The 56,336-nt window shown below is 60.0% G+C and carries 54 protein-coding genes, 2 tRNA genes and 1 riboswitch (2 of these 57 cut by a window edge); of the genes, 34 read left to right on the top strand and 22 right to left on the bottom strand.

Features of this window, described 5'->3' with window-relative positions:
• From pstC to phoB, 5 genes are all read left to right on the top strand, one after another.
• Nucleotides 1-1,399, top strand: partial view of a phosphate ABC transporter permease subunit PstC gene (gene pstC, locus O8B93_RS01645; RefSeq protein WP_269708081.1) — the 3' portion only. The gene continues 86 nt to the left of window position 1, outside the view; 1,399 of the gene's 1,485 nt are visible here — the last part of the coding sequence; its start codon lies off the left edge, out of view; the stop codon is at nt 1,397-1,399.
• Nucleotides 1,396-2,718, top strand: a complete 1,323-nt coding sequence (gene pstA / locus O8B93_RS01640) for a phosphate ABC transporter permease PstA (RefSeq protein WP_269708080.1) — start codon at nt 1,396-1,398, stop codon at nt 2,716-2,718. Before pstC ends, pstA begins: the two co-directional genes overlap by 4 nt.
• A gap of 14 nt (nt 2,719-2,732) precedes the next feature.
• Entirely contained in the window at nt 2,733-3,548 is an 816-nt protein-coding gene (gene pstB / locus O8B93_RS01635) for a phosphate ABC transporter ATP-binding protein PstB (protein WP_006310676.1), read from the top strand.
• Between the two features lie 96 nt (nt 3,549-3,644).
• Nucleotides 3,645-4,370: a phosphate signaling complex protein PhoU gene (gene phoU, locus O8B93_RS01630; protein ID WP_035219095.1), complete on the top strand. Its 726-nt coding sequence runs from the start codon at nt 3,645-3,647 to the stop codon at nt 4,368-4,370.
• Nucleotides 4,371-4,400: 30 nt separating this feature from the next.
• Nucleotides 4,401-5,084 carry a phosphate regulon transcriptional regulator PhoB gene (gene phoB / locus O8B93_RS01625; protein WP_003493692.1) on the top strand — a complete coding sequence of 228 codons (684 nt, stop codon included), beginning with the start codon at nt 4,401-4,403 and terminating at the stop codon, nt 5,082-5,084.
• 293 nt (nt 5,085-5,377) lie between these two features.
• On the opposite strand, the gene O8B93_RS01620 is transcribed toward phoB, so the two are convergent.
• Complete coding sequence (locus tag O8B93_RS01620; protein ID WP_269708079.1) at nt 5,378-5,911, bottom strand: GcrA family cell cycle regulator; 534 nt, start codon at nt 5,909-5,911, stop codon at nt 5,378-5,380.
• Between the two features lie 431 nt (nt 5,912-6,342).
• Here O8B93_RS01620 and O8B93_RS01615 point away from each other — a divergent pair, with 431 nt between their 5' ends.
• The 3 genes from O8B93_RS01615 to O8B93_RS01605 all read left to right on the top strand — a co-directional run bounded on the left by O8B93_RS01615 (nt 6,343) and on the right by O8B93_RS01605 (nt 9,743).
• Nucleotides 6,343-7,542 carry an aspartate aminotransferase family protein gene (locus O8B93_RS01615; RefSeq protein WP_269708078.1) on the top strand — a complete coding sequence of 400 codons (1,200 nt, stop codon included), beginning with the start codon at nt 6,343-6,345 and terminating at the stop codon, nt 7,540-7,542.
• Between the two features lie 56 nt (nt 7,543-7,598).
• On the top strand, nt 7,599-8,516 hold the full coding sequence (gene argF / locus O8B93_RS01610) for an ornithine carbamoyltransferase (RefSeq protein WP_269708077.1): 918 nt from the start codon (nt 7,599-7,601) through the stop codon (nt 8,514-8,516).
• Nucleotides 8,517-8,753: 237 nt separating this feature from the next.
• Nucleotides 8,754-9,743, top strand: a complete 990-nt coding sequence (locus O8B93_RS01605; protein ID WP_269708076.1) for an Hsp33 family molecular chaperone — start codon at nt 8,754-8,756, stop codon at nt 9,741-9,743.
• Nucleotides 9,744-9,815: 72 nt separating this feature from the next.
• Here O8B93_RS01605 and apaG read toward each other — a convergent pair whose 3' ends face one another.
• Together apaG and O8B93_RS01595 are read right to left on the bottom strand one after the other, a co-directional pair.
• The gene (apaG, locus tag O8B93_RS01600; protein ID WP_010970890.1) at nt 9,816-10,208 is read right to left on the bottom strand and encodes a Co2+/Mg2+ efflux protein ApaG; all 393 of its coding nucleotides are present in this window, start codon (nt 10,206-10,208) and stop codon (nt 9,816-9,818) included.
• A 232-nt stretch (nt 10,209-10,440) separates the two neighbouring features.
• Nucleotides 10,441-11,625 carry an O-succinylhomoserine sulfhydrylase gene (locus O8B93_RS01595; protein ID WP_269708075.1) on the bottom strand — a complete coding sequence of 395 codons (1,185 nt, stop codon included), beginning with the start codon at nt 11,623-11,625 and terminating at the stop codon, nt 10,441-10,443.
• A gap of 43 nt (nt 11,626-11,668) precedes the next feature.
• Nucleotides 11,669-11,747: riboswitch (SAM riboswitch) on the bottom strand.
• Nucleotides 11,748-11,820: 73 nt separating this feature from the next.
• Here O8B93_RS01595 and O8B93_RS01590 point away from each other — a divergent pair.
• The 5 genes from O8B93_RS01590 to O8B93_RS01570 all read left to right on the top strand — a co-directional run bounded on the left by O8B93_RS01590 (nt 11,821) and on the right by O8B93_RS01570 (nt 14,913).
• Nucleotides 11,821-12,933 carry a 2'-deoxycytidine 5'-triphosphate deaminase gene (locus O8B93_RS01590; protein WP_405048996.1) on the top strand — a complete coding sequence of 371 codons (1,113 nt, stop codon included), beginning with the start codon at nt 11,821-11,823 and terminating at the stop codon, nt 12,931-12,933.
• A 56-nt stretch (nt 12,934-12,989) separates the two neighbouring features.
• Nucleotides 12,990-13,063, top strand: a tRNA-Gly gene (locus O8B93_RS01585).
• 59 nt (nt 13,064-13,122) lie between these two features.
• Nucleotides 13,123-13,677 (top strand): RNA 2'-phosphotransferase, encoded by a 555-nt coding sequence (locus tag O8B93_RS01580; protein ID WP_269708073.1) that lies wholly within the window; start codon nt 13,123-13,125, stop codon nt 13,675-13,677.
• A gap of 164 nt (nt 13,678-13,841) precedes the next feature.
• The gene (gene aqpZ, locus O8B93_RS01575; protein ID WP_269708072.1) at nt 13,842-14,567 is read left to right on the top strand and encodes an aquaporin Z; all 726 of its coding nucleotides are present in this window, start codon (nt 13,842-13,844) and stop codon (nt 14,565-14,567) included.
• 52 nt (nt 14,568-14,619) lie between these two features.
• On the top strand, nt 14,620-14,913 hold the full coding sequence (locus O8B93_RS01570) for a hypothetical protein (protein ID WP_035215513.1): 294 nt from the start codon (nt 14,620-14,622) through the stop codon (nt 14,911-14,913).
• Between the two features lie 202 nt (nt 14,914-15,115).
• Here O8B93_RS01570 and O8B93_RS01565 read toward each other — a convergent pair whose 3' ends face one another.
• Complete coding sequence (locus tag O8B93_RS01565; RefSeq protein ID WP_269708071.1) at nt 15,116-17,053, bottom strand: glycosyltransferase family 2 protein; 1,938 nt, start codon at nt 17,051-17,053, stop codon at nt 15,116-15,118.
• A 169-nt stretch (nt 17,054-17,222) separates the two neighbouring features.
• Here O8B93_RS01565 and O8B93_RS01560 point away from each other — a divergent pair, with 169 nt between their 5' ends.
• Entirely contained in the window at nt 17,223-17,984 is a 762-nt protein-coding gene (locus O8B93_RS01560; protein WP_269708070.1) for a transporter substrate-binding domain-containing protein, read from the top strand.
• 28 nt (nt 17,985-18,012) lie between these two features.
• Here the strand turns inward: O8B93_RS01560 and uppX are convergent, their stop codons facing one another.
• Nucleotides 18,013-19,305 carry a Wzx-type polysaccharide biosynthesis protein UppX gene (gene uppX, locus O8B93_RS01555; protein WP_269708625.1) on the bottom strand — a complete coding sequence of 431 codons (1,293 nt, stop codon included), beginning with the start codon at nt 19,303-19,305 and terminating at the stop codon, nt 18,013-18,015.
• Nucleotides 19,306-19,584: 279 nt separating this feature from the next.
• On the opposite strand from uppX, the gene uppY reads away from it, so the two are divergent.
• On the top strand, nt 19,585-20,880 hold the full coding sequence (gene uppY, locus O8B93_RS01550; protein WP_269708069.1) for a Wzy-type polysaccharide biosynthesis protein UppY: 1,296 nt from the start codon (nt 19,585-19,587) through the stop codon (nt 20,878-20,880).
• A 26-nt stretch (nt 20,881-20,906) separates the two neighbouring features.
• Nucleotides 20,907-21,659 carry a polysaccharide deacetylase family protein gene (locus O8B93_RS01545; RefSeq protein WP_269708068.1) on the top strand — a complete coding sequence of 251 codons (753 nt, stop codon included), beginning with the start codon at nt 20,907-20,909 and terminating at the stop codon, nt 21,657-21,659.
• 41 nt (nt 21,660-21,700) lie between these two features.
• Here O8B93_RS01545 and O8B93_RS01540 read toward each other — a convergent pair whose 3' ends face one another.
• Nucleotides 21,701-22,351 carry a S24 family peptidase gene (locus O8B93_RS01540; RefSeq protein WP_269708067.1) on the bottom strand — a complete coding sequence of 217 codons (651 nt, stop codon included), beginning with the start codon at nt 22,349-22,351 and terminating at the stop codon, nt 21,701-21,703.
• Between the two features lie 112 nt (nt 22,352-22,463).
• Nucleotides 22,464-23,114, bottom strand: a complete 651-nt coding sequence (locus O8B93_RS01535) for a response regulator (RefSeq protein WP_173986230.1) — start codon at nt 23,112-23,114, stop codon at nt 22,464-22,466.
• 252 nt (nt 23,115-23,366) lie between these two features.
• Between O8B93_RS01535 and O8B93_RS01530 the strand changes: the two genes are divergently transcribed.
• Nucleotides 23,367-23,720, top strand: a complete 354-nt coding sequence (locus tag O8B93_RS01530; RefSeq protein ID WP_269708066.1) for a DUF952 domain-containing protein — start codon at nt 23,367-23,369, stop codon at nt 23,718-23,720.
• On the top strand, nt 23,720-24,811 hold the full coding sequence (locus O8B93_RS01525; RefSeq protein WP_269708065.1) for a quinone-dependent dihydroorotate dehydrogenase: 1,092 nt from the start codon (nt 23,720-23,722) through the stop codon (nt 24,809-24,811). Before O8B93_RS01530 ends, O8B93_RS01525 begins: the two co-directional genes overlap by 1 nt.
• A 36-nt stretch (nt 24,812-24,847) precedes the next feature.
• Here O8B93_RS01525 and O8B93_RS01520 read toward each other — a convergent pair whose 3' ends face one another.
• A complete protein-coding gene (locus O8B93_RS01520) occupies nt 24,848-25,345 on the bottom strand; it encodes a CAP domain-containing protein (RefSeq protein ID WP_174007101.1) in 498 nt (165 codons plus the stop codon).
• 1 nt (nt 25,346) lies between these two features.
• The gene (locus tag O8B93_RS01515) at nt 25,347-25,613 is read right to left on the bottom strand and encodes a DUF6460 domain-containing protein (protein ID WP_046800527.1); all 267 of its coding nucleotides are present in this window, start codon (nt 25,611-25,613) and stop codon (nt 25,347-25,349) included.
• 169 nt (nt 25,614-25,782) lie between these two features.
• On the opposite strand from O8B93_RS01515, the gene O8B93_RS01510 reads away from it, so the two are divergent.
• From O8B93_RS01510 to O8B93_RS01500, 3 genes are all read left to right on the top strand, one after another.
• Entirely contained in the window at nt 25,783-26,724 is a 942-nt protein-coding gene (locus tag O8B93_RS01510) for a class I SAM-dependent methyltransferase (protein WP_269708063.1), read from the top strand.
• A gap of 108 nt (nt 26,725-26,832) precedes the next feature.
• Nucleotides 26,833-27,471 (top strand): YitT family protein, encoded by a 639-nt coding sequence (locus tag O8B93_RS01505; protein ID WP_405048994.1) that lies wholly within the window; start codon nt 26,833-26,835, stop codon nt 27,469-27,471.
• A gap of 86 nt (nt 27,472-27,557) precedes the next feature.
• Nucleotides 27,558-28,199: a YitT family protein gene (locus O8B93_RS01500; protein WP_269708062.1), complete on the top strand. Its 642-nt coding sequence runs from the start codon at nt 27,558-27,560 to the stop codon at nt 28,197-28,199.
• Between the two features lie 26 nt (nt 28,200-28,225).
• Here O8B93_RS01500 and O8B93_RS01495 read toward each other — a convergent pair whose 3' ends face one another.
• Both O8B93_RS01495 and O8B93_RS01490 read right to left on the bottom strand, forming a co-directional pair.
• The gene (locus O8B93_RS01495; protein WP_269708061.1) at nt 28,226-28,687 is read right to left on the bottom strand and encodes a carboxymuconolactone decarboxylase family protein; all 462 of its coding nucleotides are present in this window, start codon (nt 28,685-28,687) and stop codon (nt 28,226-28,228) included.
• 108 nt (nt 28,688-28,795) lie between these two features.
• A complete protein-coding gene (locus O8B93_RS01490; protein WP_269708060.1) occupies nt 28,796-29,299 on the bottom strand; it encodes an RrF2 family transcriptional regulator in 504 nt (167 codons plus the stop codon).
• A gap of 121 nt (nt 29,300-29,420) precedes the next feature.
• Between O8B93_RS01490 and O8B93_RS01485 the strand changes: the two genes are divergently transcribed.
• On the top strand, nt 29,421-31,940 hold the full coding sequence (locus O8B93_RS01485) for a ligase-associated DNA damage response DEXH box helicase (protein WP_269708623.1): 2,520 nt from the start codon (nt 29,421-29,423) through the stop codon (nt 31,938-31,940).
• Between the two features lie 34 nt (nt 31,941-31,974).
• Entirely contained in the window at nt 31,975-32,703 is a 729-nt protein-coding gene (gene pdeM, locus O8B93_RS01480) for a ligase-associated DNA damage response endonuclease PdeM (protein ID WP_269708059.1), read from the top strand.
• Between the two features lie 21 nt (nt 32,704-32,724).
• Here pdeM and O8B93_RS01475 read toward each other — a convergent pair whose 3' ends face one another.
• The 4 genes from O8B93_RS01475 to podJ form a co-directional block, all read right to left on the bottom strand.
• Nucleotides 32,725-33,162 carry a universal stress protein gene (locus O8B93_RS01475; RefSeq protein ID WP_269708058.1) on the bottom strand — a complete coding sequence of 146 codons (438 nt, stop codon included), beginning with the start codon at nt 33,160-33,162 and terminating at the stop codon, nt 32,725-32,727.
• Nucleotides 33,163-33,320: 158 nt separating this feature from the next.
• Entirely contained in the window at nt 33,321-34,148 is an 828-nt protein-coding gene (locus O8B93_RS01470) for a TIGR02186 family protein (protein ID WP_269708057.1), read from the bottom strand.
• Nucleotides 34,145-35,071, bottom strand: coding sequence for a sulfite exporter TauE/SafE family protein (locus O8B93_RS01465; RefSeq protein ID WP_269708056.1), 927 nt, complete (start codon nt 35,069-35,071; stop codon nt 34,145-34,147). The genes O8B93_RS01470 and O8B93_RS01465 overlap by 4 nt, the downstream gene beginning before the upstream one ends.
• Before the next feature lie 262 nt (nt 35,072-35,333).
• Nucleotides 35,334-39,080: a cell division protein PodJ gene (gene podJ / locus O8B93_RS01460; protein WP_269708055.1), complete on the bottom strand. Its 3,747-nt coding sequence runs from the start codon at nt 39,078-39,080 to the stop codon at nt 35,334-35,336.
• 377 nt (nt 39,081-39,457) lie between these two features.
• Between podJ and O8B93_RS01455 the strand changes: the two genes are divergently transcribed.
• The 7 genes from O8B93_RS01455 to O8B93_RS01425 all read left to right on the top strand — a co-directional run bounded on the left by O8B93_RS01455 (nt 39,458) and on the right by O8B93_RS01425 (nt 46,635).
• Nucleotides 39,458-41,254, top strand: coding sequence for an acyl-CoA dehydrogenase C-terminal domain-containing protein (locus tag O8B93_RS01455; protein ID WP_269708054.1), 1,797 nt, complete (start codon nt 39,458-39,460; stop codon nt 41,252-41,254).
• A gap of 37 nt (nt 41,255-41,291) precedes the next feature.
• Entirely contained in the window at nt 41,292-42,500 is a 1,209-nt protein-coding gene (locus tag O8B93_RS01450) for an acetyl-CoA C-acetyltransferase (RefSeq protein ID WP_269708053.1), read from the top strand.
• A gap of 8 nt (nt 42,501-42,508) precedes the next feature.
• Nucleotides 42,509-42,721: a hypothetical protein gene (locus tag O8B93_RS01445; protein WP_269708052.1), complete on the top strand. Its 213-nt coding sequence runs from the start codon at nt 42,509-42,511 to the stop codon at nt 42,719-42,721.
• A 33-nt stretch (nt 42,722-42,754) separates the two neighbouring features.
• On the top strand, nt 42,755-44,971 hold the full coding sequence (locus tag O8B93_RS01440; RefSeq protein WP_269708050.1) for a 3-hydroxyacyl-CoA dehydrogenase NAD-binding domain-containing protein: 2,217 nt from the start codon (nt 42,755-42,757) through the stop codon (nt 44,969-44,971).
• A 156-nt stretch (nt 44,972-45,127) separates the two neighbouring features.
• A complete protein-coding gene (locus O8B93_RS01435; RefSeq protein WP_269708049.1) occupies nt 45,128-45,559 on the top strand; it encodes a hypothetical protein in 432 nt (143 codons plus the stop codon).
• Between the two features lie 282 nt (nt 45,560-45,841).
• Nucleotides 45,842-45,917, top strand: a tRNA-Phe gene (locus O8B93_RS01430).
• A 109-nt stretch (nt 45,918-46,026) separates the two neighbouring features.
• Nucleotides 46,027-46,635, top strand: coding sequence for an alpha-ketoglutarate-dependent dioxygenase AlkB (locus O8B93_RS01425; RefSeq protein WP_269708048.1), 609 nt, complete (start codon nt 46,027-46,029; stop codon nt 46,633-46,635).
• A 9-nt stretch (nt 46,636-46,644) separates the two neighbouring features.
• Here the strand turns inward: O8B93_RS01425 and mnhG are convergent, their stop codons facing one another.
• The 7 genes from mnhG to O8B93_RS01390 form a co-directional block, all read right to left on the bottom strand.
• Nucleotides 46,645-46,989, bottom strand: a complete 345-nt coding sequence (mnhG, locus tag O8B93_RS01420; protein WP_111784629.1) for a monovalent cation/H(+) antiporter subunit G — start codon at nt 46,987-46,989, stop codon at nt 46,645-46,647.
• A complete protein-coding gene (locus O8B93_RS01415) occupies nt 46,986-47,267 on the bottom strand; it encodes a K+/H+ antiporter subunit F (RefSeq protein WP_006313274.1) in 282 nt (93 codons plus the stop codon). The genes mnhG and O8B93_RS01415 overlap by 4 nt, the downstream gene beginning before the upstream one ends.
• Nucleotides 47,264-47,752, bottom strand: coding sequence for a Na+/H+ antiporter subunit E (locus O8B93_RS01410; protein WP_269708047.1), 489 nt, complete (start codon nt 47,750-47,752; stop codon nt 47,264-47,266). Before O8B93_RS01410 ends, O8B93_RS01415 begins: the two co-directional genes overlap by 4 nt.
• Nucleotides 47,749-49,395, bottom strand: a complete 1,647-nt coding sequence (locus O8B93_RS01405; protein WP_269708046.1) for a monovalent cation/H+ antiporter subunit D — start codon at nt 49,393-49,395, stop codon at nt 47,749-47,751. Before O8B93_RS01405 ends, O8B93_RS01410 begins: the two co-directional genes overlap by 4 nt.
• Nucleotides 49,392-49,727 carry a Na+/H+ antiporter subunit C gene (locus O8B93_RS01400; protein WP_003503487.1) on the bottom strand — a complete coding sequence of 112 codons (336 nt, stop codon included), beginning with the start codon at nt 49,725-49,727 and terminating at the stop codon, nt 49,392-49,394. The genes O8B93_RS01405 and O8B93_RS01400 overlap by 4 nt, the downstream gene beginning before the upstream one ends.
• Entirely contained in the window at nt 49,727-52,645 is a 2,919-nt protein-coding gene (locus tag O8B93_RS01395; RefSeq protein ID WP_269708045.1) for a monovalent cation/H+ antiporter subunit A, read from the bottom strand. Before O8B93_RS01395 ends, O8B93_RS01400 begins: the two co-directional genes overlap by 1 nt.
• Nucleotides 52,646-52,750: 105 nt before the next feature.
• The gene (locus O8B93_RS01390) at nt 52,751-53,128 is read right to left on the bottom strand and encodes a hypothetical protein (RefSeq protein WP_269708622.1); all 378 of its coding nucleotides are present in this window, start codon (nt 53,126-53,128) and stop codon (nt 52,751-52,753) included.
• A gap of 516 nt (nt 53,129-53,644) precedes the next feature.
• Between O8B93_RS01390 and O8B93_RS01385 the strand changes: the two genes are divergently transcribed.
• The 4 genes in view from O8B93_RS01385 to O8B93_RS01370 are tightly spaced (at most 16 nt apart) and all read left to right on the top strand, a layout consistent with a single transcriptional unit that may run on beyond the window.
• On the top strand, nt 53,645-55,240 hold the full coding sequence (locus O8B93_RS01385) for a globin-coupled sensor protein (RefSeq protein WP_269708044.1): 1,596 nt from the start codon (nt 53,645-53,647) through the stop codon (nt 55,238-55,240).
• Nucleotides 55,240-55,539 (top strand): STAS domain-containing protein, encoded by a 300-nt coding sequence (locus O8B93_RS01380; RefSeq protein WP_003503483.1) that lies wholly within the window; start codon nt 55,240-55,242, stop codon nt 55,537-55,539. The genes O8B93_RS01385 and O8B93_RS01380 overlap by 1 nt, the downstream gene beginning before the upstream one ends.
• The gene (cheY1, locus tag O8B93_RS01375; RefSeq protein WP_003493773.1) at nt 55,536-55,901 is read left to right on the top strand and encodes a chemotaxis response regulator CheY1; all 366 of its coding nucleotides are present in this window, start codon (nt 55,536-55,538) and stop codon (nt 55,899-55,901) included. Before O8B93_RS01380 ends, cheY1 begins: the two co-directional genes overlap by 4 nt.
• Before the next feature lie 16 nt (nt 55,902-55,917).
• Nucleotides 55,918-56,336: the 5' end (the start) of a chemotaxis protein CheA gene (locus tag O8B93_RS01370; protein ID WP_269708043.1), read on the top strand. It continues 1,855 nt past the right edge of the window; 419 of the gene's 2,274 nt are visible here — the first part of the coding sequence; it begins with the start codon at nt 55,918-55,920; the stop codon falls past the right edge of the window.

Below are 56,336 nucleotides of genomic sequence, written 5' to 3'. Positions count from 1 at the left end.
TGGTGGTCGCCCCTCCAGCATGCATTCCCGTGCCGGCTATCACGGCTCTTACGCGGTCGTCTGGGCGGTTTTGCCCGCGGCCTTCATTCTTTGTGCCTGGCTGGTGATAAGCCCGTTGCTCGTCACCTCGGCGGTGCGCGGCGATTTCCCGGAGAATGTCCGTGCGCAATCCGAGGCACAGCAGAGCCTTACCTATGGCATGGTGACCTCTATCGCCCGTGGCCTTCAGCGGCTGACGGCGGAGGAAACCGCGCAGGTTCAGGCGGACACGGCTTCGGTCCGGCCGCTGCTGGCATCGAAGGGTGTCGCGATCGCCGGTGATCCCGAGCGTTTCATGGTCGATGCCGCCCAGACGCTGAACGCCATGACCTCCACCAGCCGTATCGCGATGATCGCGACGGTGCTGCTGGTCGCGCTCGGCGGTGCCGCTTATGCGCTGCGGGCGATCGCCCCGCGTTTCCGGGCGCGCAACCAGGTCGAAAAGGTCATTCTCGCGGCGCTGCTCATCGCCTCGTCCATCGCCATCCTCACGACCATCGGCATCGTCCTGTCGATGCTGACAGAGGCGATCCAGTTCTTCACCATGGTGCCGGCGCACCAGTTCTTCTTCGGAACCGTGTGGGATCCGCGTTTTGCCGCAGCCGGTGCGACGGACTCCTCCGGCCAGTTCGGCCTGATCCCGCTGCTCGCCGGCACGCTCTATATCGGCTTCGTTGCGATGCTGGTTGCGGTTCCCGTGGGTCTGTTTTCGGCGATCTACATGTCGGAATATGCAACGCCGCGCCTTCGCTCCGTGGTAAAGCCGCTGCTCGAGGTGCTCGCGGGCATCCCCACCATCGTCTACGGCTTCTTCGCGCTGACGACGGTCGGTCCTTTCCTCAGAGACATTTCCACGCAGATCAACGGTCTGGCGACGGGCAATTACGCCAATTTCATCCAGGCACAGAGCGTCATCACCGCCGGCTTCGTCATGGGCATCATGCTGATCCCCTATGTCTCGTCGCTGTCGGATGACATCATCACTGCCGTTCCGCGTTCGCTGCGTGACGGTTCGCTCGGTCTCGGCGCCACACGGTCCGAAACCATCAAGAAAGTCATCGTTCCCGCCGCTCTTCCCGGCATCGTCGGTGCCGTGCTGATGACGGCCTCGCGCGCCATCGGCGAAACCATGATCGTGGTTCTGGCGGCCGGCGTTGCCGCCCGCCTGCAGCTCAATCCTTTCGAGCCCATGACCACGGTGACGGTGAAGATCGTCAGCCAGCTGACCGGTGACCTTGAATTCACCTCGCCGCAGACGCTGGTCGCCTTCGCGCTCGGCATCACGCTTTTCGCCATCACGCTTTGCCTGAATATCTACGCGCTATACATTGTGCGCAAATACCGGGAGCAATATGAATGACCGACATCGTCTCTCCCGCAGCCGGCGGTAGCGCCGTAAACAAGGCCACGCGCCGTGATATCGGCATCAAGCGCCGCTATGCCGCTGAGCGTCGCTTCCGTGCCTACGGAATGGCAGCGATTTCCTTCGGCCTCCTCTTCCTCTTCCTGCTGCTTTTTTCGGTTGTTTCCAAGGGTTACACCGCTTTTCAGCAGACGATGATCACGGTTCCGGTCGAGTTTTCCGAGCAGATCATCGATCCGAAGAATGAGCGCGCCACGAACCCGGCGAAGCTGATGACGGCCAATTATCCCGTCGTTGCCCGCGATGCGGTCGCCAAGGTTCTCGGCATTGCGCCGACGGACCGTGCCGGCCTTCGTGCCGTCAACCTGCTGATCTCCGACAGCGTGCGCACGCAGCTTCGCGATATCGTGGTCGCCGATCCTGCCGTCATCGGTTCCACGCGCACCGTCACGCTTCTGGCATCGGGTGATGTCGACAGTGCCTTCAAGGGTCAGGTCGATCTGACGGCTGATGAAGCCAATCGCCGTATCTCGAACCAGCAGCTCGACTGGATGAACCAGCTCGCCGAAAGCGGGCAGCTCGGCAAACATTTCAACACCGGCATCTTCATCAACGGCGCTTCAAGCCGTCCGGAAGCGGCGGGTGTCGGCGTGGCGCTGATCGGCTCCTTCTACATGATGTTGATCGTGTTGGTGCTGTCTTTGCCGATCGGGGTCGCGGCCTCGATCTATCTTGAGGAATTCGCCCCGAAGAACCGCCTGACGGATCTCATCGAGGTGAACATCAACAATCTCGCGGCCGTTCCCTCGATTGTTTATGGTCTGCTCGGCCTTTCGGTCTTCATCAACTTCATGGGCTTTCCGCGCTCGGCCTCGCTGGTCGGCGGTCTCGTCCTGACGTTGATGACCCTGCCGACGATCATCATCGCGACGCGTGCTGCCCTGAAAGCCGTGCCTCCGTCGATCCGCGCCGCAGCCCTTGGGCTCGGGGCTTCCAAGATGCAGACGATCTTCCACCACGTGCTGCCGCTCGCCATGCCCGGCATCCTGACGGGTACCATCATCGGTCTCGCCCACGCGCTGGGTGAAACGGCGCCGCTGCTCCTGATCGGCATGGTGGCATTCGTTGCGAATTACCCGACAACGCCGATGGATCCGTCCACGGCCCTGCCGGTGCAGATTTACATGTGGGCGAACGAAGCCGAGCGCGCCTTTGTCGAAAGGACATCTGGCGCTATCATCATCCTGCTTCTGTTCCTCATCGTCATGAATGTTGGCGCAATCCTGTTGCGTCGCCGCTTCGAACGGCGCTGGTAGAGGGAGATTGAGCAATGAACATGTTGTCGGAAGCAGCAGTTGAAAAGGCGCTGGACAAGAAAATGAATGAAGTCTCATACAAGATGATCGGCAAGGACGTTTCGGTTTTTTACGGCGAAAAGCGTGCGCTTTACGACGTGAACCTCAACGTTCGGGAAAATACGGTGACCGCGCTGATCGGCCCTTCGGGCTGCGGCAAGTCCACATTCCTGCGTACCCTGAACCGTATGAACGACACGATCGACGGCTGCCGGGTCACCGGCAAGATCACGCTCGACACCGACGATATCTACGATCAGCAGATTGACGTTGTGGAGCTGCGCGCCCGCGTCGGCATGGTGTTCCAGAAGCCCAATCCTTTCCCGAAGACGATTTACGAAAACATCGCCTACGGCCCTCGTATCCACGGTCTCGCCCGCAACAAGGCGGACATGGACCAGATCGTCGAACATAGCCTGCAGAAGGCTGGTCTGTGGAACGAGGTGAAGGATCGTCTGCTGGAATCCGGCACCGGCCTCTCCGGCGGTCAGCAGCAGCGTCTGTGCATCGCCCGCGCAGTTGCCGTCAGCCCGGAAGTGATCCTGATGGACGAGCCGTGCTCGGCCCTGGACCCGATCGCAACCGCAAAGGTCGAGGAACTGATCCACGAGCTGCGCACCAATTACACGATCGTCATCGTCACGCACTCCATGCAGCAGGCGGCGCGTGTTTCCCAGCGCACGGCCATGTTCCACCTTGGTCATCTCGTCGAAGAAAACGAAACCGACAAGATGTTCACCAATCCGGACGACCAGCGCACGCAGGACTACATCATGGGCCGCTTCGGCTGATCCTGGCCGGCGCTTTCTCGAAACCGAACAAGACTGGTGCCTCTGCCGTGCCCGCTTCCGGGCACGCGCATGCGGGCCAAGCCGGAGGACTAGACCATGACACAGACAACGACCCATTCGCATATTCTTTCCGCCTATGATGATGAACTCAAGTTTCTGACGCGCCGCATCGCCGAAATGGGCGGTCTTGCCGAGCAGATGTGTGGCGACGCCGTGCGTGCGCTCGTGAATTCCGATGCTGCGCTCGCGCAGAAAGTCATTTCGGACGATACCATTCTTGACCACGCTGAACGCGAAATCGGCGACAAGGCCATCGTCACTATCGCCAGACGCCAGCCGATGGCTGCTGACCTTCGCGAGATCATCGGCACGCTGCGCATTGCCGCCGACCTCGAGCGCGTCGGCGATCTCGGCAAGAACACCGCCAAGCGCGTCATCGCGGTTGCCGGAACCGGCGTGCCGCGCAAGCTCGCCCGTGGCATCGAGCACCTGTCGGAACTGGCGCTGGTGCAGCTCAAGGAAGTGCTTGACGTCTATTCCACCCGTTCCGCCGAGAAGGCCAATGCCATCCGCGAGCGCGACGAGGAAATCGACGCCATGTATACGTCGCTCTTCCGTGAGCTTCTGACCTACATGATGGAAGATCCGCGCAATATCACCACCTGCACGCATCTTCTGTTCTGCGCCAAGAACATCGAGCGTATCGGCGACCACGCCACCAATATCGCCGAGACGATCTACTACATGACCACCGGCAGCCAGCCGGAGGGCGAGCGTCCGAAGGACGACAGTTCCAACACGCTCGGTTCGGTGACCGAGTAACAGACAAGCAGAGGCTTGCGGAGTTAGCATATGGTGCCCAAGATTGCAGTTGTGGAAGATGAGGAAGCTCTAAGCGTCCTGCTTCGTTACAATCTCGAGGCTGAGGGATACGACGTCGACACGATCCCTCGTGGCGACGAGGCGGAAATCAGGCTGCAGGAGCGTATTCCGGATCTTCTCATCCTGGACTGGATGCTGCCTGGCGTTTCCGGCATCGAACTGTGCCGGAGGCTCAGAATGCGGCCGGAAACCGAACGCCTGCCCATCATCATGCTGACGGCGCGTGGCGAAGAGAGCGAGCGCGTTCGTGGCCTGGCCACCGGCGCCGACGATTATGTCGTCAAGCCGTTCTCGACACCGGAACTCATGGCCCGCGTCAAGGCCATGCTGCGCCGGGCCCGTCCCGAGGTTCTGTCTTCGGTGCTGAAATGCGGTGATATCGAACTGGATCGCGAGACCCATCGCGTTCACCGCAAAAGCCGCGAAGTGCGCCTCGGGCCAACGGAATTCCGCCTGCTGGAGTTCCTGATGACCTCTCCGGGCCGGGTGTTCTCCCGTTCGCAATTGCTGGATGGTGTCTGGGGCCATGATATCTATGTCGACGAGCGCACTGTCGACGTGCATGTCGGACGCCTGCGCAAGGCGCTGAATTTCTCCCATATGCAGGATGTCATCCGCACCGTACGTGGTGCCGGATATTCGATGGAAGCCTGAGCGGAACCGAACTGACAGTTCCCCTCAGCGCGATATTCTCCAAAATCGAAAGGCCCGAAACCGGAATGGTGTCGGGCCTTTTCATTTTGAATCTTCCGCAAAGACGACAGCGTCGTCACTTTGCCAAGGTGCCGATGGCTCGCAGAAATCCGGATTGCCGGGTGAAACCCGACGGCGATGAGGAAAGCCTTGACGCTCTGCTGTCGCTGACCGGGAAGCGCGCTACGTTTTGTCACAAAAAAAACGGGCCCGAAGGCCCGTAGTTTTTGAGTGTCAAATGCGTGCCGCAACACTCAAGCCTTACGGCGCTCGCTGACCGGCTGGTAGGCGAGCTTCGCATGGAACTTGCAATAGGGCGAAGATTCCAGCGCTTCACAACCGCAGAAATGGAAATCGTCTTTCAGGGGATCGCCGACCGGCCACTTGCAGGTGCGCTCCGTCAGTTCCGTCAGCGTCAGGCGACGGGAAATCGGGGTGACGACGTTTCTAGAAGGAACGTAATCGAGAACTTCGGCAGTCTCGATACCGATCTCTTCCTGAAGAGCCGTTGCCGCGTTGGAACGCGTCAGGACCCGGGCTGGTGCCGTGCCGACACGGCCTGCGAAATTCGCCGCGCGTGGGGCAGGGGCGGCAGCGCGCTTGGGCGCGGAACGCGCCGAAGTGACCGGACCGCCAGCCTTGACTCGTCCCGGCAGATTGAGACGGTGGACCTTGCCGATGACGGCATTGCGGCTGACACCGCCAAGTTGCGCTGCTATCTGGCTGGCGCTAAGTCCCTCGGCCCACAATTTCTTGAGTTTCTCGACTCGCTCGTCTGTCCAGTTCATGCCGCTTCTCCGCTTTTCGCGTGTATTTTCGGCAGAATCCCTCTCCGCCCCGCGGGCGTGCCGCAAGCGTGGTTTCCGCCAGATTTTCGGTGACTAGTTCCGCCGCAATGCAGTCTAGTAATTAGCGATTAACCTAGTGCCAGCCTGACTCCGTGGCAAGAGTCGGGGGAATCATCTGGAATCGATTTTCCGGTTTTCCCCAACTTGCTGGCGAGTTGAGTCTGAAAGGCAACACCTTGGGCCTCGCCCGCTTCCATCTACTAATGCTTGAGACGCCCGGTAAACGCGGACTTTTGTTGACATCGGCAGGCGAACTGACAATAGTGCCGGTGCCGCCGCAAGGCGGCATTTTTGATTTTCAGGCGAGGGATAACCCTCAGAGCCTATTGACAACTGTCTGACAGCGCATCCGCGCAAGGAGTGATACAGCCATGGCCGAAGCCGCCGCGCCATTGTTCGATACGTTTGCAAGAGCCCCCCTGCGCTTTGAGCGAGGCGAGGGCGTCTGGCTGTTCACGGAAAGCGGCGAGCGATATCTGGATTTTGCGGCCGGCGTTGCCGTCAACTCGCTCGGCCATGCCCACCCGCATCTCGTGGAGGCGATCAAGACTCAGGCCGAGAAGGTCTGGCACGTCTCCAACCTCTATGAAGTGCCCGGACAGGAAAAACTCGCAAAGCGACTGACGGAAGCGACATTCGCGGACAAGGTCTTCTTCACCAATTCCGGTGCGGAAGCGCTGGAATGTGCGATCAAGACCGCGCGCCGTTACCATTATTCCAAGGGCCATCCGGAAAAGTTCCGCATCGTCACCTTCGAAGGCGCTTTCCACGGCCGGACGCTCGCGACGATTGCCGCCGGTGGCCAGCAGAAATATCTCGAAGGTTTCGGTCCCAAGGTCGAAGGTTTTGACCAGGTGCCGTTCGGTGATGTCGATGCGCTGAAGGCTGCCATCACGCCCGAGACGGCCGCGCTTCTGATCGAGCCCATTCAGGGTGAGGGCGGTATCCGCGCGCCGAGCAAGGAATTCCTGCAGCTGCTGCGGTCGCTCTGCGACGAGCATGGCATGCTGCTGATCTTCGATGAGGTCCAGACCGGCGTTGGCCGCACGGGCAAGCTGTTTGCCTATGAACAGACGGGTGTTGCGCCTGACATCATGGCAGTTGCCAAGGGTATCGGCGGCGGTTTCCCGCTCGGCGCATGCCTTGCAACGGCTGATGCCGCTTCCGGCATGACGGCGGGCGTGCACGGCACCACCTATGGCGGCAATCCGCTGGCGATGGCGGTCGGCAATGCCGTGCTCGAGGTTGTTCTCGCGGACGGTTTTCTAGAAAAGGTCCGTGATGTTGCGCTGGTCTTCCGCCAGGGGCTTGCCTCGCTGAAGGATCGTTATCCTGATGTGATCGAGGAAATTCGTGGCGAAGGCCTGCTGCTTGGCATCAAGGCCCGAGTTCCCTCGGGAGAATTGTTGCAGGCCATGCGTGCGGAACATCTGCTCGGCGTACCGGCTGGCGACAACGTCATCCGCCTTCTGCCACCGCTCGTCACCACGGCGGAAGAGGCCCGCGAAGGGCTGGCACGCGTGGAAGCGGCAGCCGCATCCCTGACCGCGAAGCAGGCAAAAATCGCCTGAGGAAACAATAAAAGCGGGCCTCTTCCCGGAGGCTCGCGAGCATGGGACAGTTTGAAATGGCTTCACCTAAACATTTTCTCGACCTGTCGGCCGTTGGCCCGCAGGACCTGCGGACAATTCTTGACGATGCGCGCGCGCGCAAGGTCGCCACGAAGGCCGGAACGGCGGACAAGCCGCTTGCCGGCAAGATGCTGGCGATGATCTTCGAAAAGCCGTCCACCCGCACCCGCGTTTCCTTTGATGTCGGCATGCGCCAGCTCGGCGGCGAGACCCTTTTCCTGTCCGGCACTGAAATGCAGCTCGGTCGCGCGGAAACGATCGGCGATACCGCCAAGGTGCTGTCGCGTTACGTGGACGCCATCATGATCCGCACCACGGACCATTCGCGCCTGCTCGAGCTTGCTGAACACGCAACGGTGCCTGTTATCAATGGCCTGACGGATGATACCCATCCCTGCCAGATCATGGCTGACATCATGACGTTCGAGGAACATCGTGGCCCGGTCAAAGGCAAGACCATTGCCTGGACGGGTGACGGCAACAACGTGCTGCACTCCTTCGTAGAGGGTTCGGCACGTTTCGGTTATCGCATGACGATGGCGGTGCCGATGGGTTCTGAGCCGCATGACAAGTTCCTGAACTGGGCCCGCAACAATGGCGGCGAGATCGCGCTGTATCACGATGCGGACAAGGCGGTTGAGGGTGCGGACTGCGTCGTCACCGATACCTGGGTCTCCATGAACCAGGAGCACAAGGCGCGCGGCCACAACATCTTCCAGCCCTATCAGGTCAATGAAGCCCTGATGGCCAAGGCGGAAAAGGACGCGCTGTTCATGCATTGCCTGCCGGCGCATCGCGGTGAAGAAGTGACGGATGCCGTGATCGACGGCCCGCAATCGGTGGTCTTCGATGAGGCGGAAAACCGTCTCCACGCGCAGAAATCCGTTATCGCGTGGTGCATGGGCGTGATCTGAGGAATTCACCCGTCCTGATCGTCTTCGGGCCGGGTGCTTGAACTTATACGCATCGATTACCATCTGTGGGACTTCGAAGAGGCTCGTCGGCTTGCTGGCGGGCCATCATCACAATTGCACGTTTTTCTCCGGAAGCGGTTTCGCTTCCCGGGTCTCTGTGCGACAAGCAAAAAACCACATTTGAAAGCCGGACTTTTGGACGGTAGCGGCGCCACGGCTGCGCCAGGGAGTATCAACATGGCAGATGTAACGGTTGAACTGGACGATCTCGATTTTGCTGGCGACGACAAGGTTGTGCCTTTTCAGGTCGAAGGTCTGGATGTGCGCGGCCGCGCCGTGCAGGTGGGGCCGCTGCTGAACGCCATCCTCGAACGGCACGATTATCCCGCCGCGGTTGCCCGCCTGCTGGCGGAAGCGACGGTCCTGACAGCGCTGATCGGCACCTCGCTCAAGTTTTCCGGCAAGCTCACCGTCCAGACCAAGGGCGACGGCCCGGTTGACCTGCTGGTCGCGGATTTCTCCGCGCCGGACAGCATGCGCGCTTACGCCCGTTTTGATGAGGAGCGGTTGGCGGAAGCGGTTGCGGCCGGTGCGACATCGCCGGAGCAATTGCTGGGCAAGGGTATTCTCGCCTTCACCATCGATCAGGGCGCGGGTATGCAGCCCTATCAGGGCATTGTGCCGCTCGATGGCTCTTCGCTGGAAGACATTGCCGGGGTCTATTTCCGTCAGTCGGAACAGCTTCCAACCCGCGTGCGCCTCGGCGTCGCCGAGTTCTTCGACCGCGACGGCGAAGGCAAGCCGCGCCACGGCTGGCGTGCAGGTGGCTTGATCGCGCAGTTCCTGCCGCAGGCTCCTGAGCGGCTGCGCATGCGCGACCTGCATGGTGGCGATGGTGATGAGGGCGGCCATGAGGTGCAGGAGGACGATGCCTGGACCGAAGCCGTAACCCTGCTGAACACGATCGATACGGATGAACTGATCGATCCGCAGGTGCCGGTGGAGCGCCTGCTCTACAGGCTTTTCCACGAAAGCGGCGTGCGCATCTATGATCCGCAGGCCATTTTCGACCGCTGCAGCTGCTCGCGGGACAAGATCAAGGGTGTACTGTCAGGCTTCACCGCCGAGGAGATCAAGGCGAGCGAGGAAGACGGCGCCATTGCGGTCACCTGCGAGTTCTGCTCCACCACCTATCGCTACGATGTCAGCGAATTTGAGAATGCCTGAATCTTTTGAGAATGCCTGAATCGAAAGCCGCGCTCTAAAAAGCGCGGCTTTTCCTTCACCGGGTCGCAGTCGTCAGTTCAGAACCCGCATCAGGCCGGGTGAATCCAGCGAAAAGGCGGGTATGGTGACATTGAACACCTCGCCATTTTCCGTTTCCATTTCATAATGGCCAAACATCAGGCCTGACGGCGTATCCAGCGGGCAGCCCGAGGAATATTCATAGCTGTCGCCTGGTTTGAGCTGCGGCTGTTCACCCACGACGCCTGGCCCGTAGACCTCGTCCACCTGTCCGTTCTGATCGGTGATATGCCAATAACGGTTGACGAGTTTCACGGGGACATCGGAATTGTTCGCGATCACGACCTTGTAGCCCCAGACGTAACGATCGTCATCCGGGTCGGATTGTTCCTCGAGATAATACGGATCGACCGTCACCTCGATATCCCTTGTCAGAGCACGATACATACGCGCCACACCTCGATATTATGCCTGCCGCCACATCCTACACTATAGGCTCTGGCTATCGTCAAGAAAATGAATGACTTGACGGGCAGGAGGCATCTCCTGTTGCGCTGGTTTTTACCGTTAGGGATAACGGTAAAGGTAAATATTGGTTGCCTGATGCGGTCTTTTCCGGCCGCTTTAGCAAACCATGGCCCGACGCGCGGTCAGGCCATGGGAGTTTCCGATTAAATTCTCAGGCCGAAATGGCCGCAAGACCCTTTGCCAGATCTTCCAGCAGATCGTCGGTATCCTCGATGCCGCAGGAAAGGCGCAAAGTGCCACCGGAAATGCCGAGTTCGGCACGCGCCTCGTCTGTGAGGTTCTTGTGCGTCGTCGTGCCGGGATGGGTGATGAGGCTCTTGGCATCGCCGAGATTGTTGGAAATCTTCACGATCTCAAGCGCATTCTGCAGCTTGAAGGCCGCTTCCTTACCGCCCTTCAGTTCGAAGGCCACCAGGGTGGAGCCGCCGGACATTTGCCGTGCGATGATATCCGCCTGCGGATGATCGGCGCGGCCGGGATAGATGACCTTGGCGACCTTGCCGCTATCGGCGAGGAAATCGGCGATCTTGCCGGCATTGGCCGTCTGTTGTTTTACACGCAGCGGCAGGGTCTCGATGCCCTTCAGAAGCGTCCACGCGTTGAACGGCGACATGGCCGGGCCCGTGTGGCGGAAATAATCCTGCAGCTCTTCTTCGATCCACTTCTTGTCGGACAGGATTACGCCACCCAGGCAGCGGCCCTGGCCATCAATATGTTTGGTGGCCGAATAAACCACGATATGGGCGCCGAGTTCGAGCGGCTTCTGGAAGAGCGGCGTCGCAAAGACGTTATCGACCACCACCTTGGCACCGATTTGGTTGGCGAGCTTTGCCACACCGGCAATATCCACCACTTCGAGCGTCGGGTTGGTCGGGCTTTCGAGGAAGAACAGCTTGGTGTTCGGCCGGATTGCCTTTTCCCAATTGTCGAGATCACGTCCGTCGATCAGCGTGCATTCGATGCCGTATTTCGGTGCGAGCGTTTCCACCACCCAACGGCAGGAGCCAAAAAGGGCGCGGGCGGCGACGATGTGATCACCGGCGCGCAGCTGGCACATGATGGCGGCGGTGACGGCGGCCATGCCGGAGGCAAGCGCGCGGGCGTCTTCCGCGCCTTCCAGCAGGCACATGCGCTTCTCGAACATGTCATTGGTGGGGCTCGCATAACGGGCATAGATAAAACCGTCCGTCTCACCCTTGAAGCGCGCTTCGGCGGCTTCGGAGTTCTCGTAGACGAAACCCTGGGTCAGATAGATCGCTTCCGACGTTTCACCATAGGGTGAGCGTAGCGTACCGCCGTGAACGAGCTGGGTTGCCGGGCGCCATTTATTGCTCATGTGATCACCTTCAAAACAAAAAAACCGGCCGCAAAAGCAGACCGGTTCCTAGCACCCGGTCTTTTTAGCCACTTGTTTAACGTGGCTGCAAGCCGACCGGCCAAATCACCACGGGATAAGCTTGCCATACTGCCGTTACCGGCTTGCGTCAATGCTTTCCTTTTGGTTTTGTCGCCGTAAAAAGGAATGATGACCATGACGAGAACCACGGGGACGAGAACCACGGGCATTTTGGCGGATGGCGCAATCCGGGCGCTGTTTGCGGGCGGCAAGCTGAAAAGCGAGGCCGATCTCGATGTCGACCAGGTGCAGCCCGCCAGCCTCGATCTGCGGCTAGGCTCGAAAGCTTACCGCGTCCGCGCCAGCTTCATGCCCGGTCCCGGAACCCGCGTCATCGACAAGCTCAACCGCTTCAGTCTGCACGAGGTCGATCTCAGCCAGGGCGCGGTGCTGGAAACCGGTTGTGTCTATATCGTTCCCTTGATGGAAAGCCTTGATCTGCCGGCGGACATGTCGGCCTCGGCCAATCCGAAAAGCTCGACCGGCCGTCTCGATATCTTCACCCGCGTGATGACCGACAATGCGCAGGAATTCGACAAGATCCCGGCTGGCTATACTGGCCCGCTTTATCTGGAAATCAGCCCGCGCACTTTCCCCATCGTGGTGCGCCGTGGCTCGCGCCTGTCGCAGATTCGCTTCCGCATCGGCCACGCGCTTCTCAATGAAAGTGAAGTGCTGAAGCTGCACGAGACGGAAACGCTGGTAGCGAGCGAGAACCCGAATGTGACCGGCGGCGGTATCGCGCTTTCAATCGACCTCAAGGGTTTCGGTGAGAACGGGCTGATCGGCTATCGCGGCAAGCATCACACGGCGGTGGTGGATGTCGACAAGAAGGCCCAGCACGATGTCCTCGATTTCTGGGAACCGCTCTTCGCCCGTGGCCGTGCGGAACTGATCCTTGATCCAGATGAGTTCTATATTCTCGTTTCACGCGAAGCCGTGCATGTGCCACCGCTTTATGCGGCCGAAATGACGCCCTTCGACCCGCTGGTGGGCGAATTCCGCGTGCATTACGCCGGCTTCTTCGATCCCGGCTTCGGCCATGCGCAGGCGGGCGGCACCGGCAGCCGCGCCGTGCTTGAAGTCCGCAGCCATGAGGTGCCCTTCATCCTGGAACACGGCCAGATCGTCGGACGGCTTGTTTACGAGCACATGCTGGAAAAACCGGAAGGCCTCTACGGCACCGGCCTCGGCTCCAATTATCAGGCGCAGGGGCTGAAGCTGTCCAAACATTTCCGCGCCGAATAATGAACCGCGGCGGGGCGCTTGACACCCGCCACGAACTGTCCGATGTCTTAGCCTGCGCGGGTGTAGCTCAATGGCAGAGCAGCAGCTTCCCAAGCTGAATACGAGGGTTCGATTCCCTTCACCCGCTCCAGCGATGCCGCAAATCCATATGCTGGATATTCAAGAGCCATAAGAGAAATCAGCATCCCGATGGCACAGTCTCTCAGCGACATCAGTAAGTTTCTAAGCTATGTCCTGCGTCACAAGCCGGATGCGATCGGCATCGAACTCGACCCTGAAGGATGGGCGAATATCGAGGACTTGATCGCAAAGGCTGATGTTCCCCTGATGCGCGGGTTGCTGCTCGAAATTGTTGATACTTGCGACAAGAAGCGCTTTGCCATTTCTGCCGATGGGGAGTTCATCCGGGCCAATCAGGGTCATTCTGTGGTGGTGGATCTGGGTCTCGAGCCTGTCGAGCCGCCCGCTTTACTCTATCACGGCACCGCGATCCGCTTTCTCGACAGCATCCGGGAAAAAGGGTTGCTTCCGCAGAACCGGCAATATGTCCACCTCTCCGCTGACAGGCAAACAGCGAAGAAGGTTGGAGAAAGGCATGGGAAACCCGTCATTTTGGTGATCCCGACCCTTCAATTGCATCAGGCAGGCCAACAGTTCTTCCGGGCTCAAAATGGGGTCTGGCTCACGAATGGAATAGGGCCGAGCTTTCTTCTGGACGTATCGGAAGAAGCCACAGCAGGCTGAAACCGTTATTTTCCGGACGTCGAACGGCGTGGGGATGAAAGCGCCCGGCGCTGGGCCAAGTTTGTCATCGAAGCGCTTGGCAAGGGATAATATGCAATTTAGCTTGACTACGATTAAATTGCACGTAATAGTTGATGCGGTCGTAACATGAATGGGGAAGTGTTATGAGTCGCAAGTTTCTCTCGGAATTTTTTGGTACTTTTTGGCTCGTATTCGGAGGTTGCGGCAGTGCGGTTTTTGCCGCCGCTTTTCCTGAACTCGGCATCGGCTTCCTGGGTGTTGCTTTCGCTTTTGGCTTGACGGTTCTGACCATGGCCTATGCGGTTGGCGGCATTTCCGGCGGTCACTTCAATCCGGCGGTTTCCGTCGGCCTCACCGTTGCCGGCAAATTCCCGGCGGCGAACCTCGTGCCTTACATCGTGGCGCAGGTTCTGGGGGCGGTCGTCGCGGCTGCGGCGCTTTATGTCATTCTCACCGGCAAGGCGGGCGCCGAAATCGGCGGTTTTGCCGCCAATGGCTATGGTGAGCATTCGCCGGGTGGATATTCTCTGCTATCTGCGCTGCTGATCGAGATCATTCTGACGGCATTTTTCCTGATCGTCATTCTGGGGTCGACGCATGGCAGGGTTCCGGTCGGTTTCGCGCCTGTCGCCATCGGTCTTGCGCTCACCCTTATTCATCTGATTTCCATTCCGGTCACCAACACATCCGTCAATCCGGCCCGCTCGACCGGACAAGCTTTGTTCGTCGGCGGATGGGCGCTGCAGCAGCTCTGGCTGTTCTGGCTTGCCCCAATTGTTGGCGGTGCCATTGGCGCCGTGGTCTGGAAAATTTTCGGCGAGGAAGAAAAGGCCGGCCATGCCGGCTCGGTTCAGCCTGCGAAGACGTGAATAAGAGGCTTTGTTTCCCCGAATGGTCGGGGAAACGACTGAGGAGGATGGCATGGATCTTACTTCGATATTGGCCCAGATCGTCGGCGGTGCGGTGGGCGGCACGGCTGGTGGAAAGATACTGAAGGATTCCGATCTTGGCTCGCTCGGTAATCTGATTGCCGGCGCCATTGGCGGGATCGGCGGCGGAACCGTACTCGGATCGCTGCTCGGCACCGCGGGCACTGCGGCCGCCGGCGGCGTGGATATCGGCGCTCTTGCCGGCCAGCTCGTTGGTGGCGGTGTCGGCGGTCTGATCGTGCAGATCATCGTCGGCCTGATCAAGAACAAGCTCGTGGCCAAATAGGCCATTGAGCCGCCTTCAGATAAAATGACGGACCTTGCCGGAGGAAGATCTTCATTCGGCAAGGCGGGTTGATGTTACACGCATTGATGGCAGTGGTGGCGCGAAGTCCGAACGGGCTTCGTAATCGGCTGAAACGGCGGGATGCCTTTTTCGCTGACCGAAAGATGCGTTATGCCGTTTGGCTGCTGTCGCGAGGACTGCGTCAGGTCTTGTCTTTGGCGACCGGCGCATGCGGCGTCTTGTTCCAGACGAAAGGTCTGGTTTTAAGCTCCACCACAGCTCGCCAGGCCGCGACGGATAGCATCAGCCAATATAAAGGCATCGACAGCCATCGCTTTCCGACCTGTCGTCTTTCATAAGCTATCATTCTGCTTCGACCCATCAGCACGAAGATCGTGTAACTTCCGACGATATTCAGCGCATCGATTAAAAACAGCACACCTTGCCATGTGAAGAGCAGGCCAACACCGTTTTCCCGGATGGCCATGGCCATGAATGCCAGGGAAACGAAGAGCAAGGGATGCATCAGCGACGACAGAATCATGCCGCCGATCAGCAGCTGGAAGGTCATATAGGCAAACCATCCCATGGTTTGTGCGGTTGCAAAGGGCGTACGGGTCATCACCAGCCAGCTTTGCAGCCAGCCCTTGAACCAGCGCGTTCGCTGGTTCAGCCATACGGACATCGATGTCGGTGCATCCTCCAGCGTCTGGCGCCGGATGACGCCGCAGCGATAGCCGAGCCTGTGCAGTCTGAGGCCAAGATCGGCGTCTTCCGTGACATTGTAGGGGTCCCACGCACCGACCCGCCGCAACGCGGCAGTCCGGAAATGATTGGAGGTGCCGCCAAGTGGCAGCGGCAGTCCATGGGCGGCAAGCGCTGGCAGCATGCAGCGGAACAGGCCGGAATATTCCAGTGCGAAACAGGCGCTCAGCCAGGAGGATGAGGCGTTGCTGATGATAAGCGGCGCCTGCAGGCAGGCGACATCCTCCGGCTGCTCGCGGAAGGCGGCATAGGCTTCGCGCAATTGCTGCGGATGGGGCCGGTCTTCGGCATCATAGACGACAACGAATGTGCCGCGCGCGCCGGAAAGCGCGTAGGTGAGGGCTTTGGGTTTGGTGCGCGGCTCGGAAGGCGGCACCTTGACGATCTCCATGTGCGGACCGGGATTTGTCCGCCGGATGGCCTCGATCGTCGTGCCGTCGTCGGCCTCGCAGACAAGCTTGATATCGAGCCGCGAGCGGGGCCAGTCCAGACGCTCCAAAGCACTGACGAGCTGCTCGATGACAGCCTCTTCGCGGTAGAGCGCCACCAGAATTGTATAAACCGGCAGTTCGTTTTCGTGCCGAAGAGACAGGGCCGTTTCCATGTCGGTTTCCCGGGGCGTATGGATGAGCGCAAAGAGCCGGAACAGCAGGGTATTGAGGTAGAGCATGGACAGGGTGGCGTGAAGCCAGACCAAGGCTATTTCAGTATAAGTCAGCAGCGAAAGGACAAGCAGGGTGGCGACAACGCCGCCATAAAAACCCTGCTGGCCGTGCAGTATGATCCTGGCGGAATGCTGGGGCGCGGCGCTGAAAAGCCGCTGCCGGGTTTCCGCCAGGCGGCGGGCCTCACCTGCTTTCCAGATCGCGCCGCGCATGGCCTGTGGCGTGGTCAAGGCAAGTTCGTCAAAAAGATGCGGACGCTCATCCAATATGGTTTTCAGCAAATCCATCCGCCCCAGTTCCGGCACGATCAGCAGCACCGTTTTACCGTCCTGTGGCATCAGCCGCAGAAACCTCGGTTCTGTGAGCTGAAGATCGAGATTATCTAAATCCGCCACCTGTTCCGACGCGATTTCCGGGAGAAACGGCAATCTCAGATATCCAGCGAAGGCGCTGAAATAAACTTCCGCCGTGACGAGGCCGCTTGCCAGCAATTCGTCTTCCAGCGTTGAGCCGTTTTTCAGCGCGCGCTGTTCGAATGCTGTGATATGCGACGTGTCCAATCCCAGTGAACGGAGAAAACGGACCTGTCCGGTCCGGCCCTGTTCAGGAGGGACCCTAAGCGGATTTTCATCGGTATGGGAAAATGCAATTTTTCGCTCTGCCGGCGTCGTGCGAAACGAATCTCGTGTATATTGCCTGAAATAATCCATGCATCGCCGCCGCCATCATGGTAACGCCCACTTCCTGTCACGGATAGTATAGATGAGAATAACGAATGTAACGCGAAATATAGGTATTTATTTTACTTTAGCTTTCGCTTTACAATTTGTTGGTTACTTTAGTGAAACTCAGGCCGAAGGTCTCTCGGACGGAAACCGCATGCCGGTACTGTTTGATGCGCAGGAGCGGTTTCCGGGTGGCGATCTTTCCTCCGTTCCCCGCATCAGGTTTCTGATGTCGGTGGATTTCCCGCCCTTCAATTTCACCGATCAGGAGGGTCGCCTTGCGGGCTTCCATGTCGATCTGGTGCGGGAAATCTGTGCCCAGCTGAAGGTGGAAAGCAAGTGCCAGGTGCAGGCGCTGCCCTTTGACGAGCTGGAAGCGGCGCTCGAAATGGGAGAGGGCGAAGCGGTGATTTCCGGTCTCGCCACCACGGCCGATCTGCGCAAGAGCTTCACCTTCTCGCGGCCCTATCTGCTGTTGCCCGCCCGGCTTGCGGTAAACAAGGCGGGGAAATTCACCGGCTCCGGCGCGGATGCGCTTTCGGGAAAGAAGGTGGGTGTGGTTGGCAATTCGCGGCACGAACAGATGCTGAAAGCGTTTTTTCCAAAAGCCAGGGTCGACGTTTTCGATGGCTATGAGCCCATGTATGAGGCGTTGAAGACAGGCAAGGTGGACGCCATCTTCGCCGATGGCCTGCGCCTGCCTTTCTGGGTTTCGGGAGGTGCTTCCGAAAGCTGCTGTGCGCTCTTCGGCGGTCCTTATATGTCCGACCGGTTTCTCGGTGAAGGCCTGTCCATCATGGCGGTCGATCCGGATAATGTACTGGTGCCGGCTTTCGATCAGGCGCTGGCCGCCCTTTCGCGAAATGGCCGGCTGGAAGAGATTTACCGGCGTTATTTCCCTTACGGGCTTTATTAGAAATCCTGATCGACCGTCGCGACAGCCTTTATTTGGCTGGCGCGAAAACCGCTTCATGGCGCCGCAGGCGCAGAAGCGCGATCCACACGGCGGCGGCGATCGCGGTCTCCACCAGGAAATAGCTGCCGATCGTTCCCGAAATGCTGAAGGACCAGGTGAACAAGGCGACGACGACGGAGCCGATGAGATTGCCGCTGTTCCATATCTTCGCGCGAATATCCTGACGCCCGGAGGCGCCGAGCGCCTCGAGTGCGGTGGCGGCAACGGCCATCGGCAGAACCACCCAGCACAGCACGCGGGTGATGATCGGCAGAGAAACATATTCGTCGCCGAACAGCAGCGGCAGGAAGGGGGCGATGATGAAGATCACCAGCGCACTGCCGGTTGCGATAAAAAGCGCTGCCTTCAGAACATTATAGGCGCGCTCTATGGTCTTGGTGATGCCCTGCAGGGCAGCTGACGCCGAGCCTGGATAGATCAGCCGGTTGAGCGCCTCGACGGAAAGATAGGAACTGTCGAGAATACGCCGGGCGATGGAATAGCTGCCTAGCACCTCGGCGCTGGCAATGGCGCCGAGAACGAGAATATCGGCATTGCCGCGCACGGCCTTGAACAGGAACTGGGTGGAAAACAGGATGCCGATGCGGATTTCCTCGCGCACGATCCGGAACACCGGGCGGCCGAGCCTGTTGATCGCCTTGACGGAAATCACGGCTGCAACGGTGTGCGCGGCGAGGTTCCAGATCGCCCAGGCCTCAACCGTTTCCACCTTGAAGATGAGGCAGGCCACCACCGCGGCAATGGTACGGGCGACGGCGAACATCACTTCCAGCTTGTTGGCCGAGGCGAAGTTGGAATGGGCGATAAAACTCTGCGTGGAAAGCGAGATGACCTTCAAGAGGACGAGATTGGTGAACAGGATCAGGAAGGTAGTGATCAGCGTGTGCAGCAATGTTTCCGAGGTCGGGAAAAACACCGGGATCGTCACCATGCCGATGATTGTCAGCACCACGCCGGTCGCAGCACTCAGGAGATAACTGTGGCCGAGCATGACGGGGAACATGCTGCGATCCTGCGCGACGCGGCGGATCAGCGATTCCTGCGAGCCGATGCCGCAGATCTGCACGCCAAGATTGGTGACGGCCGTGATCGAGGCGTAAAGCGCGAATTGTTCGACGCCGAGATGGCGGGCAAGCAGCGCGAAGGTCAGGAGCTGGGCGGCGCTGGACATCAGAAGCGCCCCGCCGGACGCCATATAGGTCAATCCCAGTCTGACTAGATGGCCGAATCGCGGCGTGTTGAACGACACCTCATTCTCCATGTTTCCGGCATTGCCGGACAAATCCAACAATGACTACGCTTGTTTTCCAAAAAATCCGCGAACTGAAAAAGCCGCAACCGGCCAATACTGTAAAAGCCCGCAACCCGAATGGATTGCAGTTTATCCTGTCTTATCCTTCTTGAGGTAAGAGAGGGTTAAAGCAATTACATAATAATGACTGTTTATGGTTATTTGGACATGGCCCTGTTTCAGAAGGGTTTCGTTGTTCGTCACAAGGCAGGCCCATGATCCGATTGTCCAGTTCCGGTGCACGCGACCATGCCGCGTTTGGCTGATACACAGCCCATCGCTGCGCAAGGCAGCGCCATATCTCTTGCCGGCGGCCGGCGCGACGCGATTTTTTTCGTCGCCACCATGCTTTATATCTGGATTTCCGTGGCTCCCTTCGAGAATCTCGCGGCGCCGCCCGTGCCGCGCGCCGCCGCAAACCAGCTGACCGGCCTCGTGATTGCGCTGATCCTGGCTGTTTTCGCACTGCGCCATCGGCTGACGGGGCTTTTGCTGAGGCCGCGCCTGCCCATCCTGCTATTGTTTTTCTGGCTGGCGATCTGCTCGGTGCTCGGCACCCAACCCGGCACCTCGCTGCAGCGCCTGGTCTTCACCGCACTTTTATGTTTCATCACCAGCGTTCTCGTCGTCATGCCACGGGACCGGCGGCAGTTCGACCGGATGATGGCCATCTTTGCCCTCATTCTCTTGGCGCTCTGTTATCTGGGAGTGATCTTCCTGCGGTCGCGTTCGGTCCATCAGCCCTTTGACCTTGATGAAAAGGCGCTCGCGGGTGACTGGCGCGGCATCTTCAATCACAAGAACGCCGCCGCCCCGGCCATGATCATTCTTTTCATGATCGGGCTTTACCTGCGCAACGCCTGGTCGACGCTGGGCGGCATCGCGATTACGCTGCTGGCCGGGTTCTTTCTCTGGAAGACCAATGGAAAAACGGCGGCCATGCTTTTGCCCGTCACCCTGGCGCTGGTCTGGATCATGGAAAGGCATGCCCACCGCACCTTGCTGATGATCGGCGGTCTTCTGGCCTTTCTCAATATCGTCGCGGTTGGCTCCACCTATTTCCCGAGCATACAGAATTTTGTCGAAAGCCTGGGGATCGATTCCACGTTCACCGGCCGGACGGACATTTGGCGCCTGTCCTTTGATACCTTCGCGCAGTCGCCGATCTTCGGGCAGGGGTTCCAGGCATTCTGGACGAGCGACCGTCTGCTGTCGCAGGCCGATATTGCCGGCACCTGGGCGGTCACGGCCTTCCATGCCCATAATGGTTATGTGGAAAGCCTACTGAATGGCGGCCTGCCGGCGTTCATTCTCACCATCATATGGCTGGTCATCATACCCGCAAATGATTTCCACACGGCGGTAGACAAGGGTACGGACCCGGGACTGACCCGACTTTTTGCACGAATTTGGGTGTATGCGCTGCTTTCTTCGTGTCTTGAGAGTAATTTCTTTACCGGAACCGGGCCTATTTGGTCTTCTCTGCTGATCGCGGTCTATTGTTTGAGGCATCAGGCTCACGACATACTTGAACAGGGGCAGTAATTTGCAGACAGGCCGGGGGGCTTTGTATGACGCAAAAAATCGGGACTTTTGCAGACCGGATCAATAACCGGCTGGTGCGGTATTTTCCGGGACCGACGGTGCGGATCGAAACATCCGAACCGATCGTGTCCTTCACATTCGACGATGTGCCGGCAACCGCCTGGACGAATGGCGCGCGCATCCTCGAAAGTGAGGGCGTTTGCGGCACGTTTTACATCGCCGGTGTGTTCATCGACAAATACGATGGCAAGCAGCAGATGATTACAGCGAAAGGCTGCGCTGCGTTGGCCGCCGCCGGCCATGAGCTTGGTTGCCACACTTTTTCTCATCGTAAGCTTTCGGGCTTTTCAAGACAGAGTCTTGAGGTGGATCTCGACCGCAATGACAGCGTGCTTGGCTCATTGGATGAACACGGCAATGGGCGGAATTTCTCCGTTCCTTTCGGTATGGCGTCGCCTCTCATGCAGCCCGTTCTCCGGCGTCGATTCAGGACCACACGCGGCATTATGCCTGGCATCAACCGAGGCCGCGTCGACCCGCACAATCTCTCCGCAGTCGAGTTGCGTGCGGATCAAAATTACCTCGATGCTGCCGACCGCTGGCTTGAGGATGTTTTGCAAAAAGGTGGCTGGCTCATCATCTTCACCCATGATGTTTCACAGACACCAAGCTTTTACGGCTGCCCGGAAGACAGATTTCAGGGCCTCGTCCGCAGGGCAGCGTCCGGCGGTGCAAAGATCATGACGGTCGATGCCGCGGCAAGGACACTCGGCCTGTAAAGGAATAGTCTCAGCGCGCGCAACGGGGCGATACTGCGAACCTATTGGCTGGCCCAGATGATGCGGGCGATCCACTCCACATCGGCCATGTCGAAGCTGCGATTGGGATGTTCGGGGTTGAGCGAAAGAAGCTCGATGTTTTTGGGGCTTTGCCGCGCCAGCACCTTGGCCATCACTTCGCCATCGCGGCTTTTCAGCACCACGCGGTCGCCGCGCCGTACCTGGGCGCCCGGCTCCACGATGAGAATGTCGCCATCGCGGTAGAGCGGCATCATGCTTTCGCCCTGCACTTCCAGGGCGTAAACTCCCTGTTTGCGCTCGGGAGACGAGGGAAACTCCACCACATCCCAGCCCTGACCCGCCGGAAAACCGCCATCATCGAAAAAACCGCCGGAACCGGCCTGCGCAAAACCGAGCAGGGGAATGGCATTGTCGGCACCGGAAGGCTGTATTGTCTGCGCCCTGCCGAAAGCATAACCGAAAAACTGGTCGACACTTGCGCCCGTCGCCTCCAGCACCTTGGAGACGGATTCCGTCGAGGGCCAGCGTTTGCGGCCATCCGGCCCGAAGCGTTTCGATTTATTGAACGATGTGGGATCGAGGCCGGCGCGCTTCGCCAATGCCGAAGGCGTCAGCTGATGGCGTTCGGCAAGCGTGTCGATGGCGCTCCAGATCGTCTCGTGTGACAGCATGATAGAAAGCCCGCAAGTGGAGCCGATAGCGGAAAGCTCCTGTCGTTTACTGACCGGAATCTAGACCAAATCCGGTCAGGAGTAAAGAAAGGAAAGGAATAAAATCCTTGCCCTACGCCACCATTGCCGATGTATTTATCTTGGCGAGCTGGATGACCGCCTGCGTGCGGCTGTCGACCTTGAGCTTCAGCAGAATAGCCGAGACATGTGCCTTGATGGTGGCTTCGGAAACATTGAGCTCATAGGCAATCTGCTTGTTCAGCAGTCCTTCGGCCAGCATGCCCAGAACCCGGCTTTGCTGTGGCGTCAGCGTTCTGAGCCGGCCGATCAGATCAGCCACGTCAGGATCCTGCTCCTTCTCGCCGTGATGACCCGACGGTATCCAGACATCACCTTCCAGAACCGCGCGGATGCCGTCCCTGATGTCGTCAATGCCCGAGGATTTGGAAATGAAACCGGAAGCGCCGAGTTCGATCGACCGGCGAACGGTGGTCGCATCATCCGTTGCCGAAACGATGACGATCGGCAGGCTGGAGAATTCCGCTCTCAGGGCCATCAGGCCTGAAAACCCGCTGACCCCCGGCATGGCGAGATCGAGAAGCATGAGATCGGCGTCGTTGCGCGCTGCGGCTGCATGTCGGGCAGCCTCGAAATCCCCGGCCTCGATGATGGTCTGTTGCCCGTCGAGACCGGCTACGGCCTGTTTCAGGGCACCGCGAAAAAGCGGGTGGTCATCTGCAATGATAATGACGAGTTCCGACATTCTGGCCCCCTCCCAAGGGCGTTATGCGGTTCTTTCGCAGCTGTTTGCTTACTCCCTTTGCCGGTGGTCGAAACACGTCCGGCTCCTCCGCCAAAGGTTGCGCCAATCACTCCGGCATTACAAGGAAAAGCTTGTGGACAGGCGGTCTTTCAGGGCTTCCGTAATAAAAATGCCGTGGAAACTGTGGACAATCTTCATGCTTTGCGGCAAACCGCCCGGACAGGAAAGCGCTGGAAAGCCTTGGAGAGCCCCATGCAGGAAACGCCCGCGATCATCTATAAAATCGTGCCGGAGACGTTGTGGAATACGGCCAGGGCGAAGGGCGTTTTCGAAGGGGCGGCCATCGACCTCACCGATGGCTTCATTCATTTTTCGACGGCGAAACAGGTGGCAGAGACCGCCGCGCGGCATTTTTCCGGCCAGGTCGACCTGCTTCTGATCGCGGTCGACGGTACAGCGCTTGGCGACAAGCTGGTCTATGAACCCTCCAGGGGCGGCGATCTTTTCCCGCATCTCTACAGCCCGCTTCCCCTAAGCGCGGTCCTTTGGGAAACGCCGCTCTCACTTGATCATGATGGCCAGCACCAGTTTCCGGAGATTTTGTGATGAGCGGATTATTTTCCTCTGTCGGCCGCAAGGGCCTGTTTCTCATCGATCCGGAGAAGGCGCACGGGCTCTCCGTTGCGGCGCTGAAAAGCGGCTTCCTCCCCACCTGCATGGTGCCGCATGATCCGCGCCTGCAGCAGACGGTCGCGGGCCTTGTGTTCCCCAATCCGCTCGGCATGGCGGCGGGTTATGATAAGAATGCCGAAGTACCGGGACCGCTTTTGAGGCTCGGTTTCGGTTTCACCGAAATCGGCACCGTTACGCCGAAAGCGCAATCGGGAAATCCCAGGCCGCGCATTTTCCGCCTGGTCGAGGATGAAGGCGTCATCAACCGCCTTGGTTTCAACAATGAAGGCCATGCCGCAGCGCTGGAGCGCCTGAAACAGGTGCATCTGCGCGGCATCGTTGGTGTCAATATCGGCGCCAACAAGGATAGCGAAGACCGCATCGCCGATTATGTGCAGGGCATCGAGGCGTTTTATTCGGTTGCGTCCTATTTCACCGTCAATATTTCTTCGCCCAACACGCCGGGTCTGCGCGACCTGCAGGCGCGTGAGAGCCTTGCGGCCCTTCTTACGGCCGTGCTGGAACGCCGCAAGGCGGAAGCGGAGCGCCTCGGTAAACGCATCCCGATCTTCCTCAAGATCGCGCCCGATCTGACCGAGGAAGGACTGGACGATGTTGCCGAAGAAGCGCTCGCCCATGATCTTGATGGCCTGATCGTCTCCAACACCACGCTCTCTCGCGAAGGCCTGCGGCCCGGTCCGCACAAGGGCGAGGCTGGCGGGTTGTCGGGCAAGCCGCTCTTTGAGCTTTCCACCACGGTTCTCGCCAAGATGCGCCGTCGCGTCGGCGCCGATCTACCGATCATCGGCGTTGGTGGCGTTTCATCTGCGGAAACGGCTTTGGAAAAGGTGAGGGCAGGGGCCGATCTCGTACAGCTCTATTCCTGCATGGTCTATGAAGGCCCGGGCCTGCCCTCGGCCATCGTCAAGGGCCTGTCGAAGCTGGTCGCCCGCGAGGGGGTAGAGTCGATCCGTGACCTGCGCGACAGCGCGGTGGGCCGCTGGGCTGACCGCGCGCTCGGCTGAGAAGCTAAGAGGCGGGGTGATCCGTTGCGCCTGAATTCAGGCGCAGAGCACCATCGCCCAATAGGGCCGGTTGCGGCTGGCGGCATCATAGGCAACCGCGACGCCGAGACCATTATAAGGCCCGAGCATGTTTTCGAGATGGTGCTGCGAGCCGATCCAGGCCTTCACCACGCGTTCCACGCTGTCCTGTCCGGCTGCGACGTTTTCCGCTGCCGGAAGCGGCACCTTGCCGTCCTTCATGCGAATGAGGAAACTGTCGGTAAGGCCGATCAGATGCGCCATCTTCTGCGCCTTGACCATGCGGCCGGCCTGATAGGCGGCAGCACCGCTTGCCGCACCATTGATGGCGAGTGGCGAAAGCCCCTTCGAGCGGCGCAGATCGTTGACCATCGGAAGCGCCGCCGCCGTCTCGTCGCGGGTGCCCGAAGGCAGACCCTTGTTAGTGGGCATTGAAACGCAGGCGGAAAGAACGGAGCCGGCGGAAATCAGCACGAAGCCGCGCCGGGTGAGCGTCTGAAGTGATGTATCGGTCATGTCAGCGGCGATAGCTCAGAAGGCGCAGGATGATGAAAACGGGAATGACGATCGTGGCCCCGAGGATCAGATAGTCGCCGATGGCGCCCAACGCATGGAAACCGCTACGCCACAGATCGACCACGAAATCGCGTGCGCTGTAGATAATGTTCCATGGCGTCAATCCGAAGATTGCCATCAGAAAGCCGACGAGCAATGAAACCACCAGCAGCTTCACCACGGTGCGGGCCACCGTATCACCCAGCATTTTGTTGACCTCACCGGCCATCAGCAAGTCTCCTGTTTTGTCCTGACATATGGGGCGCACCGCTTCGATGCAAGTTTTCACGCACTATATCGCGCCATATCAGCCAATTCCACGCAGGGGCCATGAAATAGGACTTGAGTTTTTTTATGGCTTGATAAATGACAGCCGGCATCTTCTCAGGAAATAATTGATGGCCCCAAACCAGTTTTCTTCCGGTGACGTCATTGCCGACCGCCGGGCGGACTATGCCCGCATGTTGGCGGAGAGCGGTGATTATCCCGCCGCCGCCGAACTTATGGAACAGGCGCTTGAGCTTGCGCCACGGTGGACGGCGGGCTGGTTTCGCTTCGGGGAATATCACGAAAAGGCGGGGGAGACCGCAAAGGCGGTGGCGGCTTACGAGAAAGTCGCCGGGCTAGATAGGGAAGGGCTGTTTGCAGCCGAACTGAAGCTCGCGGTGCTCGGCGCCGCGGAAACACCCGAACAACCGCCGAGCCGTTATGTGGAAGGGTTGTTCGACGACTACGCCGACCGTTTTGAAACCTCGCTTGTCGAGAAGCTGGATTACAGCGTGCCGCAAAAACTGGCAGAGCTGATCGGCAAAGCGGCGACAGGCGGCGCCTTTGACACCATCGTCGATATTGGTTGCGGCACCGGTCTCCTTGGCATCGAAATCCGCTCCCTCGCAAAACGGCTCGAGGGTTTTGATATCTCCCAGAACATGCTCGCCAAGGCCGAGGAAAAGGGTCTCTACGACCATCTCGGCCAGGCCGATCTTTCGCTGGAAGCAGAGGCATCGGGGCTCTTTACCCCGACGCTCACGCAGCACCGCGCCGATCTCGTCGCCGCCGCCGATGTGATGATGTATCTCGGCAGTCTTGAAACCGTCATGCCGCTCGTTTCCGCCCTACTCAAACCATCAGGCTTTTTCGCCTTCTCGGTGGAGGATGCGGGAGATGAGCAAGGTTTCGTCCTGCGGGAATCCCTTCGTTACGCGCACTCCAAGAGCTACGTGATCGATCTCCTTGAGCGGTCGGGCTTTTGCCCCATCGAAATCCGCAAAACCACCATTCGCAAGGATGCCGGAAAACCCCTTTCCGGCATTCTCTTTCTTGCCTGCGCCAAAGCCTGAACATTCCGTTTCTTGCCTTTTTCACGATAGGTCAGGCTTGCTTACGTATCCATCTTGATCCCGCGTTTTTTGCAGTGCAAAATATGCCGGAAACCTGAGGGAAAAAGCGTGAGCACAACGAGAAGCGTTTACGGCATGTGGAGTTCCGATCCGGCCAGACATGCGCCGGTGGAGGACGTACAGGGTATCGTTACGGGTGCCATCGTGTCGGCGCTCGGCTTTTATCTCTTGGCCAAGGTCGGTCTTTTGACCGGCGGAACCGCCGGCGTCGCGTTTCTCCTTCATTATGCCTTTGGCATCAGCTTTGGCCTGCTGTTTTTCCTCGTCAATCTGCCCTTCTATTACCTGTCCTTCCGCCGCCTCGGTCTCGCCTTTTCGTTCAAGACCTTCATCGCCATCGGCCTTGTGTCCGTCCTGACGGAAGTGGAAGCGCGCTGGATGGTCATCGACAGCATCAACCCGCTCTGGGCGGCGCTGCTCGGCGGCCTGCTTCTGGGTTACGGATTGCTGGCGCTTTATCGCCACCGCGCCAGCCTCGGCGGCATCGGCATTCTCGCCATCTATATTCAGGACCGCTTCGGCATCCGCGCCGGTCTTATCCAACTGGCCTTCGATGCCTTTGTCATGCTCTGTGCGTTTCTCGTCATCGATCCCGCAACCGTTGTCTATTCGATTATCGGTGCTTTCGTTCTCAACATATTCCTCGCCATCAACCACCGCTCGGACAGATACATCGTCGTGCGTTAAGCCTGAGCGCTTGAAATTTGTCGGGCTTGGGCGCAATAGCTGACCAGGATCGGGCCAGATCGGGCAAGTCAGTCAGGGGAAGATGCATGGACGATACCAGTGCGCGCAGGCGATTGAACCTTTGGACGTCGGCGCCCGATCGCCATTCGCTGCTGGAAGATGCACAGGCTATTCTGGCGGGCAGCATGCTGATTTCACTCGGCGTCACGCTGTTTTCCGCCGCAGGCCTTCTCACCGGCGGCGTGGTGGGGCTCGCATTTCTGGCGCATTACGCCAGTGGCTTCAGCTTCGGCGTGGTATTTTTTCTCGCCAACCTGCCGTTTTATTATCTGGCCTTCCGCCGTCTCGGCCTCGCCTTTACCATCAAGACCTTCTGCGCCATCGCCATGACGGCGCTGTTGTCCGAATACATGCCGGGCTTTTTTGCTTTTGAGAGCATCAATCCGATTGCTGCTGCACTCTTCGGCGGACTGACAGTTGCCGCAGGCATGCTGGCTCTGTTTCGCCACCGCACCAGCCTCGGTGGCTTCGGCATATTGGCGCTTTATCTTCAGGATCGTTTCGGCTGGCGCGCCGGCCTCGTCCAGCTTGCCTTTGATGGCATGGTGCTGGCGTGCTCCTTCTTCGTCGCCACACCTTTTGTCATCCTCTGCTCCATTCTTGGCGCGCTGGTCATGAACCTCACACTTGCCGTCAATCACCGGAACGACCGCTACATTGCCATGTAGCGGTCGTTCGATGCCGTCAAGGTGATTCAGGCTGCCTTTGCGGCGGCTTCGACCGGATGCTGCGAACGGAAGCCGACAGCGATGCGGTTCCAGGTGTTGATCGCGCCGATCGCAACCGTGATCTTCACGATATCCTCGTCGGAAAAATGCGCCTTCAGCGTTTCGAAGACGTCATCCGGCGCACCGGTTTCGGCAATCTTCGTCACCGCATCCACCCAGCCGAGCAGCGCCCGTTCCTGCTCGGTATAAACGGGGGATTCGCGCCACACACTCATCAGGTTGATCCACTGTTCGGAAAGCCCGTCATGGCGGCTTTCCTTCACATGCATGTCCACGCAGAAAGCGCAGCCGTTGATGATCGAGGCGCGCAGCTTGATGAGGTGAATGAAGCGGCGCTCAAGGCCGCTGCCCTGAACATAGTTTTCAAGCGCCATGACGGCCTTGAAGGCTTCGGGGGACGCCTTGGCATAGTTGAGACGGGTTTTCATGGGTTTCTCCATTGGTTGGGATAGGTTGAAGTCATGCGTCATCGGTCCGGAAAGCGGTAAGGCTGTCCGGGAAGGTGATTGGTGGGTATTCGGGGTCCTGTTTAGAGTTCAGCGCGTCGTCGTCTTGCGCTCGTTCATGTCAAGAAAGGCGCAGCCGCGCGCGGCAATTCCACCATCGTCGTTGGCGGCAAGATCACCCAGAATGTCGGCGATTGTGGTTTTGGCAAGTTCCGCCCGGTACACCTTCTCCGCCTTCAGCATCGCGGCATTGATGCCGCAGGGCTTCGTGAAATAACGCCCCGGCAAGGGGTTCGGACCGCGCTGGCGAATTTCCGCGCAACGGAAGGCAGGTTGAGGCCCCTCGACCGCCAGCACAATATCAAGCAGGGTGATCTTGTCGGTCGCCCGGGCCAGACGGTAACCGCCCTTCGGCCCCGGCACGGTGGCGACTATGCCGGCGTTTGACAGCGATTGCAGGTGTTTCAGCAGATAGCTCGTGGAAACGCCGTGGAATTCCGCGAGCGCCGCCGCCGACAGCAAGCCGCCTTCGGAAAGTCCCGCCAGCATGCCCACACTGTGAATGGCCTGTTCAACGCCGTCTCCGAGTTTCATCGGTCTTTCCCATGTCCCGTTGCTTCAATATCGTGGATATTATTTATCCACGATATTGTTTTCCTGTCAAGCGGAAGCATTGCGCTCTTCTTTTTCGCTGGTTTTTCACTACCTTGAAGCGGTGAACCATATCGAGCCCCCCACGTCCGGCACGCATGTCGGCACTTTGCCCCGTCCATTCCAGAAATGGTTTGCAGAAAAGGGATGGTCTCCGCGCGCCCATCAGCTGGAACTGATGGCGCGGGCGCGGGGCGGGGAAAACATGCTGCTGATTGCGCCTACGGGCGCCGGCAAGACGTTGGGCGGCTTCATGGCTTCGCTCACCGATCTGGCGGAGCGCGGCAAGGTGCCAGCGGGCTCCGGCTTTGTGGGTGTGCATACGCTCTATATCTCGCCGCTGAAGGCGCTTGCGGTGGATATTGAACGCAACCTCACCAGACCCGTTTCCGAAATGGGCCTGCCTATTTCCATAGAGACCCGCACGGGCGATACGCCGCAGGGCAAACGCCAGCGCCAGAAGATCAAGCCGCCGGATATTCTCCTGACGACGCCGGAGCAGGTATCGCTGCTGCTTGCCAACAAGGAGGCCGAACGGTTTTTCCGTGACCTGAAATATGTGGTGCTCGACGAATTGCATTCGCTCGTCACCTCCAAGCGCGGCCATCTGCTGTCGCTGGCGCTTGCCCGGGTGCGCCGGCACGCTCCGAATGTGCGCTTCATCGGCCTTTCGGCCACGGTGGCGGAGCCGATGGATTTGCGCCGTTACCTCGCGCCGCAGGGGCAGGGTGAGCCGCCCGCCGGTCTCATCACCGTCGAAGGCGGGGCAAAGCCGGATATTTCCATCCTGCACACGGAAGAACGCATTCCATGGTCCGGTCATTCGGCGCGTTACGCCATGAAGGATTTATACGCGGCGTTGAAGGAGCATCAGACAACGCTGATCTTCGTCAACACCCGCTCCCAGGCGGAGCTGATCTTTCAGGAACTCTGGACCATCAACGACGACAATCTGCCGATCGCGCTGCATCACGGCTCGCTGGATACGACCCAGCGCCGCCGGGTCGAAGCGGCCATGGCCGAAAACCGGCTGCGCGCCGTCGTCGCCACCTCCACGCTCGATCTCGGCATAGACTGGGGCGATGTCGATCTGGTCGCGCATGTCGGTGCCCCAAAAGGGGCGAGCCGCCTTGCCCAGCGTATCGGCCGCGCCAACCACCGCATGGACGAGCCGTCAAAGGCGATCCTCGTTCCCGCCAACCGTTTCGAGGTGATGGAGTGCCGTGCCGCGCTGGACGCCAATTACATCGGCGCGCAGGATACGCCGCCGATTGCCGAAGGTGCGCTCGATGTTCTCGCCCAGCATGTGCTCGGCATGGCCTGTGCCGAACCTTTCGATGCCGATGAGCTCTATCGTGAAGTAACGAGCGCCTCGCCCTATGCAGACCTGCCGCGCACGACCTTCGATCGGGTGGTGGATTTTACCGCGACAGGCGGTTATGCGCTGCGCACCTATGAGCGTTATGCCCGCATCCGCCAGATGAAGGATGGCCGCTGGCGTGTCTCCAATCCGGCGGTCGCGCAGCAATATAGGCTCAATCTCGGCACCATCGTTGAGGCGGCGGAACTCAATGTCCGCATGGTCAAACGTAATGCCAAGGGCACGGTCGGGCGTGGCGGCATGTCGCTCGGCAAGGTCGAGGAGTATTTCCTCGAGCAACTGGTGCAGGGCGATACGTTCCTCTTTGCCGGCAAGGTGCTGCGCTTCGAGGGTATCAGAGAGAATGAATGCCTGGTGTCCCAGGCTTTTTCCATGGACCCGAAAATCCCCTCCTATGCCGGTGGCAAGTTTCCGCTTTCCACCTACCTTGCGGATCAGGTGCGCTCCATGCTCTCGGACCCGATGCGCTGGCACGCTTTGCCGGATCAGGTCCGTGACTGGCTGGCGATCCAGAAGGAAAAGTCGATCATTCCCAAGCGCAACGAGTTGCTGGTCGAGACCTTTCCCTTCCGCAAACGCTTCTTCATGGTCATGTATCCCTTCGAAGGACGGCTGGCGCACCAGACACTCGGTATGCTTCTGACACGGCGGCTGGAACGAGCGGGCGCAAAACCCATGGGTTTCGTCGCCACCGACTATTCACTCGCCATCTGGGCGATGGAGGATATCGGCATGCGGCTGAAATCCCGCCGCCTGTCGCTGGCGGAGCTTCTCGATGAGGACATGCTGGGCGACGATCTGGAATCGTGGCTCGACGAATCCTTCATGCTGAAGCGCACTTTTCGCAACTGCGCCGTCATTTCCGGGCTGATTGAACGCCGTCATCCGGGAAAGGAAAAGACCGGCCGGCAGGTCACGGTCTCCGCCGATCTTATTTATGACGTTCTTCGCAGCCATGAGCCGGACCATATTCTGCTCGAGGCCACGCGACGCGATGCGGCGGCGGGACTTTTGGACATTGGCCGTCTTGGCGATATGCTGAAACGAATCAAGGGCCACACCACCCACCGCGCGCTTGAGCATGTCTCGCCGCTTGCCGTTCCGGTGATGCTGGAAATCGGCCGCGAGACGGTGGCGGGCGAGGCGATGGACGATGTGCTGGCGGAAGCTGCCGACGAGCTGATCGCGGAAGCCATGTCCTGAAGCATGAAATTGGAATGAAGGAACGACCACAAAAGTGCTGAGCCGGCTGACATTGAGCGACAGGTTTTCAAATGGCTTCGAGTGCCTCGGCAGCGAAACCGCCATCCATGGCGTCGCAGCCTGGTGCGATCCTTTGGGTGGGCTCTACCTGCCGGATCTGTCACTGCTCGTCGTCTCCGACCTGCATCTGGAGAAGGGGGCTGCTTTCGCCCGGCGTGGCCGCATGCTGCCGCCCTACGACACCATTACGACGCTAAAAATCCTGTCCTCGCTCGTCAGCCGTTATGACCCGAAGATCGTCGTCAGCCTCGGCGATAATTTCCACGATCGCGTCGGCTCGCAGCATCTACCGCTGCCGCTGCGCGAACTCATCCGGGAGATGGCCCGCAGCCGCGAATGGATATGGATCAACGGCAATCACGATCCCGATGGTACGGTCGACCTGCCGGGCTCGTCGGTGGATGAGATGTTTTACGGCAATCTCGTCTTCCGCCATGAGCCGAAACTGGGGGATGCCGCCGGTGAAATCGCCGGTCACCTGCATCCCTCCGCCACCGTGCGTCGCCGAGAAAAGACGGTGCGGCGCCCTTGTTTCGCCACGGATGGTTCGAGGCTTTTGATGCCGGCATTCGGGGTCATGAGCGGCGGGCTGGATTTGCGGCATAAGGCCATGCGCGGCCTCTTCGATCATACCGCTCTCGTCGCGCATCTGATGGGGAGGGACCGCATCTATTCGGTGCGGTTTTCAAATCTGCTCGGCTGAGCGCATCTCGTCCAGCCCCGCCTATTGGCGATAGACCAGCACCGGTATCTTCGAATTCTTCAGCACCTTGGCCGTGACGCTGCCGAGCAGCATCTCGATGAAACTCCTGCGCCTATGTGAAGCCATGGCGATGAGGTCGCAGCCGGTCCGGTCGGCGATTTCGATGATCGCCTCATCCGGCCGTCCGGCCCGTGCCAGCAGGGCCTCGCAATCCAGCCCCATGGCCGTGGCATGCGCCTGCGTATCCCGCAGGAGATGCTCTGCCTCTTCGCAGCGGTGGAATTCTTCTTCGGCAATGGCGGCAATGTCCTCGACGTCGCTCGCAATCACATGAAAGGGTTCCGATACCGTCACGACGGTCACCTTTGCGCCTGCTTCCCTGGCGAGAGCGAACCCTTGGTCGATTGCGATCTGCGCCAGCGGCGAGCCATCGGTGGGAATGAGAATGTGCTTGAACATGACATTTCTCCTTTTCATCCCGATTACAGCCACACTGGCCGCCAAGAGCTGTGTGCGTGGTTGTAACGCATTGAATTTTACAGCAAACCGATGACGGAAGCGAATGCTATCTTTGCCCGTGCAGGCGGCGGAGGCTCTCTTTTGCGCGATTGAAACGCTTAGTCCTTGCGGAAGATGATGCTGGCGCCCCAGCCCGTCACGACGGCCAGGAGAACGCAGAGCGCGCCATAGGCAAGCGGAGTCTGATGTGCCGCATCGGTGATCGCCTGCTCCATGCCGGTCTTGACGACACGCAGCTTCAATTCGCGCTGGGCGATGAATTTGCCGCTCTTGAAAAGATAGGCGCGCGCCGTATGCACGCCGTTCGGCACGTTGGCGGGCAGGCGCAGCGTCGCCCAGAACAGGCCGGTGCGTTCGAGCCGCACCCCGGTCGTGTCATTGCGATAGATGCCGCTTGAGAGCTTGAGCCGGCGATAGGCCTCCTGGAAATCGAAGACGTTATCGGGCACGCCGGAGAAGACAGCGCTTTTAAGCGACAGATGGTCGACGCCGAGCCCCATGGCGCGCAGCGTTCCGGGCGAGGCGACGTCGCTGATATTGCGCGTGCTGGCCATGGAGTAGGATTCCGGCAGCGGCGTGAAGGTGATGGCGCTGGTATTGATCCAGATGCCCGCCACACGCTGTTTCTTGCGCACGGTCATATAGTCGCTCGGCCCTTCCAGCGTCACGACGATATCATATTGCCCGATGGCCAGCAGCAGCTGGTCGGTATTGTTGAGCGCGCCGAAGAGGGTGAAATCCGCCCCGCGAAAATCAGATGCGATGGGAATTTCGGTCGTCGATGCGCCGATTTCAATGTTTTCCTGCAACGGCCGTTGTTGCGGACCGGGCGGCAGGGCAAGCGGCGGCGTCTGCGCCGAGGCCGTTTCGCCAAAGGCAAGGAAGGGCAAGAGAAGAAGAGCGACGAGCACCGGGCGGAAGGTCAATAGCCGAGCCCCCCTACGGCCACCGAAAACAGGTCTTCCGGCCGCACCACAAGCGATACGGCAAGGCGGAGCGCGACGGCAAGGACGAGAAGGGCAAGCAGCGCGCGCAGCTGTTCGCCGCGCAGTTTCTGGCCGACGCGCACGCCATATTGCGCGCCGATGACGCCAGCCACCATCAGGATGAAGGCAAGCACCACATCGACGGAATAGTTGGTCGCGGCCTGAACGACGGTAGTATAGGCGGTCACGAAAATGATCTGGAACAGCGAGGTGCCGACAACCACGCTGGTGGGAATGCGCAGCAGATAGATCATCGCCGGCACCATGATGAAACCGCCGCCGACACCCATGATCGAGGTGAGGATGCCGATGCCGAAGCCAAGCGCAACGATGGGAATGATGCTGAGGTAGATCTTCGATTTCTTGAACCGCATTTTCAGCGGCAGGCGATGAACCCAATTGTGATGGCCCGGCCGGCGCAGCGTCACGGTTTCATTGCGGGCGGCACGGCGCAGCGCCGAAATGCTTTCTTTCAGCATCAGCCCGCCAACGGTGCCAAGCAGGATGACATAGAGCAGCGAAACGATGAGATCGAGCTGGCCGATGCTGCGCAGGAAGGAGAATATCCACACGCCCACCGTGGCGCCCACGAGACCACCCACGAGCAGCACGGTGCCAAGCTTCACGTCCAGCGTTCCACGCCGGAAATGCGTGATCGAGCCTGAGACGGAGGAGGCAACCACCTGGTTTGCGCCGGTCGCCACGGCGACTACGGGCGGAATGTTGTAGAAAATCAACAGCGGGGTGATCAGAAAGCCGCCACCGACGCCGAACATTCCGGACAGAAAACCGACGGCCGCGCCCATGCCGAGAATGATGAAAATATTCACCGACAGTTCTGCGATCGGCAGATAGACAGTCACGGCTCGGACCTCGGCAAATGGTTCCGGGCGGCAGGGCCTGTCCGGGTGAGGGGGCCGCGCCGCGATTTACACTTTCTGTCTGAAAAGACCGGGCATGCCCAGCCTTCATCCGTCATGCCCGCGAGGGCCTGACCTGTCAACATTCAACGGTAAATACGTTGATAATTTGGAAAGATAGCGGCCGTGTGTCGGCAACCGGCAACATTCCTGCACCGGGTTGGGCGAAAGCGGCCAGGGGGCCGCTTCACCGGTTCTTCAAGGCTTATTTATTGCGGGCGAGCAACGCGGTGACAAGCTCGTTGGTAATGCGCCCGTCCGGCGTCTGGCCGACGGATTTCTGGAAGTCCCTGATGGCCGTCACGGTGTTCTTGCCAAGCTTGCCATCCGGCTGGCCGGCATCGAAACCGTTCTTGTTCAGGATCGCCTGAATGTTGCGGATCGCCTTTTCCATGTCCACGGAGGCAGTCTTCACACCCTCCTTGCCGGCCCATTCCTCAGGCGGGTTGACGCTGTTGGCGTCGTCCGAAAGCGGCTTCACCTTCCAGGCATCCACCTTGGCCTTGGCGCTCTGAAGCTGCTGCGGGCTCATCGCTCCGGCAACCTCGTCGCGCTTCTGGGCGGCGTCAGCATCACCATCCTTGGCGGCGATGGCGAACCACTTGTAGGATTCCTCGATGTCCTGCTTCACGCCGCTGCCGCGGGCGTAGAGAATAGCGAGGTTGAACTGGCTGTCACGAACGCCGAGTTCGGACGCCTTGATGAACCATTGTGCAGAGGCGGTGAAATCCGGCTGTCCGGCCGCGTCTGAGGCGAGCAGGACCGCGAGATTGTGCATGGCGCCGGCATTGCCCTGCTCAGCGGCCAGCGTGTAGTAGCGCTTGGCCTCGGAAAGATTGCGCTCGACGCCATTGGCCTTCTCGTAAAGATTGGCGAGACGATATTGCGCGGGGGCAAGGCCACGATCGGCCGCCATCTTGTACCACTTTGCTGCTTCCGTACGGTCGGCGGCAACGCCGCGGCCGTCAGTGTAGCGCACCGCGATCTCGAACAGCGCCTGCGTGTCGCCCTTGGCGGCCGCTTCGGCAAGCGATGTGGGCTCGATGCCGGCCGGAACCGAAATGGCATCCTGAGCGGGGATAGTCGTGGTCGCAACCGCAGCCGGTTTCGGTAGTTCAGTCTGCGCGACTGTATCGGACTTTGCGGGGTCCACGGCGGGAACATCGGCAACCGGCGGCTCATCCGGCAGCGGCGCGCCGCCGATGGTGCGGTTATCGATGATGTTCTGCGCGGGTGCAGCGTTTTCGATACTGTCGGCCGATGCCGCCTGCTCGGGATCGATGGCAAGACCTGATGGAATGGTCACGGCCTTGTCGCCGGTTTCGGGAAGCGCGGAAACCGGGCCATTCTCCATCTTGTGTTCGATGACCGGTGCCGGCGCTTCCGCGCCGCCGATCAGCGTCTTGACGAGCGGCATGGCCATCATCGCCAGAAGAATGGCGCCGATGCCGAGCAGCAGCGGCCGACGATAACGGGAAAGTGCCGAAGTATCGGCCTTGCGGCTCTTCTTACCGGTGTCCAACTTCTCCGGCGATGTTTCCATGGCGGCGGCCTGGGCGGCGCGGCGGGCGGCGGCGATGAAATCCGTCCGTCCTTCCGCATCGGCGGCCTTGCCCGCGCCTGCGACCTGGCTGGCACGCACACGTTCGAGGATTTTCTTGATATCGGGCGCACCCGAGCCCGGCTCCAGAAGTTCATTCTCCTGGCCAGCCGGCAGAACGTCGATCGGATCGAGCGACGGCGCGGGCTCAACCTGCGTGCGGGCGGAGGAAGCCGATACGGGTTCTTCCTTGGCCTTTGCGGGCTTCGCCGTGCTTGTCTTGAAACGCTTCGTCAGGCCGGCGAGCAGGCTCTTCCGTTCCGCTTTTGCGGGCTTGGCGGCAGCAGGCGGTACGATCGCGGTCTCGTCGTTTTCGCTGACATCGTCGAGAATGGCCTGCTCTTCGGCGATATAACCTTCTTCCGGGAAAATGGCGGCCGGCATGGCCACGTCTTCGCGCCCGCTACTAACCATGTGCTGCGCGACGTTACGGGGAGCGTCCTGGCGATAGGCGGGCGCACTGTCGAGATTGTCCAGGCGGCCGGCAATCTGCACCAGCGTCTCATGCAGCGCCTCGAAGGTGCGGTGCGTGCGTTCTTCGGTATTGCGGCTCAAGGCTTCGAGGCTGCGCAGATCGGTCGCAAGATCGGTCAGCATCGTCATATCGGCAAGGTTTGCACCGGCCGAGAGATTGTTGCGGGTATAGGCGTCAAGAACGGCCTCGGCTGCCTGCCGTGCCGCTTCGATGATGTATTCGTCGTTCGACGCCATGTAGTCTTCGATCGCCGCCATGCGGACGTCGAGTTCCGGGGATATTCCAGCTGCCTGCACCGGCACCGGCTGGCTGATCAGCGTCGACAGATGGGCGATCTGGTTTTCGAGGCTTGTCAGCGCGCGGCTATCGGCAGGGGCGGCATGGGCGGTCTCGTCCAAGCGGGCGGCAATCGTGCCGAGCCGCTCTTCCAGACGGGAGAAGGCACTGTCGCTGAGACCCGAAGCCGGTTGCGGCTGGCTATAGCGATAATCGAGGTCCTCGATCCGCCGGGAGAGCAGGTCGAGCCGCTCGGCGAGGCCGTCATTGATAGCGCCGTGATCCAGCGCATCGATCTTGCGGGAGATATCGCTGAGGAAAGACGTCAGTTCCGCCTGCTGGGTGGGGCGCTGTGACCGCTCCAGCAGCAACGACAGCTGGTCCAGCCGGTCATGCAGTTGCGCGGCGTCGCGCGCGGTGCTGAGCTCATCGATCTTGCCGGAGAGCGCTTCGAGGCGGGCGGTGAGGTCGGACGCCGGTTCCGGCTTGGCGGCGGCAAGGCGGTTGATGTCGCCGAGCTGTTCGGCAAGGCCGTTCAGCCGGGTTTCCAGCCGCTGCGCCAGCGCGTTGTCCGTTGCCTGCGCATTGGCGCGTGTGCCGGTTGCGGCTATGGCGCGGCTGATTTCGTCCAGCCGCTGGTCGAGACCGGAAAACTGTTCGGTAAAGGCAGCCTCGTTGGGCTGCATGTGCTTGCCGAGCTGCTCCACGGCGCTGGCAATGGTGATGAGCTTTTCCTCGAGCACGCGCACGGCGGGATTGTTGCTCATGCCGCCGAGCTGCGTCTTGATGTCATCGAGACGATAGGCGAGCGAAACGATCTCATCCTGCAGCGAGGCCGCATCGAAACCGCGCAGTGTGTCTTCAACATTGTTCCAGCGGCTTTCCATCCGGTGCACGCTGTCTTCGCGCGCAAGCTGGTCGATGGTGAGGCGCAGGTCCTCGAATTCGTTGCGCAGCCCATAGGCGTCAGGAGATGCCAGATTGCCGAGCTGGTCGATGCTGCCGGCCAGCCGCGCGATATCGTCGCGCAGATCACCGATGAATTGCTGGTCTTCCGCCACCGCGCGGATATTGCGGATTTCGGTGCGCAGCCCCTGCGCTTCGCGGGCAACGCCCTCGGCAATATCGTGCTTCAGCTCATGGCGAAGATTGACCAGCGCCTGCGCGATCTCCTGCAGGGCTGCGTCATTGCGCTGCTGTTCCTGATAGGGCGGAATGGCGCGGGCACGCGGCGCGGGAGCGGCCGTTTGTTGCGTGTCCCTCGAGCCATATTCCGGTGCTAGCGGCCGGGTAATCGTCCGTTCCGGGCGGGCGGTGGGCTCCTGCGGGCGCTGGAAGCTCGCTTCGAGGAGACGCTGGCGCTGGCGGATTTCGTTGACGGGGTCGAGCTGCGGCGGCGTGACGGCGGCGCGGGGTTCCCGCGGCGCGGCATAGGCCTCGTTTTTCGGTGCTGGCTGAGCACTCGCGGCCCGCGGGTCGCGCGGGAACTTCTGGCTCATCAGCCCTTCGATACGGGCTTCAAGGCCTTCAATGGTGCGATTGAGAGCATCAAGAGACGATCTGTCGCTTGGCTGTTGGGTTTTCGATCGCAATCCGTTCATCTTTTCGCTCGCTTCGCTTCCGCCCGCCGTGCCCGGTTGTCTGTCGCGACGTTGCCTGTCTCACCACGCCGTCGCCGCAACATGCAGCAATGCCAGAGCCGGTATTTGCCCCCTTGGAGGAAAATGCGCCGATGAACGAAGCAGTTACCTCTGTCGGGAGAATTCACGAAACGTGGTAAAGAAGTGGTTAACTACGGTTGGAATTTTTTAACTTTTGTGGCGGAGGGCGAGCTGGCGCCGGGCCAGATGTCGGTTTGGCCGAAAAAGGAGGGCGATATTCAGCGGAAATTTGTTTGACGTTTACGCGCACGTCAAATATTGTCATGGCATATCGGCCGGACTGGCTCCGGCGCCCACGATGCGGAGGAACATCGGTAATGCCTGTTTACAAGGCCCCAGTCAAAGACACGCTTTTTATCCTGAACGACGTTCTTGGCCTCGAGCGGTATAACAACCTGCCCGGCTTCGAGGATGCAACCCCCGACATGATCGAAGCGATCACCGGCGAAGCCGCAAAGCTGGCCGAGGAACGGCTTTTCCCGCTCAACCTTTCCGGTGACCAGCAGGGCTGCAAGCGCGCCGATGATGGTTCGGTTTCCGTGCCTGACGGTTTCAAGGCTGCCTATGACGCCTATTGCGAAGGCGGCTGGATCGGCCTTGCCGTTCCCCAGGAATTTGGCGGGCAGGGCCTGCCCTATACGCTGCATGCGGCGATCGGCGAATATATGTCGTCGGCCAACCTGTCGCTGATGATGTATCCCGGCCTGACGCAGGGCGCGATTGCCGCAGTCCTCGTGCACGGTACGCAGGAGCAGAAGGAAACCTATCTGCCGAAGATGGTGGACGGCACATGGTCCGGCACCATGAACCTCACCGAACCCCATTGCGGCACTGACCTCGGCCTTCTACGCACCAAGGCCGTACCGCAGGGCGACGGCAGCTATAAAATATCCGGCCAGAAGATCTTCATCTCCGCCGGCGAACATTCCATGACTGACAATATCGTGCATCTGGTGATTGCCCGCATCGAAGGCGCGCCAGAAGGCACCAAGGGCATTTCGCTGTTCATCGTGCCGAAGTTCCTCGTCAAGGAAGACGGGACGCTCGGCGAGCGCAATGGCGTCACCTGTGGCGCCATCGAACACAAGATGGGCATTCACGGCAATGCCACCTGCGTCATGAACTACGACGATGCGACGGGTTATCTGCTCGGCGCGGAGAACAAGGGCCTCTCGGCCATGTTCGTGATGATGAATGAGGCCCGCCTCGGCGTTGGCCTGCAAGGCCTTTCGGTCGGTGAGATCGCCTATCAGAACGCCGTCGAATATGCGCGCGATCGTATTCAGGGCCGCTCGCTTTCCGGTGCCAAATTCCCCGACAAGAGGGCTGATCCGATCATCGTGCATCCCGATATCCGCCGCACGCTGATGACCATCAAGGCCTATAACGAGGCCGGCCGCGCTTTCCTTCTGTGGACCGCGCTGCAATCCGACATCGCTCACCGCGCCGCCGACGAGAAGCAGCGCCAGGCGGCGGATGACCTGCTCGGTCTCGTCACGCCGATCCTGAAAGGCGTGTTGACGGACAAGGGCTTCGACCACGCCGTGATGGCGCAGCAGGTCTTCGGCGGCCATGGCTACATCGAAGAACATGGCATGAGTCAATATGTCCGCGATGCACGTATCACCATGATCTACGAAGGTGCCAACGGCATTCAGGCGCTCGATCTGGTCGGCCGCAAGCTCGGCATGAATGGCGGCCGCGCCGTCATGGCGCTGTTCAAGGAAATCGGCGATTTCTGCGAGGAAAACCGTGCCGATGAAAAGCTTGCCCTTTACACCAAGGGCCTGAAGAAGGGCTTGAACGACCTGCAGGCCGCAACCATGTGGTTTATGCAGAACGCCATGGCCAAGCCCGACAATGCCGGTGCCGGCTCGACCGACTACATGCATCTCTTCGGCATCGTGGTGCTGGGCTACATGCAGGCGCGCATGGCGAAAGCCGCCAGCGAAGCGCTTGCGACAGGCAGCGCTTCGGACGAGGATTACCTCAAGACCAAGCTTGTCACGGCGAAGTTTTACATGGAGCGCATCATGCCGGAAACGGCGCTGCGCAAGGCCCGCATCGAAACCGGCGCGGACACCATGATGGAACTGGCTGCGGAAGCATTCTGAGAAGGTTGGCGGTAAACACGCCGCAGGGAGAGAGTTTATGACCGACGTTTACATTTACGACCATGTCCGCACCCCGCGCGGACGCGGCAAGAAGGATGGCAGCCTGCATGAGGTGCCCTCCGTTCGCCTTGCCGCCAAAACGCTGGAAGCCATCCGCGACCGCAATGGGCTCGACACCTCTGCTGTCGATGACATCATCATGGGCTGCGTCGATCCTGTCATGGATGCCGGCGCGGTGATCCCGAAGGCTGCCGCCTTCGAGGCCGGTTACTCCAACAAGGCCCCGGGCATGCAGATCTCGCGCTTCTGCGCCTCGGGTCTCGACGCGATCAACTTCGCGGCCGGCAAGGTCAAGGCGGGTTCGGACGATATCGTCATTGCCGGTGGCGTCGAAAGCATGTCACGCGTCGGCATGGGCATGTCCGGCGGCGCCTGGTACATGGACCCCTCGGTCAACTTCCCGGCCTTCTTCATGCCGCAGGGCGTGTCGGCCGATCTCATCGCCACCAAGTACGGCTTCTCCCGTGACGATGTCGATGCCTATGCCGTGGAAAGCCAGAAGCGTGCGGCGCATGCGTGGGAAAAAGGCTATTTCAACAAGTCGGTCATTCCGGTGAAGGATTCAAACGGCCTGACGATCCTCGACCGTGACGAGCATATGCGCCCCGGCACCGACATGCAGGCGCTGGCCTCTCTCAATCCGTCATTCCAGATGCCGGGTGAAATGGGCGGCTTCGAAGCCGTTGGCATCATGGCGCACCCGGAAGTGGAGCGGATCAACTACGTGCACCATGCGGGCAACTCGTCCGGCATCGTCGATGGCGCTGCCGCCGTGCTGGTCGGCTCCAAGGCGGGCGGTGAGGCAATGGGCGTGAAACCGCGCGCCCGCATCAGGGCTTTCGCCAATATCGGCTCCGATCCGGCGCTGATGCTGACCGGCCCGGTGGATGTGACCGAGAAGCTTCTGAAAAAGACCGGTATGTCGCTTGCCGATATCGATCTTTTCGAACTCAACGAAGCCTTCGCAGCCGTGGTGCTGCGTTACATGCAGGCTTTCGACATCAGCCATGACCGGATGAACGTCAATGGTGGCGCCATCGCCATGGGCCATCCGCTGGGCGCAACCGGCGCGATGATCCTCGGCACGGTGCTGGATGAGCTGGAGCGGCGCGATCTGAACACCGCGCTCGTCACGCTCTGCATCGGCGCGGGCATGGGCACGGCGACCGTTATCGAGCGCGTTTGAGGCAGGCCATGAGGCGCGAGGTTTACGACCAACCCAAGAACGAGATCGAACAGCAGTTGGCTCGGCACAATCTGGAAAAGGATATGGCACAGGATCATCGGGCGTCCATCCGCCCTGTTTCCCCTGTCCACATCCGACGACTCCGGGCAGAGCTTTGGGGCTTGATCGTGTTTCTCGTTTTTGTGGTCGGTTGTATCGGCCTCGCGATCGGACTGTCGTAACCGCAGGGAAATTTGAGGGAAGAGGAATCCCAAATGAGCACTTACACCAATTTCACCATCGAGACGGACGCAGACGGCATTGCCCTCGTCACCTGGGACATGCCGGAAAAATCCATGAACGTCTTCACCTCTGAAGTGATGGACGAGCTGAACGCCATTCTTGACGCGACTGTCGCAGATGGCGCCGTCAAGGGCGTCGTCTTCACATCAGGCAAGAGCACCTTTTCCGGCGGCGCCGATCTTTCGATGATCAAGTCGATGTTCTCCTTCTACAATGACGAGAAGGTAAAGAACCCGGATGAAGCGGCGGCAAAGCTGTTCGAACTTGTGGGCCGCATGACCGGCCTGTTCCGCAAGCTGGAAACCAACGGCAAGCCATGGGTCTCGGCCATCAACGGCACTTGCATGGGTGGCGCGTTCGAGCTGTCGCTCGCCTGCCATGGCCGTGTGGCATCGAATGCCAAGAGCCTCAAGATCGCCCTGCCGGAAGTCAAGGTCGGCATCTTCCCCGGTGCCGGCGGCACCCAGCGCGTACCGCGCCTGACGGACGCACAATCCGCGCTGCAGATGATGACGACCGGCCAGTCGCTGACCGGCGCGCGCGCCAAGGCCATGGGGCTGGTTCATCAGGTGGTCGAGCCGGATCAGCTGGTCGCAACCGCAAAGCAGATGATCAAGGACGGCCTGAAACCGGTCGCCCCCTGGGATGAGAAAGGCTTCAAGGCCCCCGGCGGCGGCATCTGGACGCCGGCCGCGGCCCAGCTCTGGCCCGCCGCACCGGCCATCCTGCGCCGCGAAAGCGCCGGCAACTATCCGGCCGCCCTCGCCATCCTCAAATGCGTTTATGAAGGCCTGCAATTGCCCTTCGATACGGCGCTGAAGGTGGAGCAACGCTATTTCACCGAGATACTGCGCTCGAAGGAAGCCTTCGGCATGATCCGCTCGCTGTTCATTTCCATGCAGGAACTGGGCAAGGGCGCGCGCCGCCCGGCAGGCCAGCCGAAGACGGAGTTCAAGAAGGTCGGCGTCGTCGGCGCGGGCTTCATGGGTGCTGCCGTCGCTTATGTCACCGCCGCAGCCGGCATTCCCGTTGCGCTGGTGGATCGTGACCAGGAAGCCGCCGACAAGGGCAAGGGCCATTGCGAAGAAAGCGTCAAGGCCGCCATCGGCAAGGGCAGGCTGACGCAGGAGGAGGGCAAGGCCCTGCTCGACCTCGTCACCCCAACATCCGATTACGCCGCGCTCTCTGATGCCAATCTCGTCATCGAGGCCGTCTTCGAAGACCGCGATGTGAAGAAGGCCGTCATCGAGGCCGTGGAAGCCGTGTTGCCGCAAGGCGCGATCTTCGCCTCCAACACCTCCACCTTGCCGATCACCGGGCTTGCGAAGAACTCGAAGCGCCCGATCGATTTCATCGGCATCCATTTCTTCTCACCGGTCGAGAAGATGATGCTGACGGAAGTGATCCTCGGCAAGGAAACCGGCGACAAGGCGCTCGCCGTCGCGCTGGATTATGTGGCCAAGATCAAGAAGACGCCGATTGTGGTGAACGATACGCGCGGCTTCTTCGTCAATCGCTGCGTGCTGCGCTACATGGCGGAAAGCTACGATATGCTGATCGAAGGCGTGCCGGCCGCGATGATCGAAAATGCCGCGAAGTTCGCCGGCATGCCGGTCGGTCCACTGGCGCTGAATGACGAGGTGGCAATCGATCTTTCCTACAAGATCCTGAAAGCCACCGTCGCTGATCTCGGTGAAAAGGCCGTCGATCCGCGTCATATGGAACTGGTGAAGAAGCTGGTGGAAAGCCAAGGTCGCTTCGGCCGCAAGAACACCAAGGGCTTTTACGACTACCCGCCAAAGCCCGCCAAGAAATCCCTCTGGCCCGGCCTGAAGGATCTCTATCCGCAGCAGAAGCCTGAAGACGTGGATATGGAGGTGCTGAAACAGCGCTTCCTCGTCACCGTGGCGCTGGAAGCCGCCCGCACGGTGGAAGAGGGCATCGTAACCGATCCGCGTGAGGCGGATGTCGGCTCCATCCTCGGTTTCGGCTTCGCGCCCTATACCGGCGGTGCGCTGTCCTACATTGACGGCATGGGCGTGAAGAATTTCGTCGCTCTGGCCGAGAAGCTCAGCGAAGCCTATGGCCCGCGCTTCCAGCCGACGCCGCTCCTGAAGGACATGGCGGCCAAGGGCGAGACCTTCTACGGCCGTTTCGACCCCTATGCCAGCGCCGCGAAAGCGGCATAAGGCACCAAGCCAGATAATCGAACAGGCCCTTCGGGGCCTGTTTTATTATGCGGATGCCATCGCTTTTCGTGCATCCTTTGCCGGGCTGAGGCGTTGAAAAGCGTGACCGGGCAAAACGCCCGCCGCCACACAATCAGCACGCCTCAGGAGACAGCGATGAAAGCACCACTGCGATCCCACGGTTTCGACAAGCCCTCGGACCTCGATGACCATCTGGCCGAACTGGACGAAGAGGCCGAGGCGATAGCTGCGGAAGCAAAGACGGAAAAAACCGCGACCAAGAGGACGCGCGCTTCCCATGCCATCGATCCGTCGCTGCGCGCCGAACTGGAGGAGCTTCGCAAACAGCTCGACAAGATCCGCCGCGACGTCAAACGGCTGGAGGCCGCGCAGCACCACCGCCACAGGCCCGCACAGCCGCACCATGAGCGTGACCGCGAGAATTCCCGCCTGATGACCGTGGTGCGCTCCGTTGCCGTTACCTCGCTCGCCAGCCGCATCTTTGCGTCTTCGCCCGTCATGGCGGCACTGGTGGCCGTGGTACCGTTCGCACTAGGCCTTGCCGCACGGCGCAGCGAAGGGGCATAGCCGCGCCGATGCGGGCGCGCCGGTTTCGCTCGGAGCGGCCTTGCGGGAGCCCGGCGGCGGGCGGATGCGTAAGCTCCGGTGGATGCTCAAGGGCGGATTCCCTTGTAATCCGGCTTTCGCAGGGGACACATTTCAGCCATCCACAGGCACCGTGAAAAAACTGTCAAAAAACTTCGCGATGGCGCTTGCCATGTCCGAACAAGATGTTATAACCCCGCTCACTTTCGGGGCACCAAAACAGCCCTGACCGCCAAAAGCGGAGGTTCTTCAAGGACCTGAAGTGCCCGGATAGCTCAGTTGGTAGAGCAGCGGATTGAAAATCCGCGTGTCGGTGGTTCAAATCCGCCTCCGGGCACCATTTATTTCAAGTTCTCTTCTTGATAAATTGGTCGCTTAGTTTCTATGCCGTTATTAGCGGCGCGCGAATTCCGATCAATGGCCTTATCAATGTGCTTTTGACAGCGGCGATGGAGAGCAAACCGCAAGTGGATCGTGTCGCTAGTCCAACTCTTCTACCGCCCGGAGTCCTCTATTTTGATGGCTTCCTCTCTTCAGAGGAAGAAATTTCCATTACGGACAGATTGGATGCTGGCGAGTGGAGCACGGAGCTGAAGCGTCGTGTGCAGCATTTCGGTTATCGTTATGACTATAAAGTGCGCGCTGTTACGCCAGATGCCTATCTCGGGCCTTTGCCGCCCTGGCTGGGCGTGTTCGCCGAACGATTAGTGGCGGATGGCTACCGCCGGACAGTGCCGGATCAAGTTATTGCGAACGAGTATCTTGCGGGGCAGGGCATCAGCGCGCATGTGGACTGTGTCCCCTGTTTTGACGATACGATCGTATCGATAAGCCTTTTATCCGCATGCGAGATGGTTTTCCGTGATTTGCGCGGACCGGGTATACGCAGCGTTCTGCTTCATCCTCGTTCAGGCGTACTGCTCAGTGGCTCCGGCCGTTACGATTGGACTCATGAAATCCCAGCTCGCAAATCCGAAATTGTTAACGGGGTGAAGAGCGCCCGAAGCAGAAGGATTTCCCTCACTTTCCGCAAGGTTCTGGCTTTGAAACGGCCCTGATCTGAGCGATCACAAATGCTCCCGATTATCCGAATTCTGCTCCGCCCGGTCCCGATAAAGCGCGGCCCGGCCGAGCAGCATCAGCGACACCGGTGTCGTCACCGTCATGAAGATGCCGATGAAGATTTCGTGGAAGGCGAAGCGGTCGCCGGAGACGGAGAAATAGATGATCGAGGCCATGACGATGCCGCCGGTGCCCCAGCTGGTGCCGAGTGTGGGGGCATGCAGGCGTTCATAGAAGCTGTTCAGCCTGGCAAAGCCGATTGTGCCGATCAGCGTCAGCGAAGCGCCCAGCAGCACGAAGAAAGCCACGAGAATGGCGGCCCAGAGCGGAAATTCTGCAGCATTGTTCATTCGATCACCTCGCCGCGCATCATGAATTTGGAAAGGGCAACGGTGGAGACGAAGCCGAGGATGGCGATCAGCAGCGATGCCTCGAAATAGATGTCGTTGCCGGTGCGCAGACCGAAGGTCAAGAGAAGCAGCATGGCGTTGACATAGAGCGTATCCATGCCAAGCACGCGGTCCTGGGCGCGCGGGCCGATGGCGATGCGATAGACTGATATCGTCATGGCGATGGCCAGCATCAGCTGCGCCAGCGAAAAGGACCAGAAAAGGATAATCGAACTCATTCGAATATCTCCATCAGCAGTTTTTCATAACGGTTCTTGATGAGGCTTATCCACGCTGCCTCATCCACATCATCGAGAACGTGGAGGAGAAGCGTGCCCTGGCTGGAATTATATTCAAGCCAGGCGCTGCCCGGTGTCGAGGTGAGGATCGTTGCCAGAACGGCGAGCGCCATGGGGTCGCGGATCTCGAGCGGCACGGCCAGGAAGCCGGATTTGCGGTCCCTTTCGCGCTGGAACAGGATGATCTTCGCCACCGAGAGATTGGACCTGACGATATCGTAAAGTACGATCAGGATCAGCTGCACGAGCCTGTGCCAGTTGCAGATGCGCGGCTTGGCGGGCCTCAGCGACGCCATCGCCCAGGAGGCGATGAGCGCGACGCCGGTGCCGAGCAGCAGGTGCCCCGCCGAAAAGCTGTTAATCGTCAGCCAGAAGAAGATCAGCGAAACGGTCAGCAGCGGGTAGGGGAGGAGACGGCTCATCATGGCTCTGCCTCCGGGTTGCTGCCCGCTCGCGGCGCGGAAATGACGCCCTGAATATAGCTGGCGGGCAGGTCGAGAATACGCGCCGTCTCCTGCATGTAACGCATCACCGGTCCCGCTTGTATGGTCATGACAAGCGTCAGTCCGAGCAGCAGCATGATCGGCGCAATTTCGATGACGAGAACACGCGGCACCGTCCCTTCAATGGAGGCCCAGAAGGTGCGGATGCCGGCGCGGGTCATGGAGATCAGCGAAGCGAAACCAGCAAAGACGATCAGGAAAACCAGCCACCAGGACAGCGTGGAAACGCTGTCATTGGCGCCAAGCCCGGAAGGGTTGAGAATGGCGGTCAGCATGGAGAATTTGGCGATGAAGCCCGAAAGCGGCGGCAGACCGGCAAGAAGAATGCCGCAGGCGGCAAAACAGGCGCCGAGCACCGCCATGGTGGCGGGCATGGTCACGCCGACTTCCTCTTCCTCATCTTCCTCCTCGCCCTCGCCATAGGCTTCCATGGTCACGGCCAGAACGTTCGCACCCGCATCCTGCCCGCGCTCGACGAGTTCGATCAGCATGAAGAAGGCGCTGATGGTGAGCGTGGAGCTGACCATGTAATAGAGCGCACCGGCCGCGACCGTCGGATTGCCGGTGCCCATGGCGGCGAGAAGCGTTCCCGACGATATCAGGACCGAAAAACCGGCCAGCCGCCCGAGCGCCTGCGACGCCAGCACTCCAATGGCTCCGAAGATGATGGTGGCGATGCCGCCGACCAGCAGGGCATCATGGCCGAAGCCCGCGGATTCACCGGCCGTCTGCCCGAAGAGCAGGAAGGACAGGCGGGCGATGACATAAATGCCGACCTTGCTCATGATGGCGAACAGCCCGCCAACCGGGGCAGAAGCCGCGCCATAGGCGGAAGGCAGCCAGAAATTCAGCGGCCACATGCCTGCTTTCACCAGAAATGCAATGCCAAGGATGGCCGAGCCGGTTTCCAGCAGCATGCGCTGGTCGGGGTTGAGGCCCTCGATGCGATGCGCAAGATCACCCATGTTCAGCGTGCCCGTCACGCCATAGATGAGGCTGACGCCGATCAGGAAGAACAGCGCGGCAACGAGGTTGATGGCGATGTAGTGCAGCCCCGCCTTCACGCGCTGCTGGCCGGAACCATGCAGCAGCAGACCGTAGGAAGCCGCCAGCATGACTTCGAAGAACACGAAGAGATTGAAGAGGTCACCGGTCAGGAACGCGCCATTGACGCCCATCAGCATCATCTGGAACAGCGAATGGAAATGCGCACCGGCTTTGTGCCATTTCGCCATCGAATAGATCAGTGAGGGGATGGCGAGCAACGCGGTCAAAAGCACCATCAGGCCGGACAGGCGGTCGGCCACCAGCACGATGCCGAAAGGGGCCGGCCAGTTGCCGAGCAGGTAGACACCGCTTGAGACTACGGCCGCGATCTCGGTGTTGACAGTCGAATTCACCTCACGGAACAGCAGGATCGCGACGACCAGTAACAGCACGGTTGACGTGAGGCTGATGGCGGCCTTTGCAACACGCTGGCGCTCATCGAAGAAGAGCAGCAGGGCGGCGGTGATAAGCGGCAGCAGAATTGGCGCAATGACGATGTGGAAGGGGAACGACATCATTTCGACTCCCTCCCGTCTACATGGTCGGTACCGGTGAGGCCGCGGGCGGCCAGCAGCACCACGAGGAAAAGTGCTGTCGTGGCAAAACCGATGACGATTGCCGTCAGCACCAGCGCCTGCGGCACGGGGTCAGCCAGCGTCGAGCTGTCAACACCGTTCACCAGCACCGGCGGCGCGTTGGTCTTGATGCCGCCCACGCCGAAGATGAAGAGGTTGACGGCATAGGATAGCAACGAGAGCCCGACGATGACCTGATAGGTGCGCGGGCGCAGGACGAGCCAGACGCCGGAGCCCGTCATGATACCGATGCCGATTGCAAGAATGAGTTCCATTACACGTCCTCCGCTTTTGCGGCTTCAGGCGTGCGAACGCGGTAGTTACGCAACGATTGGTGTGCCAGTGCTATCAAAATAAGAACGGTGGAGCCGACGACCGTCGCAAAGACGCCGAGGTCGAACAGCAGGGCGGAAGCCGTCGGCATTTTGCCGATATAGGGTATGTCAGTATATTGGAAATAGGTGGTCAGGAACGGGTAGCCGAAGTACCACGAACCGATACCCGTTGCCGCCGCCATCAACAGGCCGAAGCCCATCCAGCGCAGCGGCAGGATGCGGATACGGTCTTCCGCCCAGCGTGCGCCGCCGGCGAGATATTGCAGCAGGAACGCTATTGCCATGGTGATGCCGGCTGCAAAACCACCGCCGGGCAGGTCGTGACCGCGTATGAACAGGAAGATCGAGAAGGTGACGATAACAGGGAACATCCACTGCATCACGATGGATGGCACGTAGAGATAGTCGCGCACCGTATCGCCCTTGCTGCGGTCCGGACGCTCCGCATCGAAGGCGTTCTGCATCTGCTGCTGTTCCGGCACGCCGATGCTTTCATGGGCGGGACGGAAACGGCGGAGAAGGGCGAAGACGGTGAGCGCAACGATGGCCAGCACCGCGATTTCGCCGAAGGTGTCGAAGCCGCGGAAGTCGACCAGAATGACGTTGACGACATTGGTGCCGCCGCCTTCGGTGTAGGCGCGTTCCAGGAAATAGGTCGCAATCGCATTCGGCACCGGCAGCGTCATCACGGCATAGGCGATGACGGACATGCCTATACCGCTGGCGGCGGCCAGCAGGAAGTCCCGGGCGCGGCGAAGCTGCGCCGGTAATTCGTCGCTGCTGTCCACTTTCTCGAAGCGTTTCGGCAGCCAGCGGAGACCAAGCAGGATGAGAACCGTGGTGACGATTTCCACCAGCAGCTGGGTGATGGCGAGATCCGGCGCGGAAAGCCAGACGAAGGTGAGACAAGTGACAAGCCCGGACACGCCGAGCATGACGAGGGCGGCAAGCCGGTGATATTTCGCCTGCCACGCGGCGCCCATGGCCGCAATCATCCCGATCAGCCACAGGATGGCGAAGATCGGATCGAAGGTCGTCACGCGCGGCAGCGACAGGGAAAATTCCGAAAGGAACAGAGGCGAGAAACCGGCGAGAAGCGCCACGAGGATGAGAAGCCTCAGCTGCGGCTGCAGACGCCGCGTGCCGAGCGTGCTTTCCAGCCACCGCGCCCATTTCCAGGACACGGTGACGAGAATGCGCTCGAAGATGCGCTGGCCCCGCAGATGCCGGAAGACGGGCGGACCATCATCGCAGCGTGAGAAATAGCCGCCAAGCAGGGCGTAGATCGTCACACCGCCGATCAGCGCCGCGATACTCATGATCAGCGGCAGGTTGAAACCGTGCCAGATCGACAGGCTATAGACGGGTGTCTGCGCGCCGAGCACGGACAGCACGGCCGAATGCAGGAACGGGCCGATCGACAGGCTCGGAACGATGCCGACGATCAGGCAGGCGAAAACCAGGAACTCGATCGGAAAACGCATCCAGCGCGGCGGCTCGTGCGGATGGGGGTTCGGCAAATCGACGGGCTTGGGCCCGAAGAACACCGTGTGGATGAAGCGCAGCGAATAGGCGACGGCAAAGGCGCCGGACAGCGTCGCGACATAGGGCAGCGCCCGGTCCAAAAGAGAATCCGCGTGGGTCTCGACCGCCTCGGCAAAGAACATTTCCTTGGAGAGGAAGCCGTTGAACAGCGGTACACCGGCCATTGCCGCACTCGCCGCCATGGCAAGCGTCGCGGTCGCCGGCATATAGGTATAAAGCCCGCTTAAGCGCCGCATGTCGCGCGTGCCGGTTTCATGGTCGATGATGCCGGCCGCCATGAACAGCGACGCCTTGAAGGTGGCGTGGTTGACCATGTGGAAGATGGCTGCCACCGCCGCCAGCGGGCTGCCGAGGCTGAGCAGCGTGGTGATGAGGCCGAGATGGCTGATCGTCGAATAGGCCAGAAGCCCCTTCAGATCCTGCTGGAACATCGCGAAATAGGCGCCGAGCAGCAGGGTAATGATGCCAGCCACGCCCACCAGCCAGAACCATTCCGGGGTGCCTGCCAGAACAGGCCAGAACCGCGCAAGCAGGAAAACCCCGGCTTTCACCATGGTTGCGGAATGCAGATAGGCGGAAACGGGGGTGGGTGCCGCCATGGCATTCGGCAGCCAGAAATGAAACGGGAACTGCGCGCTCTTGGTCAGCGCGCCACCGAGAATGAGGATAAGCGCCGGCAGATAGAGAGAATGGGCGCGGATGGCGGCGCCGGCCTCGATGATCTTGTCGAGATCGTAGCTTCCCGCCATATGGCCGAGGATCAGAAGTCCAGCCAAAAGGCTGAAGCCGCCAATGCCGGTCACGGTCAGCGCCATGCGGGCGCCGTCACGCGCGCCGGCATTCTGGTGCCAGTAGCCGATAAGCAGGAAAGAGAATATGCTGGTCATTTCCCAGAAGATCGACAGCAGGATGACGTTGCCGGACAGGACAACGCCGAGCATCGAGCCCATGAAGGCGAGAAAGAAGGCAAAAAACCGGGGGATCGGGTCTTGCGCCGACATGTAATACCGGGCGTAAAGGACGACGAGCAGGCCTATGCCGGTAATGAGGATCGCGAAAATCCAGGCAAATCCGTCCAGCCGCAGGGTAAAATTGAGCCCGAGCTGCGGTAGCCATTCCACATCATATTTCAGCACACCACCGCCACTGATGGTGGAATATAAAAACATGCTGCTGACTAGGCCGAAGAGGGCGACGCCGCCCGCGACGGAGGCCGGGCCAGCGGCCGCGCCGTCGCGCGGCATGAAGGCCGTCAGGAGTGCGCCGACGAAGGGCAATGCGACAATAAATGGAAGAAGGGTTGCAAGTGTCATATGCGGCGGCGGTTTTCTCTCTGGAATGGGAGCCTACGGCGGGTTTCCGACGACTCCGATCCCTCAAGGTTCGTTATGAACCCAATGATGATGACCGCCGGATGACTAATACATAATATGCGGAGGCGCGCGTGGAACCACGCTGGCAAAGTCTCGGAAAGCTTGTGGCACGATGGCAACAGCAACGAGCGGGGCCTTGGCATTGTCGGTGATGCTGAGCGCGTGTGAGGGGAACTCTCCGTGCCGGAACCCACGGCCCGCATCGCCGCTTCGGCAATCGTAATCATTGCCGCGATCGCAATCCTTGTCGCGAAGAGAAAGCGAACGGCTGAGATCGACGGTCTGCAACCGCTCGAGGCGGCTGGCCTTGGAAAGCGCCTTGACGCCTGCGGGCGCCTGAAAGCCGATCATGACAAGCAAGCTCGCGACCACGAGACCGATGAGCACTTGCGGATGGCGCCTTGAACTGCGGCCTTTCTCCATCCGTGGCAAGTTGGCATCTCCCTGGTCGAAAAGGTCTCTTTAAAGCATCACCGCTGAGCGAATATCCCGTTGATTTGTTTTAGGGGAAGCCGCACGCGCTTGTCCAGCGCACAGGCCGGAAAAACCGGGAGGAGCGTCCGATTCCTTTTCGTTTTTGCCTGTTTGCGGCAAAGTAAGGGCGACAATGGCTAAAAGCTTTTACAAATTTTACCGTTTGACGCCGGTACTTATGTTTCTTAACTTTCAAGCAAGGAATTAACCATAAAGATTGGTAGTATTTCCACGGCGGAATGGGGTTCCTCCCCTTCCAGGCATGACGCCGCACTGCCGTACCGGGCCCGATCCGGTATTTTCGTTTCTTGGTTCAAGAAGGTCAGGCAGGCGTCGATGCCGCATCGTCCGCGATGGGTATGTTCGTTCAAAAATCCCTGGAGGGTGCTGGCGTTTTGAACCTTGGCCAATTTGGCCGGGTTTTACCGGCCGTCATGTTGTTGGGGACGTCGGTTGGGGCAGGACTTGCCATCAGATCAAGCGCGCAGATCGGCAGGCGGAAGCCTGGCGGGACGGCTGCGTTTTGCCGGCCTCGATGAGACGCAATCCGATTTCCTGCGCAATTATCGCAGCATGCTCGAGCCTTACGTCAAGGCCGGCCTGCGCGACGTGATGACCCGTTTCCAGTCCATGCCGGACTGTTCCCCGTCTTTCGAAAGCGAAAACCAGCTCGACCGCCTGCATGATCTGCAATCCTCGCACTGGAGCGTGCTGACGGATGCGCGTTTCGATGCGCTTTATGCCGAACGGGTAAAGGTTCTTTCAGACAATGCCGGTCGCATGGGTCTCGATCCGCGCTGGCAGATCGCCAGCCATGCCGTCGTTCTGGAGCATCTGCTTGGCGGGCTGGTGGCGGAACATGCGCCCCGCTCCATCCTACCCGGCAACCGCCGGAAAAGCCGTGAACTGACGGAAGCCGTGAAGAACGTCGTCCGGCTGGTGATGGTCGATACCGAGATTGCCGTATCGCTGCGCTTCAACGAACTGCGCCTGCGCCATGGCCGGGAACTTCAGGAACAGCGCGACAATGACCGCTCGGAGGCGGCAAGTCTGCTCGGCGCGGCGCTGACGGCCTTTGCGGCGGGCGATTTGCAGGCCCGTATCAACGGTGACATCCCCGACGCCTATCGGGATGTTGCGGCAACCTTCAACACGGCGCTCGCGACCATAGGCGCGTCGCTGGTATCAGCCCAGAACGGTGTGGGCGAGGCCGAGGCGTTGAGCGCACGTTTTGCCGATCTCGGTCGTTCCATCGCCGAGCGCTCGCAACAGCAGGCCGAAGCGCTTGCCGAGACGTCCCGGGCACTTCAGACGATGATTGCGAGCGTGGCTGAAAACGGTGCGCGCATTTCGGCGACGGAAAAGGCAGTGTCCAGCGCCCGCGACGCGGCCGTCGAAAGCGGCAGGGCGATCGGCGAGGCGATCGACGCCATGTCTGACATCGAACAATCCGCCGAACAGATCGGTCGGATCATCGGCACCATCGACGAGATCGCCTTCCAGACCAACCTCCTCGCCCTCAATGCTGGCATTGAGGCGGCCCGCGCGGGTGAAAGCGGTCGTGGTTTCGCTGTCGTTGCGCAGGAAGTCAGGGCACTCGCCCAGCGTTCCGCCGATGCCGCGAGAGAGATCAAGAGCCTTGTCGGCACCACGAAGACCCAGGTCGAGGGCGGCGTGCGCATGGTCAATCGCACGCAGGAGGCGATTGGCGGGGTCGTCAAGCAGGTATCGGGCATCAACGACATGATCGTTGAGGTCGCACGCCGCACCGCCGATCATGCCGGCGAACTGCAATCGGTCACTGCCGATATCGTTGAGCAGCAAAAGCATGCCGGTCGAAATGCGGCCGATAGCAATGCCTGCGCCTCCGAGGCCGACGCCCTTCATACCGTCATTCTGGAACTCGGCCGCACCGTGCGCGAATTCCGTATTGCCCGCCAGGAACATTTCGCTGCTGCCGCCGGTGCGGATCGGCAGCACTCATCATTTATGGCCCGTGGGGATAGCCGCACGGATAACAGCCAGAATTACCAACAATTCAAGCGCCAGGGAGTCATGTAATGGCAGCCAGAAAAGCAGCTGAGGCGACGCTGAAACTGTCACCGGTGCTGGATCTCAACGAAGCATCGGCCCTGCACGGCAAGCTGATGACGCTGAGAGGAGCACCTTTGTCGGTGGATGCGTCCGAGGTGGAGCGCATCGGCGCGCTGTGCGCCCAAGTCCTCATGGCCGGCGCGAAATCCTGGGAAGAGGATGGCAAGCCCTTTGGTTTCGCCAGGGTTTCCGATGCATTCGACAAGACCATGAAACTGATAGGCGTCGATATCGACCATTTGCTCCCTAAGGAGATGCAAAAGTGAAGAAAAAAGTTCTTACCGTGGATGATTCCAGAACGATCAGGAACATGCTCCTGGTCACGCTCAACAATGCCGGTTTCGAGACCATTCAGGCCGAAGACGGCATCGAGGGCCTCGAAGTGCTGGAACAGAGCAACCCGGATGTCATCGTAACTGACATCAATATGCCACGCCTCGACGGTTTCGGCTTCATCGAGGGCGTGCGGCGCAACGAAAAATACCGCGCCATACCGATCCTCGTTCTGACGACCGAAAGCGATGCGGAAAAGAAGAACCGCGCCCGCCAGGCCGGTGCGACCGGCTGGATCGTCAAGCCGTTCGACCCTGCAAAACTCATCGATGCCATTGAGCGCGTAACCGCCTGATACGGGACATTTCACGATGGATATGAACGAAATCAAGGAAATCTTTTTCCAGGAGTGCGAGGAGCAACTCGCTGAACTGGAATCGGGGCTTCTTAAATTGAATGACGGCGACCGTGATCCGGAAACCGTCAACGCCGTTTTCCGTGCCGTTCATTCCATCAAGGGCGGGGCCGGTGCCTTCGGTCTCGATGATCTCGTGGCCTTCGCCCACGTTTTTGAAACGACCCTTGACTGCGTTCGTTCCAACAAGCTGGAGCCGTCACAGGACGTTCTCAAAGTCATGCTGCGCTCCGCCGACGTGTTGGCGGATCTGACCAACGCCGCAAGAGACGGTGGCAGCGTCGATGAAAGCCGCACTCGTGGCCTCGTCAAGGAACTGGAAGCGCTGGCCAATGGCGAAGCCGTTCCGGCATCCGCGCCGGCTCCCGTCGCTGT

The organism is Martinezella rhizogenes, from assembly GCF_027460065.1.
GTDB classification, from domain to species: Bacteria; Pseudomonadota; Alphaproteobacteria; order Rhizobiales; family Rhizobiaceae; genus Agrobacterium; species Agrobacterium rhizogenes_C.
This window is presented reverse-complemented; position numbering and strand designations above follow the sequence as displayed.

Bases quoted from the DNA above. Each gene is read 5' to 3' on its own strand.
- pstA (WP_269708080.1), top strand. From the start codon at position 1,396: ATGACCGACATCGTCTCTCCCGCAGCCGGCGGTAGCGCCGTAAACAAG.
- pstB (WP_006310676.1), top strand. From the start codon at position 2,733: ATGAACATGTTGTCGGAAGCAGCAGTTGAAAAGGCGCTGGACAAGAAA.
- phoU (WP_035219095.1), top strand. From the start codon at position 3,645: ATGACACAGACAACGACCCATTCGCATATTCTTTCCGCCTATGATGAT.
- phoB (WP_003493692.1), top strand. From the start codon at position 4,401: ATGGTGCCCAAGATTGCAGTTGTGGAAGATGAGGAAGCTCTAAGCGTC.
- O8B93_RS01620 (WP_269708079.1), bottom strand. From the start codon at position 5,911: ATGAACTGGACAGACGAGCGAGTCGAGAAACTCAAGAAATTGTGGGCC.
- O8B93_RS01615 (WP_269708078.1), top strand. From the start codon at position 6,343: ATGGCCGAAGCCGCCGCGCCATTGTTCGATACGTTTGCAAGAGCCCCC.
- argF (WP_269708077.1), top strand. From the start codon at position 7,599: ATGGCTTCACCTAAACATTTTCTCGACCTGTCGGCCGTTGGCCCGCAG.
- O8B93_RS01605 (WP_269708076.1), top strand. From the start codon at position 8,754: ATGGCAGATGTAACGGTTGAACTGGACGATCTCGATTTTGCTGGCGAC.
- apaG (WP_010970890.1), bottom strand. From the start codon at position 10,208: ATGTATCGTGCTCTGACAAGGGATATCGAGGTGACGGTCGATCCGTAT.
- O8B93_RS01595 (WP_269708075.1), bottom strand. From the start codon at position 11,625: ATGAGCAATAAATGGCGCCCGGCAACCCAGCTCGTTCACGGCGGTACG.
- O8B93_RS01590 (WP_405048996.1), top strand. From the start codon at position 11,821: ATGACGAGAACCACGGGGACGAGAACCACGGGCATTTTGGCGGATGGC.
- O8B93_RS01580 (WP_269708073.1), top strand. From the start codon at position 13,123: ATGGCACAGTCTCTCAGCGACATCAGTAAGTTTCTAAGCTATGTCCTG.
- aqpZ (WP_269708072.1), top strand. From the start codon at position 13,842: ATGAGTCGCAAGTTTCTCTCGGAATTTTTTGGTACTTTTTGGCTCGTA.
- O8B93_RS01570 (WP_035215513.1), top strand. From the start codon at position 14,620: ATGGATCTTACTTCGATATTGGCCCAGATCGTCGGCGGTGCGGTGGGC.
- O8B93_RS01565 (WP_269708071.1), bottom strand. From the start codon at position 17,053: ATGGATTATTTCAGGCAATATACACGAGATTCGTTTCGCACGACGCCG.
- O8B93_RS01560 (WP_269708070.1), top strand. From the start codon at position 17,223: ATGCCGGTACTGTTTGATGCGCAGGAGCGGTTTCCGGGTGGCGATCTT.
- uppX (WP_269708625.1), bottom strand. From the start codon at position 19,305: ATGGAGAATGAGGTGTCGTTCAACACGCCGCGATTCGGCCATCTAGTC.
- uppY (WP_269708069.1), top strand. From the start codon at position 19,585: ATGCCGCGTTTGGCTGATACACAGCCCATCGCTGCGCAAGGCAGCGCC.
- O8B93_RS01545 (WP_269708068.1), top strand. From the start codon at position 20,907: ATGACGCAAAAAATCGGGACTTTTGCAGACCGGATCAATAACCGGCTG.
- O8B93_RS01540 (WP_269708067.1), bottom strand. From the start codon at position 22,351: ATGCTGTCACACGAGACGATCTGGAGCGCCATCGACACGCTTGCCGAA.
- O8B93_RS01535 (WP_173986230.1), bottom strand. From the start codon at position 23,114: ATGTCGGAACTCGTCATTATCATTGCAGATGACCACCCGCTTTTTCGC.
- O8B93_RS01530 (WP_269708066.1), top strand. From the start codon at position 23,367: ATGCAGGAAACGCCCGCGATCATCTATAAAATCGTGCCGGAGACGTTG.
- O8B93_RS01525 (WP_269708065.1), top strand. From the start codon at position 23,720: ATGAGCGGATTATTTTCCTCTGTCGGCCGCAAGGGCCTGTTTCTCATC.
- O8B93_RS01520 (WP_174007101.1), bottom strand. From the start codon at position 25,345: ATGACCGATACATCACTTCAGACGCTCACCCGGCGCGGCTTCGTGCTG.
- O8B93_RS01515 (WP_046800527.1), bottom strand. From the start codon at position 25,613: ATGGCCGGTGAGGTCAACAAAATGCTGGGTGATACGGTGGCCCGCACC.
- O8B93_RS01510 (WP_269708063.1), top strand. From the start codon at position 25,783: ATGGCCCCAAACCAGTTTTCTTCCGGTGACGTCATTGCCGACCGCCGG.
- O8B93_RS01500 (WP_269708062.1), top strand. From the start codon at position 27,558: ATGGACGATACCAGTGCGCGCAGGCGATTGAACCTTTGGACGTCGGCG.
- O8B93_RS01495 (WP_269708061.1), bottom strand. From the start codon at position 28,687: ATGAAAACCCGTCTCAACTATGCCAAGGCGTCCCCCGAAGCCTTCAAG.
- O8B93_RS01490 (WP_269708060.1), bottom strand. From the start codon at position 29,299: ATGAAACTCGGAGACGGCGTTGAACAGGCCATTCACAGTGTGGGCATG.
- O8B93_RS01475 (WP_269708058.1), bottom strand. From the start codon at position 33,162: ATGTTCAAGCACATTCTCATTCCCACCGATGGCTCGCCGCTGGCGCAG.
- podJ (WP_269708055.1), bottom strand. From the start codon at position 39,080: ATGAACGGATTGCGATCGAAAACCCAACAGCCAAGCGACAGATCGTCT.
- O8B93_RS01455 (WP_269708054.1), top strand. From the start codon at position 39,458: ATGCCTGTTTACAAGGCCCCAGTCAAAGACACGCTTTTTATCCTGAAC.
- O8B93_RS01450 (WP_269708053.1), top strand. From the start codon at position 41,292: ATGACCGACGTTTACATTTACGACCATGTCCGCACCCCGCGCGGACGC.
- O8B93_RS01445 (WP_269708052.1), top strand. From the start codon at position 42,509: ATGAGGCGCGAGGTTTACGACCAACCCAAGAACGAGATCGAACAGCAG.
- O8B93_RS01440 (WP_269708050.1), top strand. From the start codon at position 42,755: ATGAGCACTTACACCAATTTCACCATCGAGACGGACGCAGACGGCATT.
- O8B93_RS01435 (WP_269708049.1), top strand. From the start codon at position 45,128: ATGAAAGCACCACTGCGATCCCACGGTTTCGACAAGCCCTCGGACCTC.
- O8B93_RS01425 (WP_269708048.1), top strand. From the start codon at position 46,027: ATGGAGAGCAAACCGCAAGTGGATCGTGTCGCTAGTCCAACTCTTCTA.
- mnhG (WP_111784629.1), bottom strand. From the start codon at position 46,989: ATGAACAATGCTGCAGAATTTCCGCTCTGGGCCGCCATTCTCGTGGCT.
- O8B93_RS01415 (WP_006313274.1), bottom strand. From the start codon at position 47,267: ATGAGTTCGATTATCCTTTTCTGGTCCTTTTCGCTGGCGCAGCTGATG.
- O8B93_RS01410 (WP_269708047.1), bottom strand. From the start codon at position 47,752: ATGATGAGCCGTCTCCTCCCCTACCCGCTGCTGACCGTTTCGCTGATC.
- O8B93_RS01405 (WP_269708046.1), bottom strand. From the start codon at position 49,395: ATGATGTCGTTCCCCTTCCACATCGTCATTGCGCCAATTCTGCTGCCG.
- O8B93_RS01400 (WP_003503487.1), bottom strand. From the start codon at position 49,727: ATGGAACTCATTCTTGCAATCGGCATCGGTATCATGACGGGCTCCGGC.
- O8B93_RS01395 (WP_269708045.1), bottom strand. From the start codon at position 52,645: ATGACACTTGCAACCCTTCTTCCATTTATTGTCGCATTGCCCTTCGTC.
- O8B93_RS01390 (WP_269708622.1), bottom strand. From the start codon at position 53,128: ATGGAGAAAGGCCGCAGTTCAAGGCGCCATCCGCAAGTGCTCATCGGT.
- O8B93_RS01380 (WP_003503483.1), top strand. From the start codon at position 55,240: ATGGCAGCCAGAAAAGCAGCTGAGGCGACGCTGAAACTGTCACCGGTG.